Origin of the sequence: Bradyrhizobium sp. 179 (assembly GCF_023073535.1) — a bacterium.
GTDB lineage: Bacteria > Pseudomonadota > Alphaproteobacteria > Rhizobiales > Xanthobacteraceae > Bradyrhizobium.
This window is the reverse complement of sequence record NZ_JADPJR010000071.1, coordinates 1-57,050: the sequence shown is the minus strand read 5'-3', so window position 1 is coordinate 57,050 and position 57,050 is coordinate 1. Positions and strand designations below refer to the sequence as shown.

Sequence of the window (57,050 nt, the reverse complement as noted above, 5' to 3'; positions counted from 1 at the left end):
CCAATCTCGCAATGCATTTCCACGACACCTACGGCCAGGCCCTCGCCAATGTCTATGCCGGGATGGAGGAGGGCGTCCGCGTCATCGACGCCGCCGCGGGCGGCCTCGGCGGCTGCCCCTACGCCCCCGGAGCAACTGGCAATGTCGCGACCGAGGACGTCGTCTACATGCTCGAAGGTATGGGCATCAGGACCGGCATCGATATGGACCGGCTGCTGGCGGCGACCAACGAGATGAGTGCCGCGCTGGGCAAGCCGCCAGTGAGCCGCGTGGCGTCCGCGCTGAACGCCAAGCGGAGGCGCGCGGCGACTTAAGGCCGCTTACGCCGCCTTCAGGCCCACATCCGGAAGGCGCGGCCGGTTCTTGAGCGCCTTGGCCATCATGGCCTCGACCTCTGCCTTCTCTTGCGGCAGCAGCGCCAGACGCGGCGGGCGCGTCAGCGCGGTGCCGCGGCCCATGATGTGCTCGCACAGTTTGATGCACTGGACGAGGTCCGGGCGTGCATCCAGATGCAACAGCGGCATGAACCATTCGTAGAGCGGCATCGCCTCGGCATAACGCCCTGCCTTGGCGAGACGGAACAGCGTCTCGCCCTCGCGCGGGAAGGCGTTCGACATGCCGGAGACCCAGCCAACCGCGCCCATGGCGACGCTCTCGACGATGACGTCGTCAAGACCTGCGAACAACACGAAGCGGTCGCCGACCATGTTGCGGGTGTCGATGAACCGTCGCGTGTCGCCGGACGAGTCCTTGAAGCAGACGACGGTGTCGACATCGGCGAGCGAGGCCAGGATGTCCGGGGTGACGTCGTTCTTGTAGATTGGCGGATTGTTGTAGAGCATCACCGGCAGGTCGGTGGCACTGGCAACGGCGCGGAAATGCGCAGCCGTCTCGTGCGGCTTGGACGAATAGACCAGCGCCGGCATCACCATCACACCGTCGATACCGGCGCGCGCGGCTTCCTTGGCGGTCTCGACTGCAAACGCCGTGGTGAATTCGGCGATGCCGCACAGCACGGGCACACGGCCGGCCGCAACCGACTTCGCGGCCTCCATGATCGCGACCTTCTCCTTGCGCTCCAGCGAGGTGTTTTCGCCGACCGAGCCGCAGACGATCAGACCGGAAACGCCGTCGCGGATCAGCCCATCCATGACCTTGGCTGTCGCATCGATATTGAGCGACAGGTCGTCGTTGAACTGCGTGGTAACGGCCGGGAAGACGCCTTCCCAGGAAATGCGTGGGCTCATTGCTTGGCTCCGGATTGGAATAGTATCGGCGGATGGTTCAATCCGCCGGGCGTTGACGGTGAGGACGAGAGTGGGATCAGAGCGTCGCGCCGACCTTGCGCAGCTCGGCGAGGACAGGGGCTTTTGGCAGCCAGATCTTATCGAACTCGGCAATCACGGCCTCGGTGTCCTTGGCGTCGACCTGGCGGATCGGGATCGGCGCGTTCTTGAAGTTCTCGATCAGCGCGGGCTCATTGCCGGCGAGCTCGTCGATCTGCACATCCAGCGTCGACTTGATCGTCTTCGTGATCAGCTCGCGGTCGGCCGCGGGGAGCGACTGCCAGACCCGGCCCGAGACGACCGCCGCCATCGGCATGAAGACGGCATTCATCTGGAGGATCACTTTCGACACCTTGTCGAAGCGCTGGTTCCAGGAGAATTCGAGATCGGCCTCGAGGCCGTCGACCTGGCCGTTCGCCATGGCGTCGAACACCTGCGGCGTCGGGATCGGAGTCGGCGCAGCGCCCAGCGAGGAATAGAAATCACGATAGACCGGCGTCGGATTGATGCGCAGCTTCATGCCGCGAATGTCGGCCAGCGTATTCAGATCCTTGGAGGAGAACACGGCGCGCATGCCGGTGATGCCCCAGCCGAGTCCGATCGTTCCGGTCTCCTGCGGCAGCACTTCGAACAGCTTCACCGCCGCCGGATGCCGCACGAATTTCGCGACCGCAGGCGTCGAGCGGACGATATAGGGCGCATTGATCGCGGCGATGTGCGGCACGCGCGAGCCGAGCTCGGCGGCCTGGATGAAGCCCATGTCGAGCGCGCCGGATTGCAATTGCTGCATCATCGCGGGTTCGTTGCCGAGCTGCCCGGAGTGGAACACGCTGACGGTCAAGCGGCCGCTCGTGGCCGCCTTGAGATCTTCGCCGAATTTGAGGGCGGCCTTGTTCCAGGAATGGCCGTTGGGCGTGATCAGGCCGAGCCGGAATTCCTTGGGTTGCGCGAGCGCCAGTGACGGCGCGAACACCGATACGGCGGCACTGGCGGCCAGAAAGCGGCGACGTGAAAGCGGCATGGTCGGGCTCCTTTCGGATGGGCCTATTTGACGAGGATCAGCGAGAGCGACGGATAGAGCGAGAGCAGCACGAGGAGGACGCAGGAGATGACGAAGAAGGGCAGCGTCACCATGAACATCTTGCCCGGCTTGGCACCGGTGACAGCGGCCGCGACGAAGAAGCAAAGTCCGACCGGCGGCGACAGCAGGCCGAGCACGAGGTTGATCACCACCACGACGCCGAAATGCCGGGGGTCGATGTGATAGACGTCGGTCGCGACCGGCAGCAGGATCGGTACCGTCATGATCAGGCCGGGAATGCCGTCGATCACCGTGCCGATCACCAGCAGGATGACGTTGCAGATCAGCATGAAGCTGACCGGGTCCTTGGCGGCCGTCTGGATCCAGGCGGCAGTCTCCTGCGGCACCTTGCCGAAGATCAGGACCCAGGAGAACACCGCCGCGGCTGCCACCAGGAACAGCACGATTGCCGAGTAGATGGCGCTGCGCAGCATCATCTGCGGCAGCTGGGAAAATTCGAACTCCTTGGTCCAGAATTTTCCGACCAGTGCTGCTGCGACAGCCCCGACGGCAGCGGATTCGGTCGCATTGGCGAGGCCGCCGAGAATGGTGCCGACGATGACGATGGGGATAAGCAGCGTCGGAGACGTCCGCAGGATCGTCATGATGCGCTGACGCGGCGTCTGATAGTCTGCGCGGGGATAGTTGTAGACATAGCCCATCAGCGCGATGACGAGGCAGAACATCACGGTGAGGATGACGCCAGGCACGATGCCGGCGATCAGCATGTCGCTGACCGAGACCTGCGCGAGCACGCTATAGACCACGAACATCACCGATGGCGGGATGATCGGGCCGAGCATGCCGCCATAGGCGGTGAGTCCCGCGGCGAAGGTCTTGTCGTAGCCCTTCTTCTCCATCTCCGGCACCATGATCTGGGCCATGATCGCGACCTGCGCAGTCGCAGAGCCCAGGATCGACGAGATGAACATGTTGGCGAGGATGTTGACGTAGGCGAGCCCGCCCTTGAACGAGCCGACGAACGCCATCGCCATGTCGACGATGCGCCTTGTGATGCCGCCGCCATTCATGATCTCGCCGATCAGGATGAAGAGCGGAATGGCGATCAGGCCGTAGCTGTCGACGCCGCCGAAAAGCTGGAGCGGGTAAGACTGGAACAGCACGGGATTGCCGGATGCGGCGATGTAGACGAGGCCGGCGAGGCACAGGCAGAGGCCGATCGGCACGCCGACCAGCATGAAAGCCATGAAGGCCGCTGACGTGATCATCAGTTGACCCCGTCCAGCTCGGAGAGCTGAAAGCCCTCTGGCGAGGTGCGCGGGACCAGCTCGAGATCTTCCAGCAAATTGGCGAGGCCGTGAATGGTCATCGACACCGCGAAGATCGGCAGCGTCAGATACAGCACCCACGTCGGCCAGTTCAGCGTCTGGGTGTGCTCGGTGTAGAGGAAGTTGAAGGTCTCGGCGGCGAGCTTGCGCCCATCGAAGCCGGCGCGGGCGAGACCAATCGGGTCCATCCAAAGCACGCAGGTGACGATTAGTGCGGCGCCGAACACGACCACGAGGCCGGTCGAGATTACTTTGGCGAGCTTCTGGTGCGGCGCTGAAAGACGCTCCGTCAGCATCGTCACCGCGAAGTCGAGCCGCAGCCGGGTCATTGCGGAGGCGCCGATGAAGGTCAGCCAGACCACGCAATAGACGGCGGATTCGTCGATCCAGTAGATCGGGAAATGCGAGTACCGGGTGACGACGTTCACCAGGATCAATCCGGTGAGCAGGTACATGAGTCCCATCAGCGCGAGGCGCTCGACCGCGAGCAGGCTGCTGGACGCGCGGACGATCATGCGTCGAACGCTGAATGCGCGTGTGGGCAGCATCGTCTGTTCGATCATGGAGGCCCAACCTCGAGATTTGTCGTGCTATCGGCAAATGTATAATTTATACATTTGCGCTGTCAAACGGAGATTGCGGTCACTTCGGCGGCAGGACGCGCTTTTGCTGGGCACTGGCTTTTGCTGGACTCTAGCTTTCGCTGAAGCCTTCAACATGCAAGAGAGGGACCGCTTCGGCCGGATGAATCGCGAAGGAAGACAGAAGGTCAGATGAAACAGCCTCTGAAGCATCGCACGCTGTCGGCTGCGATCGTCGACCAGCTCAGGCAGGCGATCCTCGACGGCACCTATCCGGCGGGATCGCAGCTGCGCCAAGATGCGCTTGGCGAGGCTTATGGCGTCAGCCGCATCCCGGTGCGGGAGGCGCTGTTTCAGCTGGAGGCGGAAGGGCTGGTGCGCATCGTGCCGCAGAAGGGCGCCATCGTCTCCGAGCTGTCGCTGGACGAGATCAACGACGTATTCGATTTGCGCCGCATCCTGGAGCCGAGATTGCTGGCGCAGTCGGCGCCACGTTTCACTGTTGATGATTTCGACGGGCTCGACGACATCCAGAAGAGTTTTGAGAGGGCGATCAAGGCGCGCAACGTCAGCGAATGGGGGCAGCTCAATGCCGACTTCCACATGGCGCTCTACGTTCATGCGCCTCAGCCGCGCACAAGAGCCATCGTGCTGTCACTGCTCCAGACCAGCGACCGCTACACCCGCTTGCAGCTCTCCAACACCAAGGCGATGGGGATCGCCGAGAAGGAGCACGCCCATCTGATCGCGCTCTGCCGCGCACGGAAGGTCGATGAGGCCTGCCGCTTCCTGGAGCGGCACATCGAAGCCGTTCGTAAGGATCTGTTGCAGGTGGTGGCCGGCAGCGCGATCGCGCCGAAGTCACGGAAGGAGAAATCGTAGGGTAGCCAACCGCGCAGCGCCGTGCCCACGATCTGTCCATGATCGCGACAGAAGTGGTGGGCATGCTTCCGCCTTCGCTCTTCGAGCTACGGCGGACAAGTCGCTTTGCCCGCCCGACGGCAGTTCGGTTCCCTCTACCTGCTCCCGTCCGGCCCCATCACGAGATCCGGCAGCCAGGTCGAGATCTCCGGCACGAGGCACAGCAGCAGCACTGCGAACATCATCAGCAGCACGAAGGGCAGCGTGCCCCAGATCACCTCGCGCAAGGGGATGTCGGGCGCGACGTTGCGGATGACGAAGATGTTGAGGCCAACCGGCGGGTGGATCAGGCCCATCTCCATCACGATGGTCATGACCACGCCGAACCAGATGATGTCGAAATCGGCGGCGCGGAGCGGCGGCAGGATGATCGGCGCCGTCATCAGGATGATCGAGACCGGCGGCAGGAAGAAGCCGAGCACCACGACCATGACGAGGATCGCGAACAGCAGCTCCCAGCGCGGCAGGTGCATCGCGACGATCGATTCAGCGACCGATTGCGAGATGTGCAGATAGCTCATCACGTAGGAATAGAGCAACGACATGCCGATGATCATCATCAGCATGGTCGATTCCCGGATCGTCGACCGCATGATCGGAGCGAGATCGCTCGGCCGCCACACGCTGTAGATCGCTGCGATCAGCGCCAGCGCCAAGAGGCCGCCGAGACCGGCGGTTTCCGACGGCGTGGCGTAGCCGCCATAGAGCGCGATCATGACGCCCGTGAGCAGCAGCACGAAGGGGATCACCCGCGGCAGCACGCTGAAGCGTTCGGCGAGCGTATACTCGTCGCGCCGCAGGATCGCAGCTTCCGCGCCGCCGTTCTTGTAGATCGCTTCGGCGGCGGCATATTCCCGGCGGAAGCGGATCACGGCATAGGCGCCGAACAGCGAGACCAGCAAGAGGCCGGGCCCGATGCCGGCGAGGAACAGCCGCCCGAGCGACTTTTCGGCGGCGACGGCGAACAGGATCATGGTGATCGAGGGCGGCAGCAGAATGCCGAGCGTGCCGCCGGCAGCGATGATGCCGGCAGCAAAGCCGCCGGAATAGCCGCGTTTGCGCATCTCGGGGATGCCGGCCGAGCCGATCGCCGAGCAGGTCGCGGGCGAGGAGCCCGCCATCGCCGCAAATAGCGCGCAGGCGAAGACGTTGGCAACGCCAAGGCCGCCCGGGACCCGATGCAGCCAGGCATGCAGCGCCGAATAGAGATCCTGGCCGGCGCGCGACTTGCCGATCGCGGCACCCTTGAGGATGAAGAGCGGGATCGACAAGAGCGTGATCGAGGCCATTTCCTCGTAGACGTTCTGCGTCACCGTATCGAGCGAAGCGGCGGGCATGTAGATGCCCATGAACACGACTGCGACCGCGCCAAGCGCGAACGCAATCGGCATGCCCGAAAACATCACGAGCAGCGTCGCGATGCCATAGGCGAGGCCGATACCAAAGACGCTCATGGCCGCCGGGCTCCGGTGAAGGGCAGCGCAAGCTGCACGAGGATCTGGATGCAGAGCAGGCTCATGCCGAGCGCCATCAGCGAATAAGGAATGGCGAGGGGCGGGGACCACATCGAGTTCGAGACCTGACCGTCGACATAGGCTTCATGGGCCAGGGTCCAGGACTTCCAGGTGAAGAAGGCGCAGAACAGGAACGTTGCGGCGTCGACCAGCCAGAGCCGGACCTTGTTCGCGAACGGCGAGAGCAGGCCGACGAAGGCCTCGATGCCGATGTGGCCGCGGTTCTGCTGCACATAAGCCGCCGTCATGAAGGTGGCGCCGACCAGCAGGAACACGGCGGCCTCGTCCTGCCAGTAATTGGCGGCCTTGAACAGCGCGCGGCTGAGCACGCTGTAGCTCAGGATCGTACAGGCCGCGACCAGCGCGATCGCGGCGAACACGACGATGATGCTGTTGAGGACGGCGAGGCCACGATCGATCGCCGCCGCAAGGCCTGTTCTTGCGGCAGCGTTCGGCAGGTCATCACGATCCGGAAGCGGACCGTGGCTCATGCCGCGACGTCGGTGGCGAGCTTGAGCAGGTTCGCAGCAGTCGCGGTCTTGGCGCTGTAGTCCTTCCAGGCGGTGTCGCGGGCGATGTCGCGCCACTTGCCGACGGTCGCGGCGTCGAGCGCCGAGACCTTGGCGCCGGCTTTCTCGTAGACCTTGGCGACCTCGACGTCGTCGTCCTGCGCGCCCTTGCGGCCGAAGGCTTCGAGCTCGGTGCCGACCGCGAGCAGGATGTCCTGATGGTTCTTGGGCAGCTTGTCGAAGATCGCCTTCGACATCATCAGCGGTTCGAGCATGAACCAATAGGAGGTGCCGGCCCCTGATGTCAGCGACTTCGCGACCTCTTCGAGACGGAACGAGATCAGGCTGGTGGACGAGGTGATGCCGGCATCGCAGGCGCCGGTCTGCATCGCGGCGTAGATTTCGTTCGATGGCACCGATAGCACCGAGGCGCCGGCGGTCTGGAGCACCATGTCCATCTCGCGCGAGCCGCCGCGTACCTTCAGGCCCTTGGCGTCTTCAGGCGCGACGATCGGCTTGGAGCGGCTGGCGACGCCGCCGGCCTGCCAGACCCAGGTGAGCAGAATGATGCCCTTGTCGGCGAGGAAGTCGGTCAGCGCCTTTCCGACCGGTTCTTTCTTCCAGCGCAAGCCCTGGTCGTAGGTGGTCACGAGGCCGGGCATCAGGCCGATATTGGTCTCCGGCAGCTCGCCGCCGGCATAGGGCATCGGATAGAGGCTGATATCGAGGGCGCCCTTGCGCATCGCGGAGAACTGCGCGTTGGTCTTGATGAGCGAGGAGTTCGGATAGATTTCAGCGGCGATGTCGCCATTGCTGCGCTTGGCGACTTCGGCGGCGAACATGCGGCAGAGCCGGTCGCGGAAATCGCCTTTGTCGATGGTGCCACCTGGGAACTGGTGCGAGATCTTCAGCGTGGTGGCGGCCTGCGCCGTCCCGGTGCCGAAGCGAAGAATGGCGGGTGCGGCGACGGCGGTCGCGAGCAGATGACGGCGCGTGAGCATGGTGTGATCCCCTTGGGCGGTTCTTTGCACGGTTCTTGTTTGGCGTGAATTTGGGTCCGGGTTTTCGAGCCCGGCGCGTAGGCCCATCCTAGCCGGTCTTACACCCGATGATCTCTCATCTGATAGTTCGAGACCGAATGCCGCGGCAAGTGCCGGTCGTGCTGCGCTGCACACTTTCGATCTGCGTGGGACTACGCCAGACGAAGGACGGCAGCGGGCCCGCAGAAATTTATCGGCCGGCGCGTAACAACACCACGTGGCACTCCGTCGACAGGAAAGCGGCATCCGTCGCTGACAAACACCATCTCGAGGGAAGACTGCTCATGACCATTCGCACCCGCATCGTGCTCGGCGTTTCGGCTGCCGCCCTGTCGCTCGGCCTCGCGCTGATGCCTGCCGCCTTTGCTCTGGACAAGATGGGCAAGGACGAGGGCATGATGAAGAAGGACACCATGTCCAAGGACGGCATGAAGAAGGATACCATGTCCAAGGACGAGGGCATGAAGAAGGATCACATGTCGAAAGACGGCATGAAGAAAGACGACGGGATGATGAAGAAGAATTGATCATCCGCGGTCGTCGCGAAGCGCCTCGCCGAGGCGAAGGCGCGCTTCGGATGCCCTCCGCAATCGACCATCGGGGCGGCGGATTCGCGCGCTCCGGTGGGCCATCTCGATGGGAGAAGTGAACTGAGGCGTGCCTCAGTTCAATTTGGTTTGAACGCTACTTCCGCTTGGACTTGCGGGCCGCGTAGCGGGCGTCGCGCTTTGCCTTCTGCTCGGCCTCGAGCGCCGCCATCCTTTCGGCGGCTTCCTGAGCCTCGCGTGCAATCCGCGCGGCCTCGGCTGCCTTCGCCTCTTCCTCGCGGCGCCTCTGCTCAGCCTTCTCCGCCTCGCGCGCGGCCTTTGCCTCGGCGCGCTTCGCTGCGAGAGCCTCGCGCTCGGCACGCTTCGCCGCAACCGCGGGATCATCCGGCCCGGGTTGGGATTTGAATTTGTTCAAAAGATTTTTGCGTGCGTCCTGCGCCGCCTTCTGACGGTCTGCGAAACCGGGTTCCCTGAATCCACTCATCGACCAGCCTTGTCTTCCTCGCTTTCGATCCTACATCACTGCCTGTTGGTACGTCGGCTGGGCATAGCAGGCGCCACGCGACGCACATGCGTGTACATCGACGCGCGTCGCAACGCCACCCAAATCGCAGCCGATCAGGTCAACGAAAAATCGCCTCCCGACGATCTCTCGTAGCCCGGAAAAACTGCCGAATTGTGATGTCCCTCATAAGGGAGCACGCGGAGCGGCGCCTAGCGTCCGCCCCAACGAGACGGAGCACGGGCATGACGATCTTCCGACTGAGCCTGAAGGCGCTCGGAGCTGCCTTCGTGGTGGGGGCGCTGGCCGGTGCGGCGTTGCTGCTAGCTCGTCCGCAGCCGATCGAGAGCGCCGTGTTGGGCACCGATTGGGAGTGCACCCGGACCGCATTCGTGCTCACCACCTGTGCACCGCGGACGACGCCGGCGGTTGAGACCTCGCGCAAGGATGCAATCCGGCCGACCCGGGGCTGAACTGGATAGGACGATCGGGATGTGACGCCACGTCGCAGAGGTGCTAAAGGCGCCTTGCCGACCGAATCTGGTAGCCATGTCCAAGCCCGAATCGGGCCCGAAGCCCAAATCCTCGCAAAAGTCCCCATCCGGCGACAACCGCCGCGGCGCGGTCGCCGGCTTGATTATTGCGATCGTAATCCTGGGCGTCGGCTGGTGGCTCGCGCGTGATCTCACGGCCGCCAGCAAGATGCAGGACTGCCTGATGTCAGGGCGGAGCAACTGCAACGTGATCGAGCCGGCGCGCTAGGAGCGGTCCGGCGCGCAGCGCTGCAGCCCTTTCGGGCCACAAATTGCTCTGATCTTAATCATTTTTAACGGGACTTGGCCGATCAAGCAGGTCAGTTATGTCAGCCGGCATCAGCTCGGCGTGAGAGAATCGTCTATCGCGCCAGGAACCACGGCAATTGAGCACGGCAATCGAGAGAGTAGGGGGTCAAACAGGCATGAGTGCGTCCAGCCGCATGAAGATCATCATTCCCTTGGTTTCGGCCATGTCGTTGCTCGCGCTGTCGGCGCAGGCGCAGGAGGCCAGACCGCCGAAGGAGGCCGGCCAACAGCCGGCAGGGTCGCGAGCCAGCGCGCCGCCCCAGGACAATCAGACCATGCGCAGGGGGCCTCCGCCGCAGCAGGCGGCCCGCCCCGCGCCGCAGCCTTCCGGTCAGCCTCATGCAGGTCCCGGCTCGCACAATGCCGGCGGCCCGCCCGGGCGCAATTATGCCCGCGGCCCCGCACCGGCGCGCGATTGGGGCGGTCACGCTTATCGCGGCAACAGCGCCTGGGAGGGCGGACGCTGGCGCCACGAGGTCCGCAACGGCCGCTCCGGCTGGTGGTGGGATGTCGGCGGCGTCTGGTATTATTATCCGCAGCGCATGGCCGGACCGCCGGCCTACATCTCCGAGGAGTATATCGACGACGTGCCGGTGGCTTACGCGCCGCCGCCGGTGGCGTACGCGCCTCCGCCGCCAGCCGATCCCGGTGCAAGCGCGCTGGGCGGCGCCATCGTCGGTGGCGTGCTGGGCGGCCTGCTCTCCGGCAACGCAACGGGGGCTGCCGCAGGCGCGGTTCTCGGCGGGGCGACCGGCGCGATCGCCGGCGCTACGGCCGCCTCGCAACCCGGCTACTATCTGGCTCAGGGCGTTTGCTACTACCGCTATCCCAACGGTCAGTATGTGCAGGCCGATCCCCGCGCATGCTACTGAGTTTTCCCAGCCGGATTTGAAGCAAAGAGGCGGGCTCTGGCCCGCATCAGCGCTGCGCTCGCTGGCACTCACGCAAGTCTCGAAAGAAAACGTCGGGACGATTCGCCGGGTTTAGCTCATGCTGGATTCCATCCAGATCAGCATGGCGTGGGGGCATGATCGTTTGCGGCGGGATCAAGCTCTCGTAGGTGCTGCATTACCTGTTCTAGCGCACCATCGGCGGCGGCTCCCCAGCGGGCTAACCAAATCGCCTTTGCGCTTCAAGATACCAGCCAGTTGAAGAACGCCATCGCGGCCCAGACCAGACCGCCGATCCAGGCCAGCATTACGATGGTGATGGTGCCGAGATAGGCGATGCCGAGCAGGGCGGACCTTTGTCGTTGGGTCGGGACGACCACCTCGGCTGCTGCTTTGTGTGTCATGACCGGACCATCCTGCCCTCTGCGCTGGTGCAAGCGCTCGCGCCCAGGGAGCGCTGATTAGTGTTTATCGGAGATGCCGTCCGCAGCCTGTGAGGCAATTCACAGACCACGAATTACACACCAGTCTGAATGAATCTTGGCCCTGGCGTCACGATGCCTGCATGCGTCGAAGCGATCTCCGGAGTCTCACGTGACAATTCCGCCAGACGCCGGCGTTTCTCCGCAATGATACGGACGAAATTGCCATGCGCTTGTCCAGATCGGCCGGTTATACGGTCGGCATCATGTGCAGCAAGTACGATCCACAGCACGAGGCCGAGGCCGCGATGAAGCGGGCCGCTGCGTCCGAAGGCGCCGATCGGCAGCGCCTGATCCAGTTGGCCCTGGCTTGGCATCAGCTCGCCCGCGACCGGCGTGAGGAGCGGACGGATTAGCCGCATTCCCGCCGACAGCCCCTTCCGTGGCAAGAAAAACCCCGTGCTCGGGGGACAAGCACGGGGTTCTTCAAAGCCGACCGGGGCTGGTAGGTCGGCACCACCTGTTTCGACAGATGCAACGTGCCGGTGGTGATCTCGTTCCATGACGCGCAGAAATTTATCGCGCCGTCGCCCGCCGGCTTGCGCGGTCCACCTCGGCTCAGATCTCGGAACATTCGATCCGCAGCAGCGTTGGCCGGCCATGACCGGCCCCGAATTGCGCGCACAGTCCTTCGAGATCGCCTGGAGATATCTCAACCAATCCGGTCTGCTAACCGGTGAACCCAAGGATTCAGCCCGCTTCATCCTGAACAGGATCGACCGCATGATGCTGCGCGGCGAGCGGCGCAGACTGCTGCTGTCAAACGCCGCGATCGATGCCTACCGGCTGCGGCCTCTGCTCGTGACGCTGGATGCATGATCGATACGCGGCCGGGTGCGTCTGGTCGCCTCCACGCGTCCAGGCTCGAACGGCGAAGGCCAGTTGATGGTGACCAACCGCGACATCCGTCAGAGAAGCTTGCACAACTTCGAGGCGCTTCGCGATTCCGCCCGGGCTCACGTCCACGGCAGCGTCGATCGCCAAAAATGCCATGGCGGTGGCGGCAACCCCGGATGTGATGGCGATTCTTGTCCAATCGGATGGCGGCATCGCAATAACCTTCGACAGCTCTTTTGCATGCCGGATAGGTAGGGCTCTGCTGTCCGCTGGACAGGCCTGCGCACGCTTTCTTGAAGTGCGACAGATTTGCGAAGTTTGCTGCTTAGCGATGTTGCGCTCGACACGAATCGGCGAACCCCGAAACGGGTCCGTGAACACGGAAAAAGCCCCCGAAGGGGCTTGCTGTGTTATGCCGCTTCCGTCTTCGGCACGGCATCGGCGTTCACCGACAGCTTGACGACATCGCCTTCGACGGCGCCGACATATTTCCTGTCGATGTAGTGATGGTGGTCCTTGTGACCTTCGGGACTGTCCTTCCGGGTCAGCTTGATGCGGTTGCCCTCGACGCGGTCGACGGTGCCGACATGGGCGCCGTCCTTGCCGATGATTTTCATGTGCTCTCTGATATCAGCCATATGGTCCTCCTTGCACAGTCGTTAACTGCGAAGAGCGGCCTTCGTTGCAGGCCGCGCGGGCAGATACTGGACCCAACCCAGGGCGCAGGCGTTGAATTGCGGATGGCACATGTCCAAGATCCGCATGGAGACGCTTGAAGCCTATCTGGAACGAAAGCATCAGGAACTCAGGCTATTGAATGATTGTCTGAGAAACCGGCTCGATTTGGCACGTCCGCGAACTGTCGACGAAGTCGTCAGGTCCAAATTCCAGATCACTGCGGCGCTGAGGGCGGAGCATGAGCTGCATGAGTGGAAGGCGACGGAGACGGCCTGGTCGCACACGGCCGATCCCGCCAGCGGGCCGTTCCAGTTCAGTTATGACTACCAGCGGGCCGATCTTAGCGTACGCGGTCCTTCGTTCTATGAGCTCGCGTGCGGCTGCACGAGCGAGACGATCTATACCGCGTCAGGCATGGCCGCGATCTCCGCTGTGCTCCTCGCTTCCGCACAGATCATCGACAAGGCTGACATCCTGGTGCTCCCGAGCAGCTACGGCGAAACGCTGGAGCTGATCCGGAGCTTTGTCCCGAACCTGCAACTCGTCGGCTTGAAGCCGCCGCTGGGCGATGCGTTTGCCCGGGGGAATTCTCCGCAAATCCTGTTGCTCGATTCCTGCTCCTTTGCCGGCGCTTTCGAGGCGGCGCTCCGCATTGACGGCTCGGGGCTCGATCTCCTCGTCTTCGACACGACCTGTTTCGCCGGCAGATCCGGGCGGATCAGACGCGTCCTGCGATGGGCCCGCCGACACGGAATTCCGCTGGTGCTGGTGCGAAGCCACAACAAGCTCGATTCGCTCGGAGCGGAATATGGCCGGCTCGGCTCGGCGGTTTTCGTCTATGGCAAAGAGCACGAGCAGCGGGCAGGGCGCCTTGACTGCAAAGGGCTCGCCGCCGCAACGCGTAACGCGGTACGGCTGCTCGGCGGCGCGGCGTTGCCGGCACACTTCCCGCCGTTTGCGGGCAGTGCGACCTACTGGGCTCTGACGAAAAGGCGCGTTGCGGCGATCTTGCGCAACGGACGAAGCACGGCCCGATATTTTGCCGCAAGGCTCCCGGCGCTGTCGGCCGAGCTTCATTTCACCCACGGCCTCTACGTCACGCTTCGGAGCAGGCGTCCGCTCGACGAGGCGAGCGCGCGGCGGGCCGCCGAAGACATGAGCAACGAACTGCGCGCCGAGGGTTTTCCCATCCGTCACGCCGGCAGCTTCGGCTTCGACTTCGCCGCCACCGAGTGGTTTCACGATGCGACCACGGACCAGTATAGCGTCCGGGTGGCCATTCCCGATCTTCCGACGGAGCTGTGGAATGATCTGGCCGCGGCCATTGCGTCGTGGTGGCGGGCGCATCAGGCCGAGGTTGGAAGATGAACGCGGCTGTGGCGCCGCTGGGGGCGATCTAGATTAGCCCGTTGTAGCGTCGATTGGCGATCCCGGCAGGACTCGAACCTGCAACCCGCGGAGTAGAAATCCGCTACTCTATCCAGTTGAGCTACGGGACCGTCTTCAGCCGCCCCGGTTTTGGGGGCCGGCTGTTCACCTCCATGCCAATAGGAAAAATCTGGCGTTTCGCCAAGTCTGAACCGAACCGTTTTCCTCAGAGCGGCGACAAAGCGGAACGGTGGCGTGTCAGGGTGCCGGGTCGAGCGGCAGCGCGACGGACTATGGATCACATCTCCGGATGGCGAATGCGACGATTTGCACCTTTGTTCCATCGCCTTGAGTCCGTCACCTTTCCGCGCACTTCATTTGCCGCCGCGGCGCTCGTCCGCGATTTCCGGGAGTCCCTCATGATCGGTCTGATCCGCGCCGTCACACTCTGCGCCACGCTGGCGCTCGGCCTTGGCGCAGCGCAAGGAGCCGACAAGGCGTTCAAGCGCGACGATCTTGCCGATTCCGCGATCAAGCTGGAAACTCAGATCAAGAGCGAGGCGGGACCGGTCGCCAAGTCCATTGCGACGCTGCGCACCGACGCCGACGCCGCCTTCCGGCGCAACGACTATCGCACCGGTCTTTCGGTGCTCGGGCAGATCGCGGCGACCACGCCGGAGGATGCCGGCAACTGGCTGCGGCTCGCCAGGGTCATCTTCCAGATCTCCCCAAAGAGCTCGAGCGAGCAGACGTTCCTCTGGGAGCGTGCCTCGACCGCCGCCTACATCGCCTATATGCGCGCCGGCAATCCGAGCGAGGAGGCCGACGCCCTCGCCGCGCTCGGCAAGTCGCTGGCCGAACGCAAGCTGTGGCGGCCGGCGCTGGATGCGATGCGGCTGTCGCTGGACATGCGCGAGGTCGCCGACGTCCGCGGCCTGTATGAAAAGCTGCGCGACGAGCATGGTTTTCGGCTGCTCGACTATACCGTGGACTCGGATTCGGCGAGCCCGCGCGCCTGCTTCCAGTTCTCGGAAGAGCTGGCCAAGCGGACCGACTTCGCGCCGTTCCTGGCGTTGGCCGGCACCGACAAGCCGGCGCTATCGGCCGAGGGTAAGCAGCTCTGCGTCGACGGTCTGAAGCATGGCGAGCGCTACAACATCAACCTGCGCGCCGGGCTGCCGTCGGCCGTGAAGGAGGGCCTGCCGAAATCGGCCGAATTTAATGTCTATGTGCGCGACCGCAAACCCTTCGTGCGCTTCACCAGCCGCGCCTATGTACTGCCGAGGACCGGTCAGCGCGGCATTCCCGTGGTCAGCGTCAACACGCCCGCCGTCAGCATCAACGTGTTCCGGATCGGCGACCGCAACCTGATCAACACGGTCGTCGACAGCGACTTCCAGAAAACGTTGTCGAAATATCAGCTCACCGATCTCGGCGACGAGCGCGGTGTCAAGGTCTGGTCCGGCGAGCTCGCGACCGCGACGACGCTGAACCAGGACGTCACCACCGCATTCCCGGTCGATCAGGCGCTCGGCGAGCTTCAGCCTGGCGTGTACGTCATGACTGCCGCGGCCAAGGGGCCAGGCTCCGACAATGATTACCAGCTCGCGACGCAATGGTTCATCGTCTCCGATCTCGGCGTGTCGGCCTATTCCGGCAACGACGGCATCCACGTCTTCGTCAACTCGCTGGCTTCGACCGATCCGGTCGGCAAGGCCGAGGTGCGGCTGGTTGCCCGCAACAACGAGATCTTGGCTACCCGCAAGACTGATGACAGCGGCCACGTGCTGTTTGAGGCGGGGCTCGCGCGCGGTGAGGGCGGGCTGTCGCCGGCGCTGCTGACCGTAACTGGCGATAACGCCGATTATGCCTTCCTCAGCCTCAAGACGAGCGCCTTCGACCTTTCCGACCGCGGCGTTTCGGGCCGCGTGGTCCCGGCCGGCGCCGACGCCTTCGTCTATGCCGAGCGCGGCGTCTACCGTTCCAGCGAAACCGTCTATCTCACTGCGCTCTTGCGCGACGGGCAGGGCAATGCCGTGACCGGCGGGCCGCTCACGCTGGTGATCGAGCGTCCCGACGGCGTCGAATTCCGCCGCGCCGTGCTGTCCGACCAGGGCGCCGGCGGCCGCACGCTGGCCGTGCCGCTCAACTCGGCCGTCCCGACCGGGACCTGGCGGGCGCGCGCCTTCACCGATCCGAAGGGCGCCTCGGTCGGCGAGACCACCTTCATGGTCGAGGATTACGTCCCCGATCGGATCGAATTCGACTTGTCCGCCAAGGACAAGCTGATCAAAGCTAATGCTCCAGTGGAGCTGAAGGCGGACGGTCATTTCCTTTATGGCGCGCCGGCCTCGGGCCTTCAGCTCGAAGGCGACATGCTGGTCGCGCCTGCGAGCGAGCGTCCGGGCTTTGCCGGCTACCAGTTCGGCGTCGCCGACGAGGAGACCACCTCGAACGAGCGCACGCCGCTGGAGAACCTGCCCGAGGCCGACGCCAATGGCGTTGCGAGCTTCCCGGTGACGCTGGACAAGCAGCCGGCCTCGACCCGGCCGCAGGAGGCGCAGATCTTCGTCCGCATGGTCGAGACCGGCGGTCGCGCCGTCGAGCGCAAGCTGGTGCTGCCGATCGCGCCAGCGACCGCCATGATCGGCATCAAGCCGCTGTTCGGCGACAAGAATGTCGCCGAGGGCAACAAGGCCGAATTCGACGTTGTGTTCGTCTCGCCCGAGGGCAAGACGCTCCCCCGCGATGGCCTCCGCTACGAGCTCCTGAAGATGGAGTCGCGCTATCAGTGGTATCGCCAGAATAATTACTGGGAGTACGAGCCGGTCAAGTCGACCTCGCGCGTCGCCGACGGCGACGTCGTGATCGCCGCCGATAAGCCGTCGCGGATTTCGCTGACCCCCCAGCCCGGCCGCTATCGGCTCGATGTGAAGTCGAACGACGCTGACGGCCCGGTGACCTCCGTGCAGTTCGACGTCGGCTGGTACTCCGATGGCAGCGCCGACACGCCGGACCTGTTGGAGACCTCGATCGACAAGCCGCAATACGCCTCCGGCGACACCATGACGGTGTCGGTCAATGTGCGCAGCGCCGGCAAGCTGACCATCAACGTGCTCGGCGATCGCCTGCTGACGACGCAGACCATCGACGTCAAGGAAGGCACCGCGCAGGTCAAGCTTCCGATCGGCAGGGATTGGAGTACCGGCGCCTACGTCGTGGCGACGCTGCGCCGTCCGCTCGATGCGGCCGCCCAGCGCATGCCGGGCCGGGCGATCGGCCTGAAATGGTTCGGCATCGACAAGCAGACGCGCACGCTGCAAGTGAAGCTGACGCCGCCGGCGCTGATCCGGCCGAACTCGACGCTGAAAATCCCGGTCAAGTTCGACGGGCTTAATCCGGGCGAGGATGCCAAGGTCGTCATCGCCGCAGTCGATGTCGGCATCCTCAACCTCACCAATTACAAACCGCCGGCGCCGGATGATTACTATCTCGGCCAGCGTCGCCTCAGCGCCGAGATCCGCGATCTCTACGGGCAACTCATCGATGGCATGTCGGGCACCCGCGGCCAGATCAAGTCCGGCGGCGACGCCGGTGCGGGCGAGCTCCAGGGCTCGCCGCCCACGCAAAAACCTTTGGCCCTGTATTCAGGCATCGTCACGGTCGGCGCTGACGGCACCGCGGAAGTGAGCTTCGACATTCCGGAGTTCGCCGGCACCGCGCGGGTGATGGCGGTGGCGTGGACCGCCACGAAACTTGGTCGCGCCAACACCGATGTCGTGATCCGCGATCCCGTGGTGCTGACGGCGACCCTGCCGCGGTTCCTGCTCAATGGTGATCGCGGCACGGTCAATCTGGAGATCGACAATGTCGAGGGCCAGGCCGGCGACTATGTCCTCAACGTGAAGGCGGGCGGTCCGGTGAAGATGACTGGCAATCCCGCCACCACGGTCAAGCTTGCCGCCAAGCAGCGCAACGCGTTCTCGATGGCGATCGATGCAACGGCCGCGGGGCAGGCGACGCTCGACATCGACATCAAGGGACCGAACGGCCTTATGCTCGCGCGCCACTATGCGCTCGACGTCAAGGCGGCGACGCAGGTGTTGGCGCGGCGCTCGATCCGCACCCTGGCGAAGGGCGAAAGCCTGACGCTGACCGCGGATATGTTCTCCGATCTCGTGCCGGGCACCGGCAGCGTCTCGGTGTCGGCCAGCTTGTCGACCGCGCTCGATGCGGCGACGATCCTGAAAGCGCTCGACCGCTACCCCTATGGCTGCTCGGAGCAGATCACGAGCCGCGCGATGCCGTTGCTCTACGTCAATGACCTCGCCGCCGGGGCGCACCTCGCCATGGACAGCGAGGTCGACCAGCGCATCCGCGACGCCATCGAGCGGCTGTTGGCGCGCCAGGGTTCGAACGGCTCGTTCGGCCTGTGGTCGGCCGGGGGCGACGATGCCTGGCTGGATGCCTATGTGACGGACTTCCTGACCCGCGCCCGCGAGAAGGGCTTTGCGGTGCCGGACGTGCTGTTCAAGAATGCGCTCGACCGCATCCGCAACTCCGTCGTCAATGCCGACGAGCCTGAGAAAGACGGCGGCCGCGAGCTCGCCTATGGCCTCTACGTGCTCGCACGCAACGGCGCTGCTCCCATCGGAGACCTCCGCTATCTCGCCGACACCAAGCTCGCCAACCTTGCGACGCCGATTGCGAAGTCGCAGCTCGCGGCGGCGCTCGCGCTGGTCGGCGATCGTAACCGCGCGGAACGCGTCTATGGCGCCGCACTCGACAGCCTCGCGCCGAAGCCCGCACTCGAGTTCGGCCGCACCGACTACGGTTCGCAGCTCCGTGATGCTGCGGCGCTGGTCTCGCTCGCCAGTGAAGGAAACGCGCCGAAGGCGACGCTGACGCAGGCGGTGTCGCGGGTCGAGACCGCGCGCGGGCTCACGCCCTACACCTCCACGCAGGAGAATGCCTGGCTGGTATTGGCGGCGCGCGCGCTCGCCAAGGAGAACCTGTCGATGGAAGTCGACGGCCAGCCGGTGAAGACTGCGCTCTATCGCAGCTACAAGGCCGCGATGCTGGAGGGCAAGCCGCTGAAGATCACCAACACTGGCGATGCGCCGGTGCAGGCGGTGGTCTCGGTGTCGGGCTCGCCCGTGACGCCGGAGCCGGCGGCGTCGAACGGCTTCAAGATCGAGCGCAACTACTTCACTCTCGACGGCAAGCCGGCCGACATCAGCAAGGTCAAGCAGAACCAGCGCTTTGCGGTGGTGCTGAAGATCACCGAGGCCAAGCCCGAGTACGGCCACATCATGGTGTCGGACTATCTGCCGGCGGGCCTCGAGATCGACAATCCGAAGCTGGTCTCGTCCGGCGATAGCGGTACGCTGGACTGGATCGAGGACGGCGAGGAGCCCGAACATACCGAGTTCCGCGACGACCGCTTCACCGCGGCTATCGACCGCGCCTCGGACTCAAATTCGGTCTTCACAGTCGCCTATGTCGCGCGCGCAGTCTCGCCCGGCAAATACGTGCTACCGCAGGCCTATGTCGAGGACATGTATAATCCCTCGCGCTACGGCCGTACCGCGACGGGCACCGTCGAGGTGCGGACGGCGAAGTGAGGTTGTGAGGTGAGCGAAGCCGATAACGTATTTCGTCATTCCGGGGCGGTGCGCAGCACCGAACCCGGAATCTCGAGGTTCCGGGTCTGGTCCTTTGGACCATCCCGGAACGACGGCGGGAGAGCAGGGCGGGCGTCAACGCATATCATCTCCGCCCTCGCACTCACGCTCATTCTTGCCATCGCCGGTTTCGTCGGCTGGGTCTACTCCCTCGGTCCGCTACCACTCGACGAGGCGCGGCAGGTCTCGACCAGCATCGTCGACCGCAACGGCAAGCTGCTGCGCGCCTATGCCATGGCCGATGGGCGCTGGCGGCTGCCGGTCGATGCCAGGACGAATGTCGATCCGACCTATCTAAACCTGCTGCTGGCCTATGAGGACCAGCGCTTCTATGCGCATGACGGCATCGATCCGCTGGCGCTGGGCCGGGCCGCATTGCAGCTTGCAACGCGCGGCCACATCGTGTCGGGCGGCTCGACCATCACCATGCAGCTGGCGCGGCTGATGGAGCCGCGGCGACAGCGCTCGCTCTATGCCAAGCTGCGGCAGATGGTTCGCGCGATCGAGATCGAGCGGAGCTTGAGCAAGGACGAGATCCTCGACCTTTATCTCGCGCTCGCGCCTTACGGCGGCAATCTCGAAGGCATCCGTGCTGCGTCGATCGCCTATCTCGGCAAAGAGCCGAAGCGGCTCTCATTGGCCGAAGCTGCGCTGCTGGTGGCGCTGCCGCAATCGCCGGAGACGCGCCGGCTTGATCGGCATCCAGAGACAGCCCGCATTGCGCGTGATCGCGTGCTCGATCGCATGGTCTCGGAGCAACAGGTCAGCGCGGAGGATGCGAAGCAGGCCAAGGCTGTCGCCATTCCAAAGCTGCGCAGGCCGATGCCGATCCTGGCGCCGCACGCATCCGACACCGCGCTTTCCACGGCGAAGGACATGCCGGTCATCAGGCTGACGCTGGACGCGAACTTGCAGAAGGTGCTGGAGCCGCTGGCACGTGATCGCGCCATTGCGCTCGGGCCCAACATCTCGGTCGGCATCATCGTCGTCGACAATGAGAGCGGCGACGTGCTCGCCCGCGTCGGCTCGGCCGATTATTTCGACGAGAGCCGGGCAGGGCAGGTCGACATGACTCGCGCCATCCGCTCGCCGGGCTCGACGCTCAAGCCTTTCATTTACGGGCTCGCCTTCGAAGATGGCTTCGTGCATCCGGAGAGCCTGATCGACGACCGGCCGGTTCGCTTCGGCTCCTACGCGCCGGAAAATTTCGATATGACGTTCCAGGGCACAGTGCCCGTGAAGAAGGCGCTGCAATTGTCGCTGAACGTGCCCGCCATCGTGCTACTCGATCGCGTTGGCTCCAGCCGGCTGGCCTCGCGGCTGCGACAGGCTGGAGGCAACCTCGTGCTGCCCAAGGACGAGGCGCCGGGGCTTGCCATGGGTCTCGGCGGTGTCGGCATCACGCTCCAGGACCTCGTCCAGCTCTATACGGGTTTCGCCCGGCTCGGCACCACCAAGCCGCTGCGCGAGGTCATGACTGACAGAGATGATCGCGAGCCATTGCGGCTGCTCGATCAGGTCGCGGCCTGGCAGGTCGGCAACGTGCTTCTGGGCACACCGCCGCCCGAGAACGCCGCCCACAACCGGATCGCCTTCAAGACCGGCACCTCCTATGGCTATCGCGATGCCTGGTCGGTCGGGTTCGACGGCCGCATGACCATCGGCGTCTGGGTCGGCCGGCCCGACGGCGCGCCGGTTCCCGGCCTGATCGGGCGCGTCGCTGCCGCGCCGATCCTGTTCGACGCCTTCGCTCGAACCGGCAAGACCCTCGCTCCATTGCCGAAGCCGCCCAAGGGAACCCTGGTCGCCAGCAACACCAAGTTGCCGCTGCCGCTGAAGCGGTTCCGTCGCGTCGGGGAATTGGTACGCACCGGCGGCGAGCAGGCGCTACACATCCAGTTTCCGCTGAACGGCTCGCGGATCGACGTCGATCGATCGAGTGGTCGGGAGGGCGCGGCGATGCCGGTTAAGGTCGCCGGCGGCGTTCTGCCCATGACCGTCATGGTTAACGGAACCGCGCTTGGCGAGATCGACGGCCGTCGCCAGCGCCTGATCGATCCGCCCGGTCCAGGCTTTGCGCGGCTCACCGTCATCGATGCGACAGGCGCCGCGGACACAGTTGTCATTCGAATTCAATGACCCTGCCTCAAGCGGTTGTGGCGATGGCGGTTTCAGCGTAAGCGGAACCAATGGCCGAGCCCTACCCGAGCCCCCGTTTTGGAGCACCCCGCGAGCCGAAAGCGCCCGTGAATCCGGGCAGCGGGCTCGTGCGCATGCTCGATATTGTCACGGCCAGTCACGCCCGTGCAGTCGGCTTTCTGGTGCTGAGTGCGCTGCTGCTGTTCCTGCCGGGCTTCTTCACCATCCCGCCTATTGACCGCGATGAAGCGCGCTTTGCCCAGGCTACCAAGCAGATGGTCGAGAGCGGCGACTATGTCGACATCCGCTTCCAGGAGGATGTCCGCTACAAGAAGCCGGTCGGCATCTACTGGCTGCAATCGGCCGCGGTCGAGACCGCCGCGGCGCTCAAGCTCCCGAAGGCCGAATTGCGCATCTGGGTCTACCGGCTGCCGTCGCTGCTGGGAGCGATCGGCGCCGTGCTCATGACCTATTGGGCCGCACTCGGCTTCGTCACCCGGCGTGCCGCGGTGCTGGCGGCGCTGATGATGTCCGCCTCTGTGCTGCTCGGCGTCGAGGCGCGGCTGGCCAAGACCGACGCGATGCTGCTGCTCTGCGTGGTCGCCGCGATGGGCGCGATGGCGCGGGCCTACCTGTCATGGCAGCGCGCCGAGGACGAGACCCATCCGCCCTGGAGCTGGCCTGCGATCTTCTGGAGCGCGCTCGCCATCGGCATCCTGATCAAGGGCCCGCTGATCCTGATGTTCGCGGGCCTCACCATCGTCGCGCTCGCGATCCAGGACCGCGACGCCTCCTGGCTGTGGAAGCTGCGCCCGGTCTGGGGCCTGATGTGGATGCTGGTCCTGGTGCTGCCCTGGTTCGTCGCGATCTTCTGGCGCGCGGGCGAGGCCTTCTTCGCCGATTCCGTCGGCGGCGACATGCTGAGCAAGTTAGCGGCCCAGGAATCCCATGGCGCGCCGCCCGGTCTTTACCTCGCGCTGTTCTGGATCACGTTCTGGCCGGGCGCGCCGCTCGCAGCCATGGCGGCGCCCGCAGTGTGGCGGGCCAGGCGCGAGCCCGGCGCGCAGTTCCTGCTGGCCTGGCTGGTCCCGTCCTGGATCGTGTTCGAGGCCGTACTGACCAAGCTGCCGCATTACGTGCTGCCGCTGTACCCTGCGATCGCGATCCTCACCGCGGGCGCGCTGGAGCGGCGTGTGCTGTCGCGGTCCTGGCTGATGCGGGGCTCGGCCTGGTGGTTCGCGATCCCCGCGGCCGCCTCGATCATTGCCGTGGTCGGCGCCGTGATGCTGACGCGCCAGCCGGCCTTCGTGGCCTGGCCTTTCATCGCGGCGTCGCTGATCTTCGGCCTGTTCGCCTGGTGGCTCTACGACAACAATCGCGCCGAGCGCTCGCTGCTCAACGCGCTGGTCGCCGCGCTCATGTTGGCGGTGACGGTCTACGGAATCGTGCTGCCGTCGCTGACCCCGCTGTTTCCGAGCATCGAGATCGCGCGCGCGCTTCGCAACGTCACCTGCGTCGGACCGAAGGCGGCTGCTGCCGGCTATCACGAGCCGAGCCTGGTGTTCCTGACGGGCACGCAGACGCTGCTCACCGACGGCTCGGGCGCGGCTGACTTTCTGCGGCAGGGCAGCTGTCGCTTTGCCCTGATCGAGCAACGCTCGGAGCGTAGCTTCGTGCAGCGCGCCGAGGCGATCGGGCTGCGCTACAAGGTCGGCACGCGCATCGAGGGCTACAATTTCTCGCAAGGGCGCGCGATCTCGATCTCGATCTTCCGCTCGGAGGGCACCGAATAGATGCGGGCCCCGAACGACATTGGGCCGCCTGCAGGCTATCCCGCGCAATTGCTCGCCGTGTCCTGGCGCGCGCTGGCGCAGCTCGTGCGCACGCCCTCGCATTCGCGCCGCGCCGAGGCCGCCCGGAAGCTGGCGCGGCATTCGCTCTGGCTCAGCGCAGCCGGCGCAGCCCTGGTCATCGTGCTGATGGTCGGGCTCGACCAGACTGAGATCCAACTGATGCCGGCGCGCGGCACGCCAAGCCTCTGGCCGATCCGTATCCTCACCGATTTCGGCAAGGACGAGTATGTGCTGTCTGTCCTGGGCGCTGCGCTGGTGGTCGTCGCCTTCGTCGCGGCAGCACTGCACGGGACCCGCCGCGCGTTGCTGCTCGGCCTCGGCACGCGGCTGCAATTCATGTTTCTGTCGGTTGCCGTGTCGGCGTTCGCTGCCGAGATCCTGAAATATCTCATCGGGCGCGGACGTCCATTCGTCGGCGGCAAGCCCGATCCCTTCAACTTCGTTCCGTTCGAGGGCACGGGCGCCTACGCCAGCCTGCCGTCGGGCCATGCGGTCGCCGCATTCGCCTTGGCGTTTGCAGTGTCGGCATTGTGGCCGCGCCTGCGCGTATTCATGTTCACTTACGCGATCGTGATCCTCTTGACCCGCTTGGTGCTGCTCGCGCATCACCCGAGCGATGTCGTTGCCGGCGCCATGATCGGCCTGGTCGGTGCCATGGCCGTGCGCTACTGGTTTGCGGCCCGAAAATTGGGCTTCGCCATCCGGGCCGACGGCACCATCGTGCCAATTGCGGGGATGGTCTCCGGCCGCCTCAAAAGGGTTGCCCGCCGGACATCCGGCCAATAAAAGCGGCTGCCTGCCGGACCGCCGGTTCCACGGGGCAGGCCAATTCCAACCCACGAGCCTCGATTTGTCGACGTCCCAGCCTTCGGTTTCCATCGTCGTTCCCGTGCGCAACGAAGCCGAGAACATCGCGCCCTTGATCGAGGAGATCACGGCGGCGCTCGATGGCCGCTGGGCCTATGAGATCATCTATGTCAACGACGGCTCGACGGATGCGACCGGCGAGCGGCTCAGCGCCATCATGAAGCAGCGGGACAATCTGCGTCAGCTCCGCCATGCGAGATCGGGCGGCCAGTCGGCGGCGGTGCGCAGTGGCGTGCGTGCGGCGCGCGGGATGATCGTGGCCACGCTTGACGGCGACGGTCAGAATAATCCCGCGTTCCTGCCGGACCTGATCGCGGCAGTCGAGAAGGGAGCAGGGCGGGTCGGGCTCGCCGCCGGCCAGCGGATCGGGCGCAAGGACACCGGCTTCAAGAAATTTCAGTCGCGCGTGGCCAACGGCATTCGCAACGCGATCCTGAAGGACGGCACGCGCGACACCGGCTGCGGCCTGAAGGCGTTCCGGCGCGACGTCTTCCTGATGCTGCCCTATTTCGATGGGCTGCATCGCTTCCTGCCGGCGCTGGTCCGCCGCGAAGGCTACGGCATTGCCTATGTCGACGTGATCGATCGGCCGCGCCGCTCCGGCGTGTCGAATTATGGCTTTTTCGACCGGCTGTGGATCGGCATCATGGATCTCGCAGGCGTGTGGTGGCTGATCCGGCGCAAGAAGCCGACGCCAGATGTGACCGAGGTGAACGCATGATCATCCAATACGGTCAGGCGCTGAGCAACTATCTCTACGACGTCTTCGTCGCCAAGTTCGATTTCTGGCTCGCGTTCGGCCTCGTCGCGCAATTATTCTTCACCGCGCGCTTCCTGGTGCAGTGGATCGCGAGCGAACGCGCCGGCAACAGCGTGGTGCCGATGGCGTTCTGGTTCTGCTCGATGGGCGGCGGGCTGATGACGCTGGTCTATGGCGTTGTCAAGCGCGAACCCGTCATCATCCTCGGACAGTCGCTCGCGACCATCATCTACATCAGAAACATCATGCTGATCTGGAAGAACCGCGGCAGCGCCTCGAAGACACTGGATCGCTGACGGGACACGCTAGCGCGGCAGGGCCGAGGCCGCGCCTGACGCGGGCAGGGCAGCTGCTTCGGCCGCACTCCTCCGATAGGGCTCACCCGCCGCGTCCAGCACGGGGTAGGCGACCGAGCAGATATGCGAGTGGATGCGACGCAGATCACGCAGCACGTCCAGATGCAGCGACGTGGTCTCGATAGTCTCGGGGCGGCCCTTCCGCAGCCGGTCCAGATGGCGCTCGACCGCGGCAAGCTCGGTGTTGCGCAGCGCCGTCTTCTCCACCAGCAGCTTGCGCGCCTCGTTGGCGTCACCCGACATGAAGACCCCGAAGGCGATCCGCAGCGAATCCATCGTGCGCTTGTGGAAAGCGGCGAGCTCCTCAGCCCCTTCGGCCGAGAATTGGAAGCGCCGCTTGATCTTCTTGGTGGCGAGCTCGCTCAGGCTCTTGTCGATGATGTCGCCGATATGCTCGAGGTTGATGGCGAAGGAGATGATCTCCATCGCGCGCCGTCCTTCGCTCTCGTCGAGGCTGCCTCGCATGAGTTTTGTGACGTAGAGCTTGATGGCCTCGTCCAGGCCGTCGACGAGATTGTCCGTCTTCGAGACCTGGTCGACCAGTGCACGGTCGCCGGTCATCATCGCGGCCATCACCTTGCGCAGCATGACCTCGACGAAGTCGCCCATGCGCAAGGTCTCGCGGGCGGCGTCGGCCAGCGCCAATGACGGTGTCTCCAGTGCGGTCTCATCGAGATAGCGCGGTCGGGCCGGATCGGCCTCCTTGACGCGATCGGGCAAGAGGCGGGTCAACAGACGCGACATGAGATCGAGCAGACCGATGAAGAGGACGGCGGTGCCGACATTGAAGGCGATGTGGAAGGCCGCGGTCAGCTTGGCGAGATCGGGCTGCCAGGCGTGCATGTGCTCGGCGATCGCGCCGAGGAAGGGCAGGACGAGAGCAATCCCGATCGCGCGGTTGATGAGATTGCCGACCGGCAGGCGGTAGCTCGCGGGATCGTCGCGCCTGGCGCCCTCGAACACAGGATTGATGGCGCTGCCGAGATTGGCCCCGAGCACCAGCGCCAAAGCCGCGGCAGGCGAGATGAACTGCGAATAGGCCAGCGACATGATCAACAGGACGCTGGCGACGCTCGAATGTACAGCCCAGGTGACGAGAGCGGCGATGAAGATGCACAGAATGGGGTCGCCTGTTATGGCCGACATCACGACGCGCACGCCGGGCGCGTTCTCCGCCGGCGCCAGCGTGTCGAGCAGGATGTGCAGCGAGAGCAGCATCAGGCCGAGGCCGATGCAGACGCGGCCGATGTCCTTGATCCGCGATCGCGGGCCGGAGCGGAAGGCGACCAGGCCGAGCACGAACAGAACCGGCGCAACGGCTGCGATGTTGAACGATAGCACCTGCACGATCAGCGTCGTGCCGACATTGGCACCGAGCATGATGGCGAGGGCGGCGGCGGGGCTGACGAGGCCCTCGGCCGCGAACGAACTGGTGATCAGCGCCGTCGCCGTGCTGCTCTGGAGCAGGGCGGTGAGCGCGAGGCCGGCAGCGAAGGCGCTGACGCGGTTGCTCAACGCCTTGCCGAGCAGGCGCCGAAGGTCGGGACCGAAGGCGCGCAAGATCCCGCTGTGGACCATGTGCAGGCCCCACAGCAACAGCGCCACGCCCCCCATCAGATCGAGCAGAACCAACGTTCCCATGCTCCGTGTCCGGATTGGAGTCGATTGGTGAGGCTAGCGCCAAACGTTGGCGGATCAAACCATTTGTTGGCGCGTCGGCGTTAACGTTTACGGCGCGTGCACGTTCCCCGGCGCGCGATGGCGCGTCCACCGGCACGATGCCTTGTGAGCAGGCTCACATTGCCGCTTTCAGGGCAGCGAAGCCGCGATCGAGATCGGCCTTGAGATCATCGACGCTCTCGAGCCCGATGTGCAGACGCAGCGTCGGACCGCCCGGCGCCCATTTGGTCGCGGTGCGGTAGCTGTCGCAGTCGAACGGAATCACGAGGCTCTCGAAGCCGCCCCAGGAGAAGCCCATGCCGAACAGTTTGAGCGTGTCGAGCATGGTGTCGACTGCCTTCTGCGGCGCCGGCTTCAGCACGATACTGAACAGGCCGGACGCGCCGGTGAAGTCACGCTTCCAGATCGCATGTCCGGGATCGGTTTCGAGTGCCGGATGCAGCACGCGCGCGACCTCCGGCCGGCTAGCCAGCCAGCGCGCCATGTCGAGTCCCGAACGATGATGCTGCGCCAGCCGCACCGACAGCGTGCGCAGGCCGCGTAGCGCCAGGAACACGTCGTCCGGACCGGCGCAGACGCCGAGCAGGCGAATGCCTTCGGCGACCATCGGCCAGGTCTTTGCGTTGGCGGAGATGGTGCCGAACATGATATCGGAATGGCCGCCGATATATTTTGTGGCCGCCTGCATGCTGATGTCGACGCCCTGTTCGAGCGAGCGGTGATAGAGTGGTGTTGCCCAGGTATTGTCGTCGATGACGAGCGCGTCGCGCCCATGCGCGACCTCGGCGATGGCGCGGATGTCGGGCATTTCGAACGACTGCGAGCCTGGCGCCTCCACCAGCACCGCGCGGGTGTTGGGCTTGAACAGCTTCTCGATCCCGGCGCCGATCAGCGGATCGAAATAGGTGGTTTCGATGCCATAGCGGGTGAGCATGCCGTTGCAGAAATTGCGCGAGGGCCGATAGACGTTGTCGCAGACCAGGAGATGGTCGCCGGCGTTCAGCACCGAGAGCAGGGTAGTCGAGATCGACGACAGCCCCGACGGCACGATGCCGACGCCGGCGCATTGCGGCCCCTCCAGCGCCATCAGCGTCTCCTGAAACGCCTTGGTGGTGGGGGAACCGTGGCGGCCATAGGTGAACTCGCCGCGATGGGCGTGCAGGTCCTCGGCGGTCGGATAGAGCACGGTCGAGCCGTGAAATACAGGCGGATTGACGAACCCCTTCTGCGCCTTGGTGTCGCGGCCGGAGGTGACCAGCCGGGTCTCGGCATGCTGCTGGGAGGAGTGCGAGGAATCCATGCGTCTGCTTTCAAAACCGCGTTTACGCCCGGCGCGTCGCGCCCGCCGGGCTGGCCGAAAGGCGGCCGTCGTTAATAACAGAATACAGAAGAGTCCCGTCAACCCCTTGACCCGGCACGCCAGTCGTTCTGTGATGCGCAGGTGCTATTCAGTCGCCGCATGTTGAGGGGCCTGCTGCGACCTTCGATCCATCGCCTGAACGGACTTCGCGTCACAGCCATCACGGCGGGCGCCTCTTCGGCGGGACGAAGGTATGGCCTCCCGGGATCGGCGGGTGTTCGGCTAGGTTTTCCAGCATGAGTCTTGCAAGACTAGCCTAGGTACGATTAGCCCTGGCAGAGATGCCCCCAAAGACAACGTTCCCGACCTTGAGACGATTTTGAAAGGCCCAAAGCCCATGAAACGCGTAACCCTGGCTCTCACTCTTGCTCTCGCCGCCGGCCTCTCGGCCCAGGCCGCCGATGCGCAAACGCTCAAGACCGTCAAGGACCGGGGCATGCTGTCCTGCGGCGTCAGCCAGGGGCTGCCGGGCTTTTCATCGCCGGACGACAAGGGCAATTGGACGGGGCTCGACGTCGACGTCTGCCGCGCCATCGCCGGAGCGATCTTCAACGATCCGACCAAGGTCAAGTACGTGCCGCTGTCCGCCAAGGACCGCTTCACGGCGCTGCAATCCGGCGAAATCGATGTGCTCTCGCGCAACACCACCTGGACCATCTCGCGCGACACCTCGCTCGGCGCCAACTTCACCGGCGTGACCTATTATGACGGGCAGGGCTTCATGGTGAAGAAGTCGCTCAAGGTGAACTCGGCGCTCGAGCTCAACAGCGCATCGGTCTGCGTGCAGACCGGCACCACCACCGAGCAAAATCTCGCCGACTATTTCAAAGCCAACAACATGAAGTACGAGGTGATCGCGTTCGGCACCAACGACGAAACGGTCAAGGCCTATGAGGCCGGCCGCTGCGACGTCTTCACCACCGACCAGTCGGGCCTGTACGCCAATCGCCTCAAGCTCGCCAATCCCAACGACCATATGGTGCTCCCTGAAATCATCTCGAAGGAGCCGCTCGGGCCGATGGTGCGCCACGGCGACGACCAGTGGTTCGACATCGTGAAATGGACGCTGTTTGCGATGATCACAGCCGAAGAGCTCGGCGTGACCTCGAAGAACGTCGACGAGAAAGCGAAGCTGGAAAGCCCGGAGCTGAAGCGCGTGCTCGGCAGCGACGGCAATTTCGGCGAACAGCTCGGCCTGACCAAGGACTGGGTGGTGCGGATCGTGAAGGCGGTCGGCAATTACGGCGAGGTGTTCGACCGCAACGTCGGCGCGGGCTCGCCGCTCGCCATCAACCGCGGTCTCAACAATCTCTGGAACAAGGGCGGTCTCCAGTACGCGCCGCCGATCCGCTGATCATCCTGATCCGCAGCTCGCGGGATGAGCACCGAGGCCCGTAAACCGCCGCCCCAGATTTCGCTGAAGATCAGGCGCGTGCTGGGCGGCAAGGCAGGCTGGAACGGCATTGCCGTCCAGTTTGCCTTCGCGGCGATCCTGGGCTGGATCGGCTATGAGATCGTCTCCAACGCCCGCGCCAACCTCGAAAATCAGCACATCGCCGCCGGATTCGGCTTCCTCCGGAACAATGCCGGCTTCGACGTCAACCAGACTCTGATCTCCTACACCGGCTCGGACACGTTCCTGCGCGTGTTCGTGGTCGGGCTTCTGAACACGCTCGTGGTCTCCGTGGTCGGCATCGTCTTCGCCACCGTGATTGGCTTTATCGTCGCGCTGTGCCGGCTGTCGCCGAACTGGCTGTTGTCGCGCGTCGGCGAGATCTATGTCGAGATCATCCGCAACCTGCCGCTGCTGTTCCAGATCCTGTTCTGGTACCTCGCGGTGCTGGCGGCGTTGCCCAATCCGCGGCAAAGCATTTCGCTGCTCGGCATTGCCTTCCTCAGCAACCGGGGCCTCGTCGTTCCCAGCCCGATCGGCCAGAGCGGTCTCGAGCCGTTCCTGGCGATGCTGGCGCTCGGCTTCGTCGCGGCGCTGGCCTTGCGCATCCACGCGCGGCGCGCGCTGTTTCAGGAGGGGCGGATGATCCGGATCTGGCCCTATGTGCTGGGTCTGCTGTTCGGGCTGCCGCTCGCCACCATCTTGGTGTTCGGTTTGCCCTTCACCTTCGAGCTGCCGCAGCTCAAAGGGTTCAATTTCGCCGGCGGCTCGCGCATCATCCCGGAGTTCGTGGCGCTGACCTTGGCGCTATCGACCTATACCGCCGCCTTCATCGCCGAGATCGTGCGCGCCGGCATCCTGTCCGTCCACAAGGGGCAGATGGAGGCGGGGTCCTCGCTAGGCCTGAGCCGCGGCACCACCCTGCGTCTGATCGTCGTGCCGCAGGCCATGCGCGTCATCGTGCCGCCGCTGACCAATCAATACCTCAACCTGACCAAGAATTCTTCGCTTGCCGTCGCGATCGGCTATCCTGACCTGGTGTCGGTATTCGCCGGCACCTCGCTGAGCCAGACCGGACAGGCGATCGAGATCATCGCGATGACGATGGGCGTCTACCTCCTGATCTCACTCGTCACCAGCGCGATCATGAGCGTCTACGGTTGGCGCGTCAGCCGGAGCCTGGGCGCATGAGCGATATGGCGACGTCCGCCTTCGTCCGTCAGGACCTGGTTGCTGAGCGTCCCGCGCCGGTCCAGACCACGGGCTTCATCGGCGTGCTGCGCACCCGCCTGTTCAACTCGCCGACCAACATCCTGCTCACGATCGTGGGCGCCCTGCTGCTCTGGTTCACCATCGTTCCCTCCGTCAAGTTCCTGATGGTCGATGCGGTCTGGACCGGCAAGGATCGCACGGCTTGCCTCACCGAGAACGCCGGTTTTGCGGTCGGCGCCTGCTGGCCCTACATCCAGGCCAAGCTGCCGCAACTGATCTACGGCTTCTATCCCGAGGCCGAGCGCTGGCGGGTCAATCTCACGTTCGTCTTGGCGGTGGTGCTGCTGGTGCCGCTGCTCATTCCCAGGCTGCCGGCGAAGAGTTTGAATGCCGGCCTGTTCTTCATCGCCTTTCCGGTGGTCGCATTCTTCCTGCTGCACGGCGGCGGCATCAAGGGATTGGGCCTGAGCTGGACGGCTGGCCTGCTGCAATTGTTCGATGAAAGCATCATCGGCGCCGGGCAGGCGATGCTCAATCTCAGCAAGACGTCAGCCGTCGCACCGCTGCTATGGGCCGTCGGGAGCCTGATCGTGCTGGTCGGCACGGCGATCTCCTGGCTGATCTTTCCGCTCGTCTGGCTGCGTGATCATGTCCAGGGGACGGGGGAGCCGGTTTGGGCCGATTTCGCCACCACGGCCGTGATTGTCTGCTTGATCGCCTTCCTTCTTGGCGGCGGCGTTCATACCGGCGGGCGGGCTCTGGCATCCAGTGTCGCCACCTTCATTGGCATCGCGATCGTCATCAAGCTGATGGGGCTCGATCGTGGTGGGTTGCCGATCGTGTCAACGAACTTGTGGGGTGGCCTTCTGGTGACGCTGGTGGTCTCGGTTACCGGCATTGTGACCTCACTGCCGATCGGCATCGCGCTGGCGCTCGGCCGCCGCTCCACCATTCCGCTGATCCGGATATTCTCGATCGCCTTCATCGAGTTCTGGCGCGGCGTGCCGCTGATCACCGTGCTGTTCTTTGCCACCTACATGCTGCCTTTGTTCCTGCCCGGCAATTTCACCGTCGACGGGCTCGTGCGCGCCCTGATCGGGATTGCGCTGTTCACGGGCGCCTATCAGGCCGAGAACGTCCGCGGCGGGCTGGCCGCGATTCCGCGGGGGCAGGGCGAGGCGGCGGCCGCCCTGGGGCTATCCTGGTGGAAGACGACCTCGCTGATCGTGCTGCCGCAGGCGCTGCGCCATGTCATTCCGAACCTCGTCAACAGCTTCATCTCGCTGTTCAAGGACACCTCGCTGGTCTCGATCGTGGCGCTGTTCGATCTCCTCGGCTCGCTCCGCGCCTCGTTCTCGGATCCGAAATGGTCGACGCCGTCGACCGCGTTTACCGGCTTTGCCTTCGCCGGCATCGTCTACTTCATCTTCTGTTTTGGAATGTCGCGATATTCGCTGTTCGTCGAGCACCGCCTCAACGCTCACCGCCGCAACTGATGGAGCTCACCATGTCCGACCCCATCGTCAAGATTTCCGGCCTCAACAAATGGTACGGCGACTTTCACGTCCTGCGCGACATCGACCTGGAGGTCCACAAGGGCGAGCGCATCGTGATCTGCGGGCCGTCGGGCTCGGGCAAGTCGACGCTGATCCGCTGCATCAACGCGCTCGAGGAATTCCAGGAGGGCGAGATCGTCGTCGACGGCATCGAGCTCGGGCCGAACCTCAAGCATGTCGACGCGGTGCGACGCGAAGTCGGCATGGTGTTTCAGAGCTTTAATCTGTTTCCGCATCTCACGGTCCTCGACAATTGCACGCTGGCGCCGATCTGGGTGCGCAACATTCCCAAAAGGGATGCCGAGGCGACCGCCATGAAATTCCTGGAGCGCGTCAAGATTCCGCACCAGGCCCACAAGTTTCCCGGCCAGATGTCGGGCGGCCAGCAGCAGCGCGTCGCGATCGCTCGTGCGCTGACCATGAACCCGAAGGTGATGCTGTTCGACGAGCCGACCTCGGCGCTCGACCCCGAAATGGTCAAGGAGGTGCTCGACACCATGGTCGATCTCGCCGAGGAGGGCATGACCATGCTGGTCGTCACCCACGAGATGGGCTTTGCCCGCGAGGTCGCCAACCGCGTGGTGTTCATGGACGCCGGCCAGATCATCGAGGCTAACACGCCGAACGAGTTCTTCGCGGCCCCGCAGCACGCCCGCACCAAGCTTTTTCTGAGCCAGATCCTGCGCTGACCCCGGGGAATCCCGGGGGCGTCCTCGGCAGCTGACCGAGGGCTACATCGAGATCGCCCGCAAATTCGCGACGCAGCCTGATCATCTGGCGAAGTCGCGCGCGGAGTTGCCGGCAGCTCGCCTCCGGCAATGTCGAGATCTACACGCGTGAGCTCGAAGCGGGTTATCGCCAGTTTTGGCGCCATTATTGTGCGGCAGCCTCGGAACGCGTCGAGGTCGCGTAGACCGCCCGCGCCGCTATCAGACGAACGGCGGTTTGATGTTGCTGCGCTTCTCCAGCCACTCGGGCACTGGAAGGTTCTTGGCGCGCATGAAGTCGGCGTTGAACAGCTTCGACCAGTAGCGGCTGCCGGAATCGCAGAGCACCGTGACGATCGTCTTGCCGGGCCCGAGCTGCTTCGCAAGGCGCATCGCGCCGACGATATTGACGCCGGTCGAGCCACCGAGGCACAGGCCTTCGTGCTGGAGCAGCTCGTAGATCGCACTGACGGCTTCGGCGTCGGGAATGAGATAGGCGTCATCGACCTTGGCGGTCTCCACGATCGCGGTCGCGCGGTTCAGTCCGATGCCCTCGGTGATCGAGCCACCCGGCGTCGCCTTGGGATCGCCGGTCCTGAAATATTCGTACATGCCGGCGCCGTGTGGATCGGCGCAGGCGATACGGATGCTCTTGTTCCTCTCTTTGAGATAGCGGCTGACGCCGGCGAGCGTGCCGCCGCTGCCGACCGAGCAGACGAAGCCGTCGACCTTGCCGCCGGTCTGCTCCCAGATCTCAGGACCGGTGGATTCGTAATGCGCCTTGGCGTTGTCGAGATTGTTCCATTGGTCTGCGAACAGCACGCCATTGGGCTCAGTCTTGCGCAGCTCGTCGGCGAGCCTGCGGCCGACATGCTGGTAATTGTTGGGGTTGGCATAGGGCAGGGCCGGCACCTCGATCAGCTCGGCGCCGCACAGCTTCAAGAAATCCTTCTTCTCCTGGCTCTGCGTCTCCGGGATCACGATCAGCGTGCGGTAGCCGCGGGCGCTCGCAACGACCGCCAGACCGATGCCGGTATTGCCGGCGGTCGCCTCGACCACGAGGCCACCGGGCTTCAGCTCGCCACGCTTCTCGGCCTCCAGAATCATCCATTTGCCGGCCCGATCCTTCACCGACTGGCCGGGATTCATGAACTCGGCCTTGCCCAGGATGGTGCAGCCGGTCAACTCCGAGGCGCGCGTGAGCTTGATGAGCGGGGTGTTGCCGATGGCTTCGACAACGTCGTTGTTGATGGTCATGTCGGAGGAAATCACTGGCAAAGGGTTGATCAGGTTGGCCAGAACCTAGTGCTTGGGAGCCAAAAGGGAAAGGCTTTTGCGCTGCGGCGAAACCATCCGAAGCGCTCGTCGCAGCACTGGATTCTTGGGAGGGTAGACCGGGCGATGATGTGCTCGGACACGTGAGAGCGATATCAGGGGAAGGATATTCCTGACATCTATGAGAGTGCAGAAGACAACGATCGCAAGAGCGGCTCCCGCGTCAATCCTCGCCTTCGGCAGGATGGCTCGATCGCGAAAGCGTCGATGGCGCGTGGAAGCTTGAGGAGATATCTACACGGCGGAGACGGGCTCGTTTTCGGCAAATGACGACATCGTGAGACCAGCCGGCCAGGCGCCGAGACTGAGCTGAAGCCGCATGACGCCCATTGCGAGCGGTGCGCCCGATCGGGCCGCGCCGGTGTGGCGGCAATATCACATGAAATCTTAGTAAGCTTGAACGCGCTCCAGGAGGGGTCCGGAATTCAAGAAATCACTGCCAGACAGGGACATTTCACATTTGGCAGGTCCGATACACACTTGTTCGGGCCGCCCATGTCGCACCTGCGGCACTGTCCCGCCGTTGCGCACCCGGCTAGTATGAGTCTGAGGTTCCGCAGAAAGCATCACGCTGTGAACGAGTTGTCCAACGCTCCCCGACTCTGCCGCCGCGAATCGGTTAATCCGGCTTCGTGGTGGCGGCTCGATCTGCCCGGCGGGGGGTGGATGTGACACAGGATGTTCCTGCGATCGCCATGCGGCGGTCTCCAGGATCTGCGCCCCGGACGCGGCGCGCAGCGCGCTGGCTTGTGGCACTGTGCCTCGCGGCGAGTTCGGGCGCTTGCGTGCTGACGCAGGATCTTCCCGATCCAGCGCTCGATGTTCCCACGCAATACAAATACGCCGGCAAAGGGGATGCGCCGCCATCGCTGGATTGGTGGCGCGGTTTCCGCTCCACGGAGCTGACGCAGCTCATGGAGGAGGCGCAGACCGTCAACCTCGACATCGCCGCTGCGGTCGCGCGCATCGTCCAGGCCGACGCCCAGGCGCGGCAGGCGGGCGCGGCGCTGCTGCCGAGCCTGTCCACGGCCGGATCGGAAACCTATTCACGCACCTCGGGCTCCAGCGCCTCCGGCCTGTCCATCGGCGGGCGCGAAGTCGTCAACTATTCGGCCTCGCTGAGCGCGAGCTACCAGCTCGACTTCTGGGGCCAGAACCGCGATGCGCTGCAAACGGCCGAGGAGACGGCGAACGCCAACCGCTTCGATCGCGACACGGTCGCGCTGACGACGCTGGCGGCCGTCGCCAATGCCTATTTTCAGGTCTTGGCCTCACAGGACCGCATCAGGACCTCACAGCGCAACATCGCGAGCGCGCAGCGCATCCTCGATGCGGTGAAGGAGCGGCGCAGGGCCGGCACCGGGACCGATCTCGACGTCGCCCAGCAGGAGAGCGTGCTCGCGAATCAGAAGGCCCTGGTGCCACCGCTGCGTCAGACGCTCGACCAGAACATCAATGCGCTGGCTGTCTTGGTATCGCGTCCGCCGGAGAGCGTGCGCGTGCTCGGCGGCTCGCTCGACCGGATCGCGATCCCTCGCGTCACGCCCGGCCTGCCGTCGGAGCTCCTGACGCAGCGGCCCGACATCCGCCGGCAGGAGGCACAGCTTGCCTCCGCCACCGCAAACATCGGCAATGCCCGCGCGCAATTCTTTCCGACGATCCAGCTGACCGGCAATGGCGGCTATCAGAGCTCGGCGCTGGTCTCGCTATTCCAACCGCATGCCGCCTTCTTCCAGCTCGTCGGCAGTGCCACGCAGCCCATCTTCGACGGCGGCAGGATCCTCGGCAATTTCGAACTGGCCAAGGCGCGGCAGGACGAGCTGCTCCAGACTTACCGCAAGACCATCATCCAGGCCTTTGCCGACGTCGACAACGCGCTGTTCTCGATCAAGCAGACCACGATCAAGCTGCAATTGCAGCGCGACGTCGTTGCCGCCTCGCGCCGCGCCTTCGATCTCTCCGAGCAGCAATTGCGCGCCGGCACTGCCGACATCGTGACCGTGCTCAACACCCAGCTGACCCTGTTTCAGGCGGAAGACGCGCTGTCGCAGGCCCAACTCGCACGGCTCCTCGCCATCGTCAGCCTGTACCAGGCGCTCGGCGGCGGTTGGGAGCCGAGGATGGAGAAACCGGTCAATGCTCTTTAAGCCGGAGACTAAGAAGGACGCGACGGAGGGCACGGCGAAAAAGTCGCGCGGCCCCGGCCTGATCATGACCCTGATCACGCTCGCGATCCTCGGCGGCCTCGGTTATCTCGGCTGGACCGTCACGCATCAGCAGCAAGCGAACAACCGCAACCAGCGACCCGATCTGCCCGTGCCTGTGCTGGCGGCAAGCCCGCGCATCCAGGACGTGCCGGTTTATCTCGATGGCGTCGGGGCGATACGCGCGCTCAATACCGTGACCGTGCGCTCGCAGGTGGATGGCAAGCTGATTGCGGTCAATTTCACCGAAGGCCAGGACGTCAGGAAGGGCGACGTGCTCGGCGAGATCGATCCGGCGATCTACCAGGCCCAACACGACCAGGCCGTCGCGAAGAAGGCGCAGGACCAAGCCCAGCTTGCCAACCAGCGCATCGACCTTGCACGCTACGAGCAGCTTGCCGCCTCCAATGCCGGCTCGAAGCAGCAGGCGGACACCCAGCGCGCGCTGGTAGCCCAGACTGAGGCGCTGGTGAAGGCGGATCAGGCCGCGATCGACAATGCAGCGGCGACGCTGAGCTACACCAAGATCGTGGCGCCGATCTCGGGTCGGGCCGGCCTACGCCAGGTCGACCAGGGCAACATCATCCATGCCTCGGACACCACGGGCCTCGTGGTGATCACGCAGCTGCAGCCGATCGCGGTGTGGTTCAGCCTGCCGCAGCAGCAGATCATGCGCGTCAACGCCGCGGCGGCGAAGGGGACGCTCGCGGTCGACGTGTTCGGCAATGACGGCATCACGGTGATCGATACCGGCAAGCTCACCGGCATCGACAACCAGGTCGACCAGACCACGGGCACACTCAAGCTCAAGGCGGAATTCCCCAACGCCAATTACCAGCTCTGGCCGGGCCAGTTCGTCAATGTCCGCCTCAAGGTCGAGACCTTGACGCAGGCGCTGGTGGTGCCGACCTCTGCGGTGCAGCGCGGCCCGATCGGGACCTTCAGCTATATCATCGGCGAGGACAACGTCGTCTCGGCCAAGCCCGTGACGGTGACGCAGCAGAACGAGCATGATGCCGTGATCGCCAGCGGCCTCTCGCCGAACGACAAGGTCGTCACCACGGGTTTTGCCAATTTGTCCGACGGCTCCAAAGTGATCGTCGGCCGCGACGACCAGACCCCCTCGGCCGCTCTAGCCCCTCGCAAGCGCTCGCGCGGGCCGGACGCTCAGAAGAAGGATGGTGCCAAAGAAGGCCAGAAGGAGGGACAAGGCAACGAGGGCGAGTTCCGCGCCAAGCGGAAGAGCAGCGAAGGCGATCAGAAGGGGCAGACCGGACCGGCGCCGGGGCCGGGGGCATCGGGAAGTGGAGCCAAGCAGCCATGATCCCGACAACAGCCGCTTGATGCGGCAGGGGTAGCCCATGGGTGTCTCCGAACCCTTCATCCGACGGCCGATTGCGACCTCGCTGCTCGGCATCGCGCTCTTGATCGGCGGCGCGCTCGGCTACTTCGCGCTGCCGGTCTCGGCGTTGCCGCAGGTCGATTTCCCGACCGTGCAGGTGACGACGCAGCTGCCGGGCGCGAGTCCCGACGTGATCGCCTCACTCATCACCGCGCCGCTCGAGCGGCAGCTCGGCCAGATCCCGTCGCTGTCGGCGATAAACTCGACGAGCTCGTTCGGCGTCAGCCAGATCTCGCTTCAGTTCGACCTCAACCGCGACATCGACGGTGCGACCCAGGACGTGCAGGCCGCGATTAACGCGGCGGCCGGTGTGCTGCCCAAAACGCTGCCTTATCCGCCGACCTACGCCAAGGTGAATCCGGCGGACGCGCCGGTGATGACGCTGGCGCTGCGCTCGGAGACGATCTCGCTGCGCGCGATGAGCGACATCGCCGACACCATTCTGGCGCAACGCTTGAGCCAGATTTCCGGCGTCGGACGCGTTTCGGTGCTCGGCGGGCTGAAGCCGGCCGTGCGCATCCAGGCCGATCTGGCGCGACTGGCCGCCTATGGCATCGCCATGGAGGACCTGCGCACGGCGATCGCCAATGCCAACGTCTCCGGGCCGAAGGGATCGCTCGACGGCGCGCAACAATCCTACATCATTGCCGCCAACGACCAGATCGCCGCCGCGGACGCCTACAAGCCCGTCATCATTGCCTATCGCAACGGCTCGCCCGTCACCATCGCCGACGTCGCGCAGATCGTCGACGGCCTCGAGAACGACCGCACCGGCGGCTGGTACCAGGGCACGCCGGCCGTCATCATCGACATCCAGCGCCAGCCCGGCGCCAACGTCATCGACGTCGTCAGCCAGATCCGCGCCGAGATCCCCAAGGTTCAGCGCGCGATTCCTGCCGGCGTGAACCTCACCATCGTCTCCGACCGCACCGTCACCATTCGTGCTTCGGTCCATGACGTGCAGTTCACCCTGATCCTGAGCGTCGTGCTGGTGACCCTGGTGGTGCTGCTGTTCCTGCGTTCGCTACGGGCTACGTTGATCGCAGGCGTGGCGCTGCCGTTATCGCTGATCACGAGCTTCGGCATCATGTATTTTGCCGGCTTCAGCCTCGACAATCTCTCGCTGATGGCGCTGACGATCGGCACCGGCTTCGTCGTCGACGACGCCATCGTCATGATCGAGAACATCGTCCGCCACATGGAGAATGGCGAGAGTGCGATGGAGGCCTCGCTGAAGGGCGCCAGCGAAATCGGCTTCACGGTGATCTCGCTGACGGTGTCGCTGATCGCGGTCTTCATCCCGCTCTTGTTCATGTCCGGTCTCGTCGGGCGCATGTTCCGCGAATTCGCGTTGACGCTGACCATCGCGGTCGTCACGTCGGCGGTGGTCTCGCTGACGCTGACGCCCATGATGTGCTCGCGTCTGCTTAAAGCCGCCCACGAGGAGCTGGCGGTGCCGGGCCTCGCCGCCGTCAGCCGTTTCATCGACCGCACCGTCGAGGTCTATCACCGGACGCTGCTATGGGTGCTGGAGCGCCAGCGCGCCACATTGGTCGTGACCTTCGCCACGCTGATTGCGACCCTCGTCCTCTATGTCGTCGCGCCAAAAGGCTTCCTGCCGCTCCAGGACACCGCCTCGATCACGGCGGTGACGGAGGCCGGGCCCGACGTTTCGTTCGCGGAGATGCAGAAGCGGCAGGCCGAGGCCGCCGCCGCCATCAAGGCCGATCCCGACGTGGTTGGCGTGGTCTCGGTGATCGGGGCGGGCTCGGTCAACCCGACCACCAATGTCGGGCGCCTCGTCATGACTTTGAAACCGCGCGGCGAACGGCGCGACGATGTCGCCGCGGTCGTGATCCGCCTGAAGGAGAGGGTATCAGGCATCCCCGGCATGACGGTCTATTTCCAGCCGGTGCAGGACGTGCAGATCTCGACCCAGTCGAGCCGCTCGCAATACCAGTACACGCTGACCGGCACCGATGCGACGCTGGTCTCGGAATGGGCGGGCAAGCTGGTGGCGGAAATGCGGCGGAATCCGCTGTTCCGTGACGTCTCCTCGGAGGCGCAGGAAGGCGGACTGCGGGCGCAGCTCGACGTGGATCGCACACGGGCGGGGCAACTCGGCGTCAGCCTCCAGGCCATCACCGACACATTGAACGACGCCTTCGCGCAGCGGCAGATCTCGACTATCTACGGCCAGGCCAATCAGTATCGGGTCGTGCTGGAGGCGCTGCCGATGTACCAGCGCGACCCTTCGATTCTGTCAAAGCTCTATCTGCCGGGCGCCGCGAGCACCACCGTCGGCGCGCCAAGCGCCCAGGTGCCGCTGTCGGCCGTGGCGACGCTGAAGCGCACCACGGCGCCGCTCGCGATCTCGCACCAGGCGCAATTCCCCTCCGTGTCGCTCAGCTTTAATCTTGCGCCGAGCGCGGCGCTCGGCGATGCCGTCGAGGCCGTCAAGACGATCGAGACCCGGATCGGCATGCCCAACAGCATCGTTGGCGTCTATGCCGGCGATGCCGCCGAATTCGCCAAGGCGCTGGCCGGCCAGCCCTGGCTGCTGCTTGCCGCCGTCATCACCATCTACATCGTGCTCGGCGTGCTCTATGAGAGCTACATCCACCCGATCACCATCCTCTCGACGCTGCCCTCGGCCGGCGTCGGCGCTATCCTGGCCCTGGTGCTGTGCGGCCAGGACCTCTCGGTGATCGGCCTGATCGGCATCATCCTCTTGATGGGCATCGTCAAGAAGAACGCGATCATGATGATCGACTTCGCGCTGGAGGCCGAGCGCGGGCAGGGCATGTCGCCGAACGAGGCGATCGTGCAGGCCTGTCTCTTGCGCTTCCGTCCGATCATGATGACGACTCTGGCGGCGCTGTTCGGCGCACTGCCGCTGGCGATAGAGAGCGGCACCGGCGCCGAGCTGCGCTTTCCGCTCGGCATCTCCATCATCGGCGGCCTGCTGCTGAGCCAGTTACTGACGCTCTATACCACCCCCGTGATCTACCTCGCGCTCGACCGCATCAACCGCCGCCTCGAGCAGGCGCTGCCGCCGGCCGAATCCGGCGGTCCGCCGGTCGCCGGCGCGACCGAGGGGATGCAGTGATGGCATCGATCTCGGAGCCCTTCATCCGCCGCCCGGTCGCGACCACGCTGCTGTCGATCGGGTTGTTCCTGCTGGGTGTCGTCGCCTACCAGTTCCTTCCCGTTGCCTCGGTCCCGAACGTCGACTTTCCCGCCATCTTCGTCTCTGCCAGTCGCCCCGGCGCCGATCCATCCGTGATGGCCGCGACCGTGGCCTCGCCGCTGGAACGGCGGCTCGGCGAGATCGCCGGCATCAACCAGATCACGTCCACGAGTTCGCTCGGCACGACCAACATCCAGCTCCAGTTCGACATCGGCCGCAACATCGACAAGGCCGCCCGCGACGTGCAGGCAGCCATCAACGCTTCGCTCGTCGATCTGCCGAGCGACCTGCCGACACTGCCGCGCTTCCGCAAAGCCAACACGGCCGGCGCGCCCGTCTTCGTGCTCGCTTTGACCTCGAAGACGCTGTCGGCCAGCGCGATCTACGACGTCGCAGATACGGTCATCGCGCAGCGTATCTCACAGGTGCCTGGTGTCGGCGACGTCACGGTCTCCGGCGCCGACCAGCCGGCCGTGCGGGTGCAGCTCAATCCCGTCGCGCTGTCGAATGCGGGCATCGCCACCGACGACGTCAGGACCGCGATCATCAACGCCAACCCGCTCGGTCCCGTCGGCATCTTCAACGGCGAGCGCCAGAGCGAGACGCTGGCCCTCAATCGGCAGATGCGTACGGCGAAAGAGTTCCGCGACATCGTCATCAAAAGCTCCAACGGCAATTTCGTGCGGCTGTCCGACGTCGCCGATATCGAGGATTCCGTCCGCAACGCCCGCTCGATCGCCTGGTTCAACAAGCAGCCGGCGGTGCTGATCCAGATCACCAAGCAGGGCGATGCCAACGTCATCGACACGGTCGATCGGGTGAAGGCGCTGATCCCCGCGCTGAAGCAGTGGATCCCGGCCGGCGTCGAGATCTCGACTCTGGTCGATCGCACCGGTACGATCCGCGCCAGCGTGCTGGATATGCAATGGACCTTGCTGGCGACCGCGCTCCTCGTCATGGTCGTGGTGTTCGTGTTCCTGCGCCGGCTGACGCCGACGATCGCAGCGGGCATCTCGGTGCCGCTGGCGCTGGCCGGCACCTGCGCCGGCATGTGGGTCGCGGGCTTTTCGATCGACAATCTCTCGCTGATGGCGCTGGCGATCTCAGTCGGCTTCGTGGTCGACGACGCTATCGTGATGATCGAGAACATGTTCCGCAATCTGGAGCACGGCATGCGGCCGTTTCGGGCGGCGCAGGAGGGTGCGAAGCAGATCGGATTTACCGTGGTCTCGATCAGCCTGTCGCTGATCGCAGCGTTCACGCCGCTGATCTTCATGGACGGCATCGTCGGCCGTCTCCTGCGCGAATTCTCGCTGACGCTGACCTTCGCGATCCTGGTCTCGACGCTGGTGTCGCTCACGGTCACGCCAATGATCTGCGCCCATTACATCCGGCAGACCACGTCCGGCACCGCGACGTTGTTCGACCGCCTGATCGAGGGCTCGCTGTCGCGCATCGTCGCCTTCTACACCCGCACTCTGCGCAGCGTGCTGGAATTTCCGCTGCTGACGCTGCTGGTATTCTTCGCCACCATCGGCCTCACGGTGACGCTCTACATCAAGGTGCCCAAGGGCTATTTCCCGACAGATGATTCCGGTTTCATCATCGGCGCGACCCGCGCTTCAGCCGACATCTCGTTCCAGTCCATGCTCGGCCTCCAGCAGCGGCTCGCCGACATCGTGATGCAGGATCCGGCCGTTGCCGGCATCGGCTCGACCGTTGGCAGCGGCGGTGGGCCGGGGGCGGCGACCTCAAACCGCGGCACCATGTTCATCAGCCTGAAGCCGCCGGAGGAGCGCGAGCACGTCTCGACGCAGGTCGTCATCGACCGTCTCAGGCGCGCATTGTATCCCGTGCCCGGCATCCGCCTGTTCATGTTCGCCGCCCAGGACGTGCGCGCCGGCGGGCGGCAAAGCGATTCCGACTACCAGTACACGCTGACCAGCACCGATCTCGGCCTGCTGCAGAAATGGGCGCCGATCGTGGCCAAACGGATGGAGAGCATCGAGGGCATCACCGATATCTCTAGCGACCGCGATCCCGGTGGGCTCCAGCTTACGCTCAGCATCGATCGCCAGAAGGCCTCGGCGCTGGGCGTCAGGGTCCAGGACATCGACAATGCGTTGAACAACGCTTTCGCGCAGCGGCAGATCGGAATCATCTACACCCAGCGCAACCAGTACATGACCGTGCTGGAGATCGATCCGAAATTCCAGGTCGACCCCTCCAATCTCGATCGCATCTATGTCGCCGGCACCGGCGACGCTCAGGTCCCATTGTCGGCCGTGGTGCACGCAACGCGCGGACTTGCCGCGCTCGCGGTCTATCACTCGCAGTCGTTCCCCTCGACGACCGTCTCGTTCAACCTCTTGCCCGACGTGCCGCTCCAGGCCGCCACACAGAATATCCAGCGTGCGGTCGAGGAATTGCACATGCCCGAGGGCATCCGCGGCAGTTTTGACGGCAATGCCGGCGATTTCGCCAAGACCAGCGGGCGTCAGCCGCTCCTGATCCTCGGTGCGCTGGTCGCGATGTATATCGTGCTCGGCGTGCTCTATGAGAGCCTTGCCCACCCGCTCACGATCATCTCGACGCTCCCGTCAGCCGGTCTCGGCGCGCTGCTTGCGCTTCAACTGACCAATACGCCGCTGACTGTGATCGCCTTCGTCGGCATCATCCTGCTGATCGGTATCGTGAAGAAGAACGGCATCATGATGGTCGATTTCGCTCTCGATGCCGAGCGCCAGCGCGGATTATCGTCGGCGGAGGCGATCTTCGAGGCCTGCCAGGCGCGCTTCCGCCCGATCCTGATGACGACGATGGCGGCGCTGTTCGCCGGCATTCCGCTGGTGGTCGCGACCGGCCCCGGCACGGAGCTGCGCCGACCGCTCGGCATCACCATCATCGGCGGTCTGTTCGTCTCGCAGATCCTGACGCTCTACACGACACCGGTGATCTACCTCCTGATCGACCGTCTGCGGCGGCGAACCGCGCCGCGCCCGCTGCCCGCGCCGGCGGAATAGGTTGTTGAAGCGTCGCTTGGAGCGTATAGCCGCGCCATGTCCAACCAGCCCGACACCGCTGCCGCGCCGGCCGAGCCGATCCCGGAATGCCCGCACTGCCAGAAGCCGATGCCGCTGTGCATCTGCGACACCGTCACGCCTATTGAAAATCGGCTGTCGCTCCTGATCCTCCAGCATCCGCAGGAACAGGACAGGGCGCTCGGCACCGCGCGGCTGCTCGCGAAGCATTTCGTAGATGCCACGTTGCGCGTTGGCCTGTCCTGGCCGAGCCTGTCCAAGGCGCTGGGCCGGCCGGTCGAGAATGCCGCGCGGTGGGCCGTGCTCTATCTCGGCTCGGCTCGCGCCGCCGATCTCGAGGCCGAGGGCGAGGTCGTCGCGCTTAACCGCAAGGGTGAGATCGCGGACAACCAGCGGGCGATCCTCGGCAAGCTCGAAGGCGTCGTGCTGCTCGACGGCACCTGGAGCCAGGCCAAGGCGCTGTGGTGGCGCAATCCCTGGATGCTGAAATGCCAGCGCGTGATCCTGAACCCGGCGCACCCCTCGCGCTACGGCCGTCTGCGCAAGGAGCCACGCCGCGACGGTCTTTCGACCATTGAGGCCGCCGCGACGATCCTCGCGGCCGTCGAGCGGCGGCCCGATATCGCCGACACCCTGCACGCCAGTTTTGAACGACTGTTGACACGCTACCGCGAGGTCCAGGCCGAGATGCCGGAACTGGCGCCCAAACCTGCCCCGAAGGGCCGCCGCGACTTCCGGCGTCGCAAACGAGCCTGACCCAAGCCTACATCGTGCTGCGCGTTCTCGCCTGCATCTACCAACCGACCGTGGGGCAAAGGGACAGCTGGCCCATCGGGGTTGCCTAAACCCTTCATCCCCTATATTGCTCCGGCCTTACGGGGCCACGTGGCGGAGTGGTTACGCAACGGTCTGCAAAACCGTGTACACCAGTTCAATTCTGGTCGTGGCCTCCATTACAAGCTGCGGAAACTGCTTGTAGACTTCATTCGTCCTCAGTTCCGCTGATCCGGCCTGCCAGCGGATTGCAAATTATAGGTAGCCGCGCACAGCAAGACCTTTCCCATCAAATCCGCGAAAGTACGGCGGCCCGCTGGTGTCTCTGGGCCGAGCTTGCTGTTCGAAACGGCTCTGCGACGAGGGGCGTGTCGGTCAGTCGGTGACCCCCGGCTAGGACGCGCCGAAGCGCCCCCGAAGAGGATGGATTCTCCACCTAATCCTAGTGCAACACGCGGGCGGCTTCGGCGAGCCGGACTTTCTCTCTCAGAACTTCAAGTTCCTCGATTGCGTCTAACAACGCGAGCAGCTTGTCGCGGGCAGCATGTGTCAAATTGGACTTCGGACGCTTTGAAATACGAACTCGCTGTCCCATCAGTGCACGCCTCCATGCTTGGGCAGGTCCAATAGGCAAGGAGCGTGCCTGTCCCGCAAAACCACACCTATCAATCGAGCGCTGGAAAGATCGTGGGTGGCATCGTCCGATCTATCCCGAAATCCGAGCTGGAGGGGGCGCGCGATGCTTAACAGCATCGTTCAAAAATCCCGCAAGGGCGGGACGCTTCCGTTTACGATGAAGGTAGTCAGCAGGCTGCGTACCAGCCGTCCGGAAAGGGGAGCAGAGGCCAGGCGCCCTCATTATCATTGGCGGCCCTGGGCGTTGCGACGCACGACCACGAACGGGGCACGAATTCTTCCTTCGGCGCGGGCGTGCAATCTTCGTGAATCATAGCGCCCCCGACGGCATCCAGCACCAAGTTGAATTCGGCTTCACTCATCGCAACCTCCGGAAAGCAGACGGCCCAATATCGCAAAGCCGGCTTGTTTCCCGATTGACCCGGTCGTTCGCATTTTAACGATCCGGCGCTCGGGTCCCGATTGGTTAGCGAGTTCTGAAAATCGCTTGGAACTTAGGTTCCTCAGCCTTGCCCGCAGTGTGAAAGAAGTCACATCGCTGCGGCTTTATTTCTCGCAAACGTTGTCGCGACCCCGGCCAACGCCGCCGGGCGGGCAGGGCAGAACGGGAGAGCGGTCATGAAGGTGAGGTTCTTGCGGTTTGCAATTGTGAAGAGCCGGGCGCGCCGCGCCTCGACGGTCGGGCTTTTCCTGACGATGTTTGCCTCCGCCGCCCATGCGCAGGGAACGCCGGAGCAGCGCCGGGCCTGCACGCCCGACGTCTACCGTCTCTGCGCCGGCGAAATCCCGAACGTCCGTGCCATCACCGCGTGCTTGCGACGTAACCGGGCCAGCCTGAGCGAAGCGTGCCGCGGCGTGCTCGACCAGGCCGGAGGGTAGTCTCTGTGGATTTGTGCGCAGCAAATGGCGCGCGCGCCACGCAAATCTGTTGAATCTACGTCTGTGAATATGCTGCGGACAGGCTGTTGAGTGATCGAAAAGCCAACGTCCGTCCGCACGCGTCGATCGGACTACGCTGTGCTCCATCGGAGCTTCGCCTCTACAGAAATTCTGACTTAGCGCATTGTCCGGCCACCTCATCCCAGTCAGAGGGGACGCGAAACCGAAGTTCGCCACCTGCCATATTGCGAACGCGTTGCGAAGGACGACGAATTCGTCCTTTGCAAGCGCAACTGGCTTTGTTATACGCAGCCGCGCGCGAACGATTGGTTCGCCTTTTCCTCGGTAGCTCAGCGGTAGAGCATCCGACTGTTAATCGGATGGTCGCTGGTTCGAATCCAGCCCGGGGAGCCAAATTTCATCGCCAATTCAACGAGTTGCGATAGCGCCTTCAGGTGCCGTGCGATTTCGTTGCGGCAGTATGTGAACTGCTTCCACGATCCTGACGCGGAATCAAACTCAACGAGACGTGTGCAATAGCGCCTTGGCGCCATGAGGACGGCGCCAAAACGACTCAATTCAAATCGAGCTTGCCCCGTGCCGGATCCTTACGGAGCTGATTCCCATGCCAGACATCCAGGTCGACCGTTCTCATATCGGCCCCTCGATCCTGCCGGCCGACATTCCCGAACTCAGCGACGACGAATGCATCGCATGTCTTGCGCGAGCGGTCGAGGCACCCGATTTGGCACGGCTGGATGAGGTCGCCGCTCTGATCGGCCGCCTCGCGGTGGCGATCGAATGATGCGTCCCGCACCCTGATCCTGATGCGGTGAGCCATGTTGCGTTTTCGGCGGGCATGTTTCAAAGATGCGGCCAACTCATCTCCGCGGCATCGTCCGCATTCCAGGGTCCGCAAATGTCCGGTTTCTCGACTGCGCGCCAAAAAATGGTCGATGGCCAGGTGCGCACCAATGACGTTACCGACCGTCGTATTCTCGATGCCATGCTTACGGTTCCGCGCGAGGCCTTCGTGCCGGCCAGCAGGCAGGCATTGGCTTATCTCGACCTCGACCTCGATGTGAGCGAGGGCGGCGCCAAGCGGTTCCTGATCAAGCCGCAACTGACCGGCAAGCTGCTCCAGGCCGCCGAAATCGGCGAAGGGGACAATGTGCTGATCGTCGGCTGCGCCACGGGCTATCTGGCCGCGCTGGCCGCCAAGCTCGCGCGCCAGGTCACGGCGACGGAATGTGATCCGGCTCTGGCGGCGAAGGCCAAGGACGCCTTCGCTGCCCTTGGGCTCGCCAACGTCACCTGCAAAGTCGCCTCCTGCACCGAGGGTGATCCCTCCACCGCTCCTTATGACGTGATCGTCCTCAACGGCGCTGCCGAGGTCCCCCTGGAGGGGCTGCTCGGGCAGCTGAAGGAAGGCGGGCGCCTCGTGGGAGTGTCGGCCGAATCCAGGCCGCCGCGGGCCATGATCGTGACAAAGACTCATGGTGAATTCGGCCATCGGGCGTTGTTCGACGCCGCCGCCCCGGTCCTTCCCGGGTTGGAACGGGCCGCCGCCTTCGTTTTTTGAGGCCCGAAGCCGAAAAATCCCGTTCTGAATCAGAAGTGTGGCCGGGATGCTGCACGTGAAGAGTTTCCACCGAGAACTACCCTGAGGTGGTTCCGCCGCGACAATCCCCGTCCTATGTTGCGGCGGGGCAACGACTCCACTCGATAGACGGTACCCAGCTCGCGGGCACGAGCCGGGCGTTAGAATGAACGGAATTTCAGGGATGCATGGGGTGAAGCTCTTCACCGGAGCTGCGGTTTCGGTCCTGCTGCTGTCGCTAGCCGGGCCGACGCCTGCCTTGGCGGACACGATCGAGTCCGCGCTGGTGCGCGCCTATCAGAACAATCCGCAGCTCAACGCACAGCGTGCCCAGGTGCGCTCGACCGACGAGAACGTGCCTCAGGCGTTGTCGGGATATCGGCCCAGAGTCGCGCTGACGGCGAGCGCCGGTTATCAATATCAGGATACGCTGACCGCGCCGGGCAGCGCCCCAATCAATGGCACCACCGTTCCCCGCAGCGCGGGCCTGACCGTTTCGCAGACGCTTTATAACGGCAACCAGACCGCCAACAGGACGCGCGCGGCAGAGAGCCAGGTGTCCGGTGCTCGCGAAGCGCTGCGCAGCCTCGATCAAAGCGTGCTGCTTCAGGCTGCGACGACCTACATGGACTATCTGCGCGATGCCGCTACGCTGGAAGTCCAGCGCAGCAACGTGCGTGTGCTCGAGCAGACGCTGAAGCAGACCCGTGACCGCTTCAATGTCGGCGAAGTGACGCGTACCGACGTCGCCCAATCGGAAGCGCAACTCGCCGCCGGCAAGACGCAGGCGCTTACCGCCGAAGCCAATCTCACCACGACGCGCGCGAACTTCCGTCGCATCATCGGCAACGAACCGACGAACCTCGCGCCGGGCTCGCCGGTCGACCGGTTCCTGCCCACGACGCTCGCTTCGGCCGTTGAGCTCAGCTTGGTCGAGCATCCCAACGTTACGGCCGCAATGTTCGGCATCGACGTCAACTATTTGCAGGTCAAGGTCGCCGAAGGCGCGCTGCTGCCCACAGTCACGTTGCAGGCCAGCGCAACGCAGGCCAATGAACAGTCGCTGATTCAATACAGGTCGTTTAGCGCAGCCGCGGTCGCGCAGGCCTCGTGGCAGCTCTATGATGGCGGCAACCAATATGCGCTGATCCGTCAATCCAAGGAAAACCTGGCGCAGCAGCGTCTCAATCTCGAAACCACGCGCGACCAGATTCGTGCGACCGTGGTGCAGTGGTGGGGGTCGTTGCAGGCCGGTAAGGCGCAGGTGCAGTCCGCCCAGGCGCAAGTTGCGGCATCCGAGATCGCGCTGAACGGCGTCCGCGAAGAAGCCAAGGCGGGTCAGCGCACTACGCTCGACGTCCTCAACGCGCAGCAGGCCTTGGTCAACGCGCGCGTCGCGCTGGTCACTGCGCAGCATGACCGCGTGGTTGCATCCTATAACGTCCTCGCGGCTGTTGGCCGCCTGTCGCCGCAGGTGCTCGGCCTCGCGACCACGGTCTACGATCCCTCCGTGCATTACCAGCAGGTCCGCGACAGCTGGGCCGGCGTACGCACGCCTGACGGACGCTGATGTCCGTAGTGATCCGGTCGGTCTCGCGAAGTGCCGAGGCCGACTGGCGCTTTGCTTGCAATCATCAAAATCCCTGACATAGCCTTGCCAAGAAGATGCGGGTCGATTCGCCCGTATCGATGCCGTGTGCGTAAAGCTTGAGTGCCGGGGGCAGGGGCGCACCGCCGCACGTTGAGCCGTGATCTGGGGACAAGTCGGGCTGCTGCGACGAAAATTGTCGGGCCGCCGGTCCGGAACCGGCCAATCCTGCCGTGCTTGGTGTAAAACAACGCATGCGAGGGCGTTGATGATGTGGAGTCGGAGATGACGCAGCCTGCAAAGGTCACAGAACCCTCGATGGAGGAGATTCTGGCCTCGATCCGGCGCATCATCGCCGACGATGAGGCCAAGCCGCCGCCGACAGAAGCCGCCAAACCGGAGAAGGCTGCGGCGCCCGCCGCGCCAAAGCCGCAGGCGATGAACGACATTCCGCCATCCAAGGTCGCTCCGCCCAAGTCCGCTGCCGAGAAGCCCGCACCGCCGCCGGCCGCAAAGCCGGCGCCGCCACCCGCAGCTGCGGCGGACGCATCCAACAGCCAGGACGACATCGACGCGCTGCTGGCGGGGCTCGACGCAGCCACGCCCGCTCCGGAGGTCCGCGCTTCCGAGCCGGAGCCGGAGCCCGACGTGCTCGAGTTGACCGACGAGATGGCGATGGATCCGACACCGCCTCCGCCACCACCCAGCTTCCACAAGGTCGAGCCGCGCGACGATCTCGAGTTCACCGAATCGCCGCAGCCGCGCCCCGCGCCGCCGTCCTACACGCCGGTGGACTACGATGCGCCGCCGGTGCCGCCGCAACAGCCGATCCTCGCGCAATCGACGGTCTCCGCAGTCGAATCTGCCTTCAATTCCCTGGCCCACACGGTTCTGAGCAGCAATGCGCGGACGCTGGAGGATCTGGTCAAGGAGATGTTGCGCCCGATGCTGAAGTCCTGGCTCGATGACAATCTGCCGACCCTGGTTGAACGCATCGTGAAGGCCGAAATCGAGCGGGTCTCGCGCGGCGGCCGCTGAGAAGGGCCGTGCGGCCAAGATAAAGCCCTGCTCCTGCGTCATATTCGGCCTGCGGCCCGGGCCGAAAACGCCTGTCGTCGAGCTTCCCGTTGACTTGAACCGCGCGCGCGGCTTTCTAACAGCCCCATGATCGAGAAAAATTACCAGCCCGCCGATATCGAAACCCGCATGTCCGTGGTGTGGGAGGACAGCCTTGCCTTCAAGGCCGGCCGCCCCGACCGCCGCGACGCGGTGCCGTTCACCATCGTGATCCCGCCGCCGAACGTGACGGGCTCGCTGCACATGGGCCACGCCCTCAACAACACGCTTCAGGACATCCTGTGCCGGTTCGAGCGCATGCGCGGCCGCGACGTGCTGTGGCAGCCCGGCACCGACCATGCCGGCATCGCGACCCAGATGGTGGTCGAGCGCCAGCTGATGGAGCGTCAAGAGCCCGGCCGCCGCGAGATGGGCCGGGAGAAGTTTCTGGAGCGGGTCTGGCAGTGGAAGGCCGAGAGCGGCGACACCATCATCAACCAGCTCAAGCGGCTCGGCGCGTCCTGCGACTGGACCCGCGAGCGCTTCACCATGGACGAGGGCCTCTCGAGGGCCGTCGTCAAGGTGTTCGTCGAGCTGCATCGCGAGGGGCTGATCTACAAGGACAAGCGGCTGGTGAACTGGGACACCAAGCTCTTGACCGCAATCTCCGATCTCGAAGTGCAGCAGGTCGAGGTCAAGGGCAGCCTCTGGTATCTGCGCTATCCGATCGAGGGCAAGACGTTCAGCCCCGAGGATCCCTCGAGCTTCATCGTCGTCGCCACCACGCGCCCCGAGACCATGCTCGGCGACACCGGCGTGGCGGTACATCCCGAGGACGAGCGTTATCAGAAGCTCATCGGCAAGCACGTCATCCTGCCGCTGGTTGGCCGCAAGATCGCGATCGTGGCCGATGAGTATTCCGACCCGGACAAGGGTTCGGGCGCGGTCAAGGTGACGCCGGCGCACGACTTCAACGATTTCGAGGTCGGTAATCGCCACGGCCTGCGCCGGATCAGCGTCCTCGACAGGGAGGGTTGTCTCGATCTCCTCGACAACGAGGATTATCTGCGTGACCTGCCGGAAGGCGCCGCGCAATTCGCCGAGGAATTCCACAAGGTCGACCGCTTTGTCGCACGCAAGCGCATCGTCGAGCGGCTGGAATCGTTCGGCTTCGTCGAGCGGATCGAGCCGCACACCCACATGGTGCCGCATGGCGATCGTTCGAACAGCGTGATCGAGCCGTATCTGACCGATCAATGGTATGTCGATGCCAAGACGCTGGCCAAGCCGGCGATCGCGGCAGTGCGTTCGGGCGAAACGACGTTCGTGCCGAAGAACTGGGAAAAGACCTATTTCGAGTGGATGGAGAACATCCAGCCTTGGTGCATCTCGCGCCAGCTCTGGTGGGGTCACCAGATCCCGGCCTGGTACGGTCCTGATGGGAAGGTGTTCGTCGCCGAGACCGAGGAGGAGGCCATCAGCCACGCGCTCGGCTATTACGTCGAGCAGGAAGTCATCACGCCGGAGCAGGGGCGTGAGATGGCGCTCGATCGCAACAAGCGCGAAGGCTTCATCACCCGCGACGAGGACGTGCTCGACACCTGGTTCTCCTCGGCGCTGTGGCCGTTCTCGACGCTCGGCTGGCCCGAAGATGCGCCGGAGGTGCAGCGCTATTATCCGACCAATGCGCTGGTGACCGGCTTCGACATCATCTTCTTCTGGGTCGCCCGCATGATGATGATGGGCCTGCACTTCATGAAGGAGGTGCCGTTCTCGACGGTCTACATCCACGCCCTCGTCCGCGACGAGAAGGGCGCCAAGATGTCGAAGTCGAAGGGCAACGTCATCGATCCCCTGAACCTGATCGACGAATACGGCGCAGACGCGCTGCGCTTCACGCTGGCCGCGATGGCGGCGCAGGGGCGCGACATCAAGCTCGCCACCAGCCGCGTCGAGGGTTACCGCAATTTCGCGACCAAGCTCTGGAATGCCTGTCGCTTCGCGGAGATGAATCACTGTGCCGTTCCCGACGGCTTCGAGCCGGCGAAGGCAAAGCAGACGCTGAACCGCTGGATCGCACATGAGACCGCGCACACCACGCGCGAAGTGACCGAGGCGATCGAAGCCTATCGCTTCAACGATGCCGCCGGCAGCATCTACCGCTTCGTCTGGAACGTCTATTGCGACTGGTATGTCGAGCTCGCCAAGCCCGTGCTGCTCGGTCCCGACAGTCCCGCCAAGGACGAAACCCGCGCCATGGTCGCCTGGGCGCGCGACGAGATCCTCAAGCTGCTGCACCCCTTCATGCCCTTCATCACCGAAGAGCTGTGGGAGGTGACGGCGAAGCGCGAAGGCCTGCTCGCATTGGCGCCGTGGCCGCTCAAGCCGGTTGAGCCGACGCCGGAGCAGCTTGCGATGCTCGCGGCGACGACGGGACCGACCGATCCGCTCGTCTCGCCGGCCTGGGTGCTGCCGATCTTCGACCATGCCGACTTCACCGATCCCGCGGCCGAGGCCGAGATCGGCTGGGTGATCGATCTCGTCACCCAGATCCGTTCGGTGCGTGCCGAGATGAATATCCCGCCGGCGACGCTGACGGCGCTGGTGCTCGTGGGCGTTTCGGCAGAGACGAAAGAGCGCGCGCCGCGCTGGACCGACGTCATCAAGCGCATGGCGCGGCTCTCCGACATCTCTTTCGCCGACCGTGCACCTGACGGCGCCGTTCAACTGCTTGTGCGCGGCGAGGTGGCCGCGCTGCCACTGAAGGGCGTAATTGACGTCGCCGCCGAGCGCACGCGCCTCGACAAGGAGATCGGCAAGGCCGACGCCGACATCAAGCGCGCCGAATCCAAGCTGGCCAACGAGAAGTTCGTCGCCAACGCGGCCGAGGAGGTCGTCGAGGAGGAGCGCGAAAAGCGCGAGGCGGCGCTGGCCCGCAAGGCCAAGCTGCTGGAGGCGCTGGAGCGGCTCAAGCAGGCGTCTTAATCTGGTCGTCATTCCGGGGCGGCTCGAAGAGCCGAACCCGGAATCTCGAAATTCCGGGTCTGGTCCTTCGGACCATCCCGGAATGACCGTTACTTCGGAAACGGCTTGCTCAAAAACTTCGAGCCCCTGATGCCATAGCGCCAGGGCAGCTCGACCGCCTTGGTGATGCCGATCCGGATTCCGGCAGCGATCTCGACATCCTCCGTCCGCGCGTGCAGAGCGATCGGCGGCCGGTCCAGCGGCAGCGCATTGTGCGCGATGGTGATGCCGAGCGCTTCGGTCAGCTTGCCCGGGCCCGAGCACAGCGCGTGCAAATCCTGGAGATGGCGGCGGCGTCGCATCGCAGCCAAGCCATGCTTCGGCTCCAGCGCGCGGATCAGCACGGCGCTGGCCGAGCCTTCCTCCTCGCAAACGAAGTTCACGCACCAGTGGATGCCGTAGGAACGGTAGACGTAGGCGTAGCCGGGCGGGCCGAACATCACCTGGTTCCGAGGCGTCGGCCCGCGATAGGAATGTGCGGCCGGGTCGGTATGATGATAGGCCTCGACCTCGACGATGATTCCACCGACGCCGTCGACCAGCAAGGTGGCGCCGATCAGGTCGGGCGCGACCTCGTGGACGCTGCGGCCGAAAAAGGTCCGCTTCAGCGGCTTGCCAAGCCGCAACGGAGAGGCATTCGATCTTGGAGCCATTCGACGTGAGAATCGCCTGAGAACAGAGCAGGATATTGCCCATATCTGCCATGTTCTCTGAAGCGGGGCGAGCCGGGTTGCGATGCCAGGCCAGACCGACTAGGTAGGACCTGAACAGACCGGACACCCTATGGTCGTTATTGTCGATACCATCACGAACCCGCTGCGCCCGCGCCACCCCGAAAAGGTGAACCGGCCCGATTCCGCTTCGCCGCCGAAGCCGGACTGGATTCGCGTGCGCGCGCCCAATACCCGCGGCTATGCCGACACCCGGAACATCGTGCGGGCCAACGGCCTGCACACGGTGTGCGAGGAAGCGGGCTGCCCGAATATCGGCGAGTGCTGGGACAAGAAGCACGCGACCTTCATGATCATGGGTGATACCTGCACCCGTGCCTGCGCCTTCTGCAACGTCAAGACCGGCCTGCCCAACGCGCTCGATACGTCCGAACCGCAGCACGTCGCCGAGGCCGTGGCCAAGCTGGGGCTGGCCCACGTCGTCATCACTTCGGTCGACCGCGACGACCTCGCCGACGGCGGCGCCGAGCATTTTGCCCAGACCATCCGTGCGATCCGCGCCGCGTGTCCTTCGACCACGATCGAGATCCTGACGCCGGACTTCCTGCGCAAGGAGCGGGCACTCGAGGTCGTCGTTGCGGCGAAGCCCGACGTGTTCAACCACAATCTCGAGACCGTGCCGTCGCGCTATCTCACGGTGCGGCCCGGCGCGCGCTATTTCCACTCGATCCGGCTGCTGCAGCGGGTTAGGGAGCTCGATCCCACCATCTTCACCAAGTCCGGCATCATGGTCGGCCTTGGCGAGGAGCGCCACGAGGTGCTTCAGGTCATGGACGATCTGCGCTCCGCCGAGGTCGATTTCTTGACCATCGGCCAGTATCTCCAACCCACACGTAAGCATCACGCCGTGATGCGCTTCGTGCCGCCCGACGAGTTCGCCTCCTACGAGAAGGTCGCCTACACCAAGGGCTTCCTGATGGTGTCGGCGAGCCCGCTGACCCGCTCGTCCCATCATGCCGGCGAGGATTTTGCGAGACTGAAGGCCGCGCGGGCAGCTAACGCCCGCTGAACCGCTATGCCCCAATTTTCGAGCAAGCGCCGTGTCAATCACAGCGCATTCGAGATGTTTGATCTGGTAGCCGACGTCGAGCGCTACCCGGAATTCGTACCGCTGTGCAGCGCGCTGAGAGTGCGTCAGCGCATGGCGAAACCTGACGGCACCGAGGTGCTGGTCGCCGATATGACGGTGTCGTTCAAGCTGGTCAAGGAATCCTTCACCAGCCGGGTCACGCTCGACCGTGCCAATCTGAAAATCCTGGTCGAATATCTGCAAGGTCCTTTCAGAAATCTTGAAAACCGCTGGACGTTCGAGCCCAAGGGTGAGGGCGTCTGCGACGTCGGTTTCTTCCTCGCCTATGAATTCAAGAGCCGCATGCTCGCGATGCTGATGGGCTCGATGTTCGATGCCGCCTTCGCGCGCTTCTCCACTGCGTTCGAAAAACGCGCGGATGCGATCTACGGCCGGCCGAAGCTGGCGTCGACGTAGGCGCACTCTTTCCACCCCATCATTGCGAGGAGCTGTTGCGACGAAGCAATTCAGAATCCCTCTGAGGAAAGATTCTGGATTGCTCACATGGGGGTTTGGTGTGTCAAGATTTATGATCAGCTCTTTGTTCGATTGCAGGCCAGCTCTTCGTCCCGACCGTGGGATCTTT

General features: G+C 64.5%; 48 protein-coding genes, 3 tRNA genes and 1 pseudogene (1 of these 52 running past the window's edge). 35 read left to right on the top strand and 17 right to left on the bottom strand.

What is annotated here, in order from left to right:
- A protein-coding gene (locus tag IVB12_RS17660; protein WP_247300842.1) for a hydroxymethylglutaryl-CoA lyase crosses the window boundary here: on the top strand, positions 1-314 show its 3' portion. The gene continues 598 nt to the left of window position 1, outside the view; 314 of the gene's 912 nt are visible here — the last part of the coding sequence; its start codon lies off the left edge, out of view; it ends in the stop codon at positions 312-314.
- Between the two features lie 6 nt (positions 315-320).
- On the opposite strand, the gene IVB12_RS17655 is transcribed toward IVB12_RS17660, so the two are convergent.
- The 4 genes from IVB12_RS17655 to IVB12_RS17640 form a co-directional block, all read right to left on the bottom strand.
- Entirely contained in the window at positions 321-1,247 is a 927-nt protein-coding gene (locus IVB12_RS17655; RefSeq protein WP_247300841.1) for a dihydrodipicolinate synthase family protein, read from the bottom strand.
- Between the two features lie 76 nt (positions 1,248-1,323).
- On the bottom strand, positions 1,324-2,307 hold the full coding sequence (locus IVB12_RS17650) for a TRAP transporter substrate-binding protein (protein WP_247300840.1): 984 nt from the start codon (positions 2,305-2,307) through the stop codon (positions 1,324-1,326).
- Positions 2,308-2,330: 23 nt separating this feature from the next.
- Complete coding sequence (locus IVB12_RS17645; RefSeq protein ID WP_247300839.1) at positions 2,331-3,596, bottom strand: TRAP transporter large permease; 1,266 nt, start codon at positions 3,594-3,596, stop codon at positions 2,331-2,333.
- Entirely contained in the window at positions 3,596-4,204 is a 609-nt protein-coding gene (locus IVB12_RS17640) for a TRAP transporter small permease (RefSeq protein WP_247300857.1), read from the bottom strand. The genes IVB12_RS17645 and IVB12_RS17640 overlap by 1 nt, the downstream gene beginning before the upstream one ends.
- Before the next feature lie 225 nt (positions 4,205-4,429).
- Here IVB12_RS17640 and IVB12_RS17635 point away from each other — a divergent pair, with 225 nt between their 5' ends.
- The gene (locus IVB12_RS17635; RefSeq protein WP_247300838.1) at positions 4,430-5,119 is read left to right on the top strand and encodes a GntR family transcriptional regulator; all 690 of its coding nucleotides are present in this window, start codon (positions 4,430-4,432) and stop codon (positions 5,117-5,119) included.
- Between the two features lie 134 nt (positions 5,120-5,253).
- Here IVB12_RS17635 and IVB12_RS17630 read toward each other — a convergent pair whose 3' ends face one another.
- From IVB12_RS17630 to dctP, 3 genes are read right to left on the bottom strand one after another with little or no spacing between them, the layout of a single operon-like run.
- The gene (locus IVB12_RS17630) at positions 5,254-6,612 is read right to left on the bottom strand and encodes a TRAP transporter large permease (protein WP_247300837.1); all 1,359 of its coding nucleotides are present in this window, start codon (positions 6,610-6,612) and stop codon (positions 5,254-5,256) included.
- Entirely contained in the window at positions 6,609-7,163 is a 555-nt protein-coding gene (locus IVB12_RS17625) for a TRAP transporter small permease (protein ID WP_247300836.1), read from the bottom strand. Before IVB12_RS17625 ends, IVB12_RS17630 begins: the two co-directional genes overlap by 4 nt.
- Entirely contained in the window at positions 7,160-8,182 is a 1,023-nt protein-coding gene (dctP, locus tag IVB12_RS17620) for a TRAP transporter substrate-binding protein DctP (RefSeq protein ID WP_247281042.1), read from the bottom strand. The genes IVB12_RS17625 and dctP overlap by 4 nt, the downstream gene beginning before the upstream one ends.
- Before the next feature lie 323 nt (positions 8,183-8,505).
- Here dctP and IVB12_RS17615 point away from each other — a divergent pair, with 323 nt between their 5' ends.
- A complete protein-coding gene (locus IVB12_RS17615) occupies positions 8,506-8,748 on the top strand; it encodes a pentapeptide MXKDX repeat protein (protein WP_247300835.1) in 243 nt (80 codons plus the stop codon).
- A gap of 157 nt (positions 8,749-8,905) precedes the next feature.
- Here the strand turns inward: IVB12_RS17615 and IVB12_RS17610 are convergent, their stop codons facing one another.
- Positions 8,906-9,253 carry a DUF6481 family protein gene (locus IVB12_RS17610; protein WP_247300834.1) on the bottom strand — a complete coding sequence of 116 codons (348 nt, stop codon included), beginning with the start codon at positions 9,251-9,253 and terminating at the stop codon, positions 8,906-8,908.
- Positions 9,254-9,516: 263 nt separating this feature from the next.
- On the opposite strand from IVB12_RS17610, the gene IVB12_RS17605 reads away from it, so the two are divergent.
- From IVB12_RS17605 to IVB12_RS17595, 3 genes are all read left to right on the top strand, one after another.
- Entirely contained in the window at positions 9,517-9,744 is a 228-nt protein-coding gene (locus tag IVB12_RS17605; RefSeq protein ID WP_247300833.1) for a hypothetical protein, read from the top strand.
- 76 nt (positions 9,745-9,820) lie between these two features.
- Entirely contained in the window at positions 9,821-10,033 is a 213-nt protein-coding gene (locus IVB12_RS17600) for a hypothetical protein (protein ID WP_247281046.1), read from the top strand.
- A gap of 196 nt (positions 10,034-10,229) precedes the next feature.
- Positions 10,230-10,985 (top strand): hypothetical protein, encoded by a 756-nt coding sequence (locus IVB12_RS17595; RefSeq protein WP_247300832.1) that lies wholly within the window; start codon positions 10,230-10,232, stop codon positions 10,983-10,985.
- Positions 10,986-11,245: 260 nt separating this feature from the next.
- On the opposite strand, the gene IVB12_RS17590 is transcribed toward IVB12_RS17595, so the two are convergent.
- A complete protein-coding gene (locus tag IVB12_RS17590; RefSeq protein WP_247300831.1) occupies positions 11,246-11,407 on the bottom strand; it encodes a hypothetical protein in 162 nt (53 codons plus the stop codon).
- Positions 11,408-11,652: 245 nt separating this feature from the next.
- On the opposite strand from IVB12_RS17590, the gene IVB12_RS17585 reads away from it, so the two are divergent.
- Positions 11,653-11,841, top strand: coding sequence for a hypothetical protein (locus IVB12_RS17585; RefSeq protein ID WP_247281049.1), 189 nt, complete (start codon positions 11,653-11,655; stop codon positions 11,839-11,841).
- Positions 11,842-12,085: 244 nt separating this feature from the next.
- Positions 12,086-12,304: a hypothetical protein gene (locus tag IVB12_RS17580; protein WP_247300830.1), complete on the top strand. Its 219-nt coding sequence runs from the start codon at positions 12,086-12,088 to the stop codon at positions 12,302-12,304.
- A 428-nt stretch (positions 12,305-12,732) separates the two neighbouring features.
- Here IVB12_RS17580 and IVB12_RS17575 read toward each other — a convergent pair whose 3' ends face one another.
- Positions 12,733-12,960: a DUF2171 domain-containing protein gene (locus IVB12_RS17575; protein WP_247300829.1), complete on the bottom strand. Its 228-nt coding sequence runs from the start codon at positions 12,958-12,960 to the stop codon at positions 12,733-12,735.
- A 124-nt stretch (positions 12,961-13,084) separates the two neighbouring features.
- On the opposite strand from IVB12_RS17575, the gene IVB12_RS17570 reads away from it, so the two are divergent.
- Positions 13,085-14,368 (top strand): hypothetical protein, encoded by a 1,284-nt coding sequence (locus IVB12_RS17570; RefSeq protein ID WP_247300856.1) that lies wholly within the window; start codon positions 13,085-13,087, stop codon positions 14,366-14,368.
- Positions 14,369-14,422: 54 nt separating this feature from the next.
- On the opposite strand, the gene IVB12_RS17565 is transcribed toward IVB12_RS17570, so the two are convergent.
- Positions 14,423-14,499: transfer RNA gene (locus IVB12_RS17565), tRNA-Arg, on the bottom strand.
- Between the two features lie 288 nt (positions 14,500-14,787).
- Between IVB12_RS17565 and IVB12_RS17560 the strand changes: the two genes are divergently transcribed.
- From IVB12_RS17560 to IVB12_RS17535, 6 genes are all read left to right on the top strand, one after another.
- Positions 14,788-19,992: an alpha-2-macroglobulin gene (locus tag IVB12_RS17560; protein WP_247300828.1), complete on the top strand. Its 5,205-nt coding sequence runs from the start codon at positions 14,788-14,790 to the stop codon at positions 19,990-19,992.
- A 144-nt stretch (positions 19,993-20,136) separates the two neighbouring features.
- Positions 20,137-22,191, top strand: a complete 2,055-nt coding sequence (gene pbpC, locus IVB12_RS17555; protein WP_247300855.1) for a penicillin-binding protein 1C — start codon at positions 20,137-20,139, stop codon at positions 22,189-22,191.
- A 50-nt stretch (positions 22,192-22,241) separates the two neighbouring features.
- A complete protein-coding gene (locus IVB12_RS17550) occupies positions 22,242-23,984 on the top strand; it encodes a glycosyltransferase family 39 protein (RefSeq protein ID WP_247300827.1) in 1,743 nt (580 codons plus the stop codon).
- Positions 23,985-24,830, top strand: a complete 846-nt coding sequence (locus IVB12_RS17545) for a phosphatase PAP2 family protein (protein WP_247300826.1) — start codon at positions 23,985-23,987, stop codon at positions 24,828-24,830.
- Positions 24,831-24,894: 64 nt separating this feature from the next.
- Positions 24,895-25,632 (top strand): glycosyltransferase family 2 protein, encoded by a 738-nt coding sequence (locus IVB12_RS17540; protein WP_247300825.1) that lies wholly within the window; start codon positions 24,895-24,897, stop codon positions 25,630-25,632.
- Complete coding sequence (locus tag IVB12_RS17535; protein ID WP_061881543.1) at positions 25,629-25,967, top strand: lipid-A-disaccharide synthase N-terminal domain-containing protein; 339 nt, start codon at positions 25,629-25,631, stop codon at positions 25,965-25,967. The genes IVB12_RS17540 and IVB12_RS17535 overlap by 4 nt, the downstream gene beginning before the upstream one ends.
- Before the next feature lie 9 nt (positions 25,968-25,976).
- Here IVB12_RS17535 and IVB12_RS17530 read toward each other — a convergent pair whose 3' ends face one another.
- Together IVB12_RS17530 and metC are read right to left on the bottom strand one after the other, a co-directional pair.
- Positions 25,977-27,668, bottom strand: coding sequence for a Na/Pi cotransporter family protein (locus IVB12_RS17530; protein ID WP_247300824.1), 1,692 nt, complete (start codon positions 27,666-27,668; stop codon positions 25,977-25,979).
- A gap of 154 nt (positions 27,669-27,822) precedes the next feature.
- Entirely contained in the window at positions 27,823-29,007 is a 1,185-nt protein-coding gene (gene metC, locus IVB12_RS17525) for a cystathionine beta-lyase (protein WP_247300823.1), read from the bottom strand.
- A gap of 397 nt (positions 29,008-29,404) precedes the next feature.
- Between metC and IVB12_RS17520 the strand changes: the two genes are divergently transcribed.
- From IVB12_RS17520 to IVB12_RS17500, 5 genes and pseudogenes are all read left to right on the top strand, one after another.
- The gene (locus IVB12_RS17520) at positions 29,405-30,421 is read left to right on the top strand and encodes an amino acid ABC transporter substrate-binding protein (protein ID WP_247281058.1); all 1,017 of its coding nucleotides are present in this window, start codon (positions 29,405-29,407) and stop codon (positions 30,419-30,421) included.
- Positions 30,422-30,445: 24 nt separating this feature from the next.
- On the top strand, positions 30,446-31,651 hold the full coding sequence (locus IVB12_RS17515; protein ID WP_247300822.1) for an ABC transporter permease subunit: 1,206 nt from the start codon (positions 30,446-30,448) through the stop codon (positions 31,649-31,651).
- Positions 31,648-33,168, top strand: a complete 1,521-nt coding sequence (locus tag IVB12_RS17510) for an amino acid ABC transporter permease (RefSeq protein WP_247300821.1) — start codon at positions 31,648-31,650, stop codon at positions 33,166-33,168. Before IVB12_RS17515 ends, IVB12_RS17510 begins: the two co-directional genes overlap by 4 nt.
- 11 nt (positions 33,169-33,179) lie before the next feature.
- Positions 33,180-33,917, top strand: coding sequence for an amino acid ABC transporter ATP-binding protein (locus tag IVB12_RS17505; protein ID WP_247300820.1), 738 nt, complete (start codon positions 33,180-33,182; stop codon positions 33,915-33,917).
- 37 nt (positions 33,918-33,954) lie between these two features.
- Positions 33,955-34,141 (top strand): annotated as a pseudogene (locus IVB12_RS17500) (hypothetical protein); the annotation flags it as partial.
- Positions 34,142-34,157: 16 nt separating this feature from the next.
- Here the strand turns inward: IVB12_RS17500 and IVB12_RS17495 are convergent.
- A complete protein-coding gene (locus IVB12_RS17495; RefSeq protein WP_247300819.1) occupies positions 34,158-35,192 on the bottom strand; it encodes a cysteine synthase A in 1,035 nt (344 codons plus the stop codon).
- 773 nt (positions 35,193-35,965) lie between these two features.
- On the opposite strand from IVB12_RS17495, the gene IVB12_RS17490 reads away from it, so the two are divergent.
- The 6 genes from IVB12_RS17490 (at position 35,966) to IVB12_RS17465 (ending at position 46,060) form a co-directional block, all read left to right on the top strand.
- Complete coding sequence (locus IVB12_RS17490) at positions 35,966-37,417, top strand: efflux transporter outer membrane subunit (RefSeq protein WP_247300854.1); 1,452 nt, start codon at positions 35,966-35,968, stop codon at positions 37,415-37,417.
- Positions 37,407-38,798, top strand: a complete 1,392-nt coding sequence (locus tag IVB12_RS17485) for an efflux RND transporter periplasmic adaptor subunit (protein ID WP_247300818.1) — start codon at positions 37,407-37,409, stop codon at positions 38,796-38,798. The genes IVB12_RS17490 and IVB12_RS17485 overlap by 11 nt, the downstream gene beginning before the upstream one ends.
- A 37-nt stretch (positions 38,799-38,835) precedes the next feature.
- Entirely contained in the window at positions 38,836-41,985 is a 3,150-nt protein-coding gene (locus IVB12_RS17480; protein WP_247300817.1) for an efflux RND transporter permease subunit, read from the top strand.
- Positions 41,985-45,089, top strand: coding sequence for an efflux RND transporter permease subunit (locus IVB12_RS17475; protein ID WP_247300816.1), 3,105 nt, complete (start codon positions 41,985-41,987; stop codon positions 45,087-45,089). Before IVB12_RS17480 ends, IVB12_RS17475 begins: the two co-directional genes overlap by 1 nt.
- 36 nt (positions 45,090-45,125) lie before the next feature.
- Positions 45,126-45,863: a tRNA-uridine aminocarboxypropyltransferase gene (locus tag IVB12_RS17470; protein ID WP_247300815.1), complete on the top strand. Its 738-nt coding sequence runs from the start codon at positions 45,126-45,128 to the stop codon at positions 45,861-45,863.
- Between the two features lie 123 nt (positions 45,864-45,986).
- Positions 45,987-46,060: transfer RNA gene (locus tag IVB12_RS17465), tRNA-Cys, on the top strand.
- Between the two features lie 263 nt (positions 46,061-46,323).
- Here the strand turns inward: IVB12_RS17465 and IVB12_RS17460 are convergent.
- Positions 46,324-46,476 carry a hypothetical protein gene (locus IVB12_RS17460; protein ID WP_247300814.1) on the bottom strand — a complete coding sequence of 51 codons (153 nt, stop codon included), beginning with the start codon at positions 46,474-46,476 and terminating at the stop codon, positions 46,324-46,326.
- Between the two features lie 208 nt (positions 46,477-46,684).
- Positions 46,685-46,879 (bottom strand): hypothetical protein, encoded by a 195-nt coding sequence (locus tag IVB12_RS17455; protein ID WP_247300813.1) that lies wholly within the window; start codon positions 46,877-46,879, stop codon positions 46,685-46,687.
- Between the two features lie 256 nt (positions 46,880-47,135).
- On the opposite strand from IVB12_RS17455, the gene IVB12_RS17450 reads away from it, so the two are divergent.
- The 7 genes from IVB12_RS17450 to IVB12_RS17420 all read left to right on the top strand — a co-directional run bounded on the left by IVB12_RS17450 (position 47,136) and on the right by IVB12_RS17420 (position 54,625).
- Complete coding sequence (locus IVB12_RS17450) at positions 47,136-47,396, top strand: hypothetical protein (RefSeq protein WP_247300812.1); 261 nt, start codon at positions 47,136-47,138, stop codon at positions 47,394-47,396.
- Positions 47,397-47,735: 339 nt separating this feature from the next.
- A tRNA-Asn gene (locus tag IVB12_RS17445) sits at positions 47,736-47,810 on the top strand.
- Between the two features lie 211 nt (positions 47,811-48,021).
- Complete coding sequence (locus IVB12_RS17440) at positions 48,022-48,201, top strand: hypothetical protein (RefSeq protein WP_247300811.1); 180 nt, start codon at positions 48,022-48,024, stop codon at positions 48,199-48,201.
- A 114-nt stretch (positions 48,202-48,315) separates the two neighbouring features.
- Positions 48,316-48,978: a protein-L-isoaspartate O-methyltransferase gene (locus IVB12_RS17435; RefSeq protein ID WP_247300810.1), complete on the top strand. Its 663-nt coding sequence runs from the start codon at positions 48,316-48,318 to the stop codon at positions 48,976-48,978.
- 202 nt (positions 48,979-49,180) lie between these two features.
- Complete coding sequence (locus IVB12_RS17430; protein ID WP_247300809.1) at positions 49,181-50,566, top strand: TolC family outer membrane protein; 1,386 nt, start codon at positions 49,181-49,183, stop codon at positions 50,564-50,566.
- A 303-nt stretch (positions 50,567-50,869) separates the two neighbouring features.
- Positions 50,870-51,622 (top strand): DUF2497 domain-containing protein, encoded by a 753-nt coding sequence (locus IVB12_RS17425; RefSeq protein WP_247300808.1) that lies wholly within the window; start codon positions 50,870-50,872, stop codon positions 51,620-51,622.
- A gap of 126 nt (positions 51,623-51,748) precedes the next feature.
- Complete coding sequence (locus IVB12_RS17420) at positions 51,749-54,625, top strand: valine--tRNA ligase (RefSeq protein ID WP_247300807.1); 2,877 nt, start codon at positions 51,749-51,751, stop codon at positions 54,623-54,625.
- A gap of 89 nt (positions 54,626-54,714) precedes the next feature.
- Here IVB12_RS17420 and IVB12_RS17415 read toward each other — a convergent pair whose 3' ends face one another.
- A complete protein-coding gene (locus tag IVB12_RS17415; protein ID WP_247300806.1) occupies positions 54,715-55,317 on the bottom strand; it encodes a DNA-3-methyladenine glycosylase in 603 nt (200 codons plus the stop codon).
- A 130-nt stretch (positions 55,318-55,447) separates the two neighbouring features.
- Between IVB12_RS17415 and lipA the strand changes: the two genes are divergently transcribed.
- Together lipA and IVB12_RS17405 are read left to right on the top strand one after the other, a co-directional pair.
- Positions 55,448-56,404: a lipoyl synthase gene (lipA, locus tag IVB12_RS17410; protein WP_247300805.1), complete on the top strand. Its 957-nt coding sequence runs from the start codon at positions 55,448-55,450 to the stop codon at positions 56,402-56,404.
- A 6-nt stretch (positions 56,405-56,410) separates the two neighbouring features.
- On the top strand, positions 56,411-56,881 hold the full coding sequence (locus IVB12_RS17405) for a type II toxin-antitoxin system RatA family toxin (RefSeq protein ID WP_247300804.1): 471 nt from the start codon (positions 56,411-56,413) through the stop codon (positions 56,879-56,881).
- Positions 56,882-57,050 lie beyond the last annotated feature (169 nt).

Bases quoted from the DNA above. Each gene is read 5' to 3' on its own strand.
- IVB12_RS17520 (WP_247281058.1), top strand. From the start codon at position 29,405: ATGAAACGCGTAACCCTGGCTCTCACTCTTGCTCTCGCCGCCGGCCTC.
- IVB12_RS17605 (WP_247300833.1), top strand. From the start codon at position 9,517: ATGACGATCTTCCGACTGAGCCTGAAGGCGCTCGGAGCTGCCTTCGTG.
- IVB12_RS17430 (WP_247300809.1), top strand. From the start codon at position 49,181: ATGCATGGGGTGAAGCTCTTCACCGGAGCTGCGGTTTCGGTCCTGCTG.
- IVB12_RS17470 (WP_247300815.1), top strand. From the start codon at position 45,126: ATGTCCAACCAGCCCGACACCGCTGCCGCGCCGGCCGAGCCGATCCCG.
- IVB12_RS17595 (WP_247300832.1), top strand. From the start codon at position 10,230: ATGAGTGCGTCCAGCCGCATGAAGATCATCATTCCCTTGGTTTCGGCC.
- IVB12_RS17645 (WP_247300839.1), bottom strand. From the start codon at position 3,596: ATGATCACGTCAGCGGCCTTCATGGCTTTCATGCTGGTCGGCGTGCCG.
- IVB12_RS17560 (WP_247300828.1), top strand. From the start codon at position 14,788: ATGATCGGTCTGATCCGCGCCGTCACACTCTGCGCCACGCTGGCGCTC.
- IVB12_RS17475 (WP_247300816.1), top strand. From the start codon at position 41,985: ATGGCATCGATCTCGGAGCCCTTCATCCGCCGCCCGGTCGCGACCACG.
- IVB12_RS17570 (WP_247300856.1), top strand. From the start codon at position 13,085: ATGGAGACGCTTGAAGCCTATCTGGAACGAAAGCATCAGGAACTCAGG.
- IVB12_RS17575 (WP_247300829.1), bottom strand. From the start codon at position 12,960: ATGGCTGATATCAGAGAGCACATGAAAATCATCGGCAAGGACGGCGCC.
- IVB12_RS17585 (WP_247281049.1), top strand. From the start codon at position 11,653: ATGCGCTTGTCCAGATCGGCCGGTTATACGGTCGGCATCATGTGCAGC.
- IVB12_RS17650 (WP_247300840.1), bottom strand. From the start codon at position 2,307: ATGCCGCTTTCACGTCGCCGCTTTCTGGCCGCCAGTGCCGCCGTATCG.
- IVB12_RS17480 (WP_247300817.1), top strand. From the start codon at position 38,836: ATGGGTGTCTCCGAACCCTTCATCCGACGGCCGATTGCGACCTCGCTG.
- IVB12_RS17510 (WP_247300821.1), top strand. From the start codon at position 31,648: ATGAGCGATATGGCGACGTCCGCCTTCGTCCGTCAGGACCTGGTTGCT.
- IVB12_RS17515 (WP_247300822.1), top strand. From the start codon at position 30,446: ATGAGCACCGAGGCCCGTAAACCGCCGCCCCAGATTTCGCTGAAGATC.
- IVB12_RS17580 (WP_247300830.1), top strand. From the start codon at position 12,086: ATGACCGGCCCCGAATTGCGCGCACAGTCCTTCGAGATCGCCTGGAGA.
- IVB12_RS17625 (WP_247300836.1), bottom strand. From the start codon at position 7,163: ATGAGCCACGGTCCGCTTCCGGATCGTGATGACCTGCCGAACGCTGCC.
- IVB12_RS17440 (WP_247300811.1), top strand. From the start codon at position 48,022: ATGCCAGACATCCAGGTCGACCGTTCTCATATCGGCCCCTCGATCCTG.
- IVB12_RS17630 (WP_247300837.1), bottom strand. From the start codon at position 6,612: ATGAGCGTCTTTGGTATCGGCCTCGCCTATGGCATCGCGACGCTGCTC.
- IVB12_RS17435 (WP_247300810.1), top strand. From the start codon at position 48,316: ATGTCCGGTTTCTCGACTGCGCGCCAAAAAATGGTCGATGGCCAGGTG.
- IVB12_RS17545 (WP_247300826.1), top strand. From the start codon at position 23,985: ATGCGGGCCCCGAACGACATTGGGCCGCCTGCAGGCTATCCCGCGCAA.
- IVB12_RS17530 (WP_247300824.1), bottom strand. From the start codon at position 27,668: ATGGGAACGTTGGTTCTGCTCGATCTGATGGGGGGCGTGGCGCTGTTG.
- IVB12_RS17655 (WP_247300841.1), bottom strand. From the start codon at position 1,247: ATGAGCCCACGCATTTCCTGGGAAGGCGTCTTCCCGGCCGTTACCACG.
- IVB12_RS17495 (WP_247300819.1), bottom strand. From the start codon at position 35,192: ATGACCATCAACAACGACGTTGTCGAAGCCATCGGCAACACCCCGCTC.
- IVB12_RS17615 (WP_247300835.1), top strand. From the start codon at position 8,506: ATGACCATTCGCACCCGCATCGTGCTCGGCGTTTCGGCTGCCGCCCTG.
- IVB12_RS17420 (WP_247300807.1), top strand. From the start codon at position 51,749: ATGATCGAGAAAAATTACCAGCCCGCCGATATCGAAACCCGCATGTCC.
- IVB12_RS17490 (WP_247300854.1), top strand. From the start codon at position 35,966: ATGCGGCGGTCTCCAGGATCTGCGCCCCGGACGCGGCGCGCAGCGCGC.
- IVB12_RS17485 (WP_247300818.1), top strand. From the start codon at position 37,407: ATGCTCTTTAAGCCGGAGACTAAGAAGGACGCGACGGAGGGCACGGCG.
- IVB12_RS17635 (WP_247300838.1), top strand. From the start codon at position 4,430: ATGAAACAGCCTCTGAAGCATCGCACGCTGTCGGCTGCGATCGTCGAC.
- IVB12_RS17535 (WP_061881543.1), top strand. From the start codon at position 25,629: ATGATCATCCAATACGGTCAGGCGCTGAGCAACTATCTCTACGACGTC.
- IVB12_RS17610 (WP_247300834.1), bottom strand. From the start codon at position 9,253: ATGAGTGGATTCAGGGAACCCGGTTTCGCAGACCGTCAGAAGGCGGCG.
- IVB12_RS17590 (WP_247300831.1), bottom strand. From the start codon at position 11,407: ATGACACACAAAGCAGCAGCCGAGGTGGTCGTCCCGACCCAACGACAA.
- IVB12_RS17455 (WP_247300813.1), bottom strand. From the start codon at position 46,879: ATGAGTGAAGCCGAATTCAACTTGGTGCTGGATGCCGTCGGGGGCGCT.
- IVB12_RS17425 (WP_247300808.1), top strand. From the start codon at position 50,870: ATGACGCAGCCTGCAAAGGTCACAGAACCCTCGATGGAGGAGATTCTG.
- IVB12_RS17505 (WP_247300820.1), top strand. From the start codon at position 33,180: ATGTCCGACCCCATCGTCAAGATTTCCGGCCTCAACAAATGGTACGGC.
- lipA (WP_247300805.1), top strand. From the start codon at position 55,448: ATGGTCGTTATTGTCGATACCATCACGAACCCGCTGCGCCCGCGCCAC.
- IVB12_RS17405 (WP_247300804.1), top strand. From the start codon at position 56,411: ATGCCCCAATTTTCGAGCAAGCGCCGTGTCAATCACAGCGCATTCGAG.
- metC (WP_247300823.1), bottom strand. From the start codon at position 29,007: ATGGATTCCTCGCACTCCTCCCAGCAGCATGCCGAGACCCGGCTGGTC.
- IVB12_RS17550 (WP_247300827.1), top strand. From the start codon at position 22,242: ATGGCCGAGCCCTACCCGAGCCCCCGTTTTGGAGCACCCCGCGAGCCG.
- IVB12_RS17450 (WP_247300812.1), top strand. From the start codon at position 47,136: ATGAAGGTGAGGTTCTTGCGGTTTGCAATTGTGAAGAGCCGGGCGCGC.
- IVB12_RS17415 (WP_247300806.1), bottom strand. From the start codon at position 55,317: ATGGCTCCAAGATCGAATGCCTCTCCGTTGCGGCTTGGCAAGCCGCTG.
- dctP (WP_247281042.1), bottom strand. From the start codon at position 8,182: ATGCTCACGCGCCGTCATCTGCTCGCGACCGCCGTCGCCGCACCCGCC.
- IVB12_RS17640 (WP_247300857.1), bottom strand. From the start codon at position 4,204: ATGCTGCCCACACGCGCATTCAGCGTTCGACGCATGATCGTCCGCGCG.
- IVB12_RS17600 (WP_247281046.1), top strand. From the start codon at position 9,821: ATGTCCAAGCCCGAATCGGGCCCGAAGCCCAAATCCTCGCAAAAGTCC.
- IVB12_RS17460 (WP_247300814.1), bottom strand. From the start codon at position 46,476: ATGGGACAGCGAGTTCGTATTTCAAAGCGTCCGAAGTCCAATTTGACA.